At 45.6% G+C, this 57,671-nt stretch carries 58 protein-coding genes, 2 pseudogenes and 1 riboswitch (2 of these 61 cut by a window edge); of the genes and pseudogenes, 14 read left to right on the top strand and 46 right to left on the bottom strand.

The features are described from left to right. On the top strand, positions 1 to 288 hold the 3' portion of the coding sequence (locus RTR76_RS06840) for a LysR family transcriptional regulator (RefSeq protein WP_312518300.1). 603 nt of this gene lie to the left of the window's left edge; the window shows 288 of its 891 coding nt (coding positions 604-891); its start codon lies off the left edge, out of view; its stop codon occupies positions 286 to 288. Between the two features lie 200 nt (positions 289 to 488). Here RTR76_RS06840 and RTR76_RS06835 read toward each other — a convergent pair whose 3' ends face one another. The 3 genes from RTR76_RS06835 to RTR76_RS06825 all read right to left on the bottom strand — a co-directional run bounded on the left by RTR76_RS06835 (position 489) and on the right by RTR76_RS06825 (position 2,489). Continuing rightward, positions 489 to 1,241, bottom strand: coding sequence for an exodeoxyribonuclease III (locus RTR76_RS06835; protein WP_312518297.1), 753 nt, complete (start codon positions 1,239 to 1,241; stop codon positions 489 to 491). Between the two features lie 190 nt (positions 1,242 to 1,431). Continuing rightward, positions 1,432 to 2,121: an LrgB family protein gene (locus tag RTR76_RS06830; RefSeq protein WP_312518294.1), complete on the bottom strand. Its 690-nt coding sequence runs from the start codon at positions 2,119 to 2,121 to the stop codon at positions 1,432 to 1,434. Beyond that, positions 2,115 to 2,489: a CidA/LrgA family protein gene (locus RTR76_RS06825; RefSeq protein ID WP_312518292.1), complete on the bottom strand. Its 375-nt coding sequence runs from the start codon at positions 2,487 to 2,489 to the stop codon at positions 2,115 to 2,117. The genes RTR76_RS06830 and RTR76_RS06825 overlap by 7 nt, the downstream gene beginning before the upstream one ends. A 118-nt stretch (positions 2,490 to 2,607) precedes the next feature. On the opposite strand from RTR76_RS06825, the gene RTR76_RS06820 reads away from it, so the two are divergent. After that, positions 2,608 to 3,501 (top strand): LysR family transcriptional regulator, encoded by an 894-nt coding sequence (locus tag RTR76_RS06820; protein ID WP_312518290.1) that lies wholly within the window; start codon positions 2,608 to 2,610, stop codon positions 3,499 to 3,501. 150 nt (positions 3,502 to 3,651) lie between these two features. Further along, positions 3,652 to 5,613: a molecular chaperone HtpG gene (gene htpG, locus RTR76_RS06815; RefSeq protein WP_312518287.1), complete on the top strand. Its 1,962-nt coding sequence runs from the start codon at positions 3,652 to 3,654 to the stop codon at positions 5,611 to 5,613. Between the two features lie 40 nt (positions 5,614 to 5,653). On the opposite strand, the gene RTR76_RS06810 is transcribed toward htpG, so the two are convergent. Together RTR76_RS06810 and RTR76_RS06805 are read right to left on the bottom strand one after the other, a co-directional pair. Next, positions 5,654 to 7,099 (bottom strand): amino acid permease, encoded by a 1,446-nt coding sequence (locus RTR76_RS06810; protein ID WP_312518285.1) that lies wholly within the window; start codon positions 7,097 to 7,099, stop codon positions 5,654 to 5,656. A 385-nt stretch (positions 7,100 to 7,484) separates the two neighbouring features. After that, complete coding sequence (locus RTR76_RS06805) at positions 7,485 to 8,432, bottom strand: transporter (protein WP_312518283.1); 948 nt, start codon at positions 8,430 to 8,432, stop codon at positions 7,485 to 7,487. A gap of 144 nt (positions 8,433 to 8,576) precedes the next feature. Between RTR76_RS06805 and RTR76_RS06800 the strand changes: the two genes are divergently transcribed. Together RTR76_RS06800 and RTR76_RS06795 are read left to right on the top strand one after the other, a co-directional pair. Next, a complete protein-coding gene (locus tag RTR76_RS06800) occupies positions 8,577 to 9,143 on the top strand; it encodes a nitroreductase (protein ID WP_312518281.1) in 567 nt (188 codons plus the stop codon). Between the two features lie 320 nt (positions 9,144 to 9,463). Then, positions 9,464 to 11,713 carry a UvrD-helicase domain-containing protein gene (locus RTR76_RS06795; RefSeq protein WP_312518278.1) on the top strand — a complete coding sequence of 750 codons (2,250 nt, stop codon included), beginning with the start codon at positions 9,464 to 9,466 and terminating at the stop codon, positions 11,711 to 11,713. Positions 11,714 to 11,776: 63 nt separating this feature from the next. Here RTR76_RS06795 and RTR76_RS06790 read toward each other — a convergent pair whose 3' ends face one another. The 23 genes and pseudogenes from RTR76_RS06790 to RTR76_RS06680 form a co-directional block, all read right to left on the bottom strand. Beyond that, positions 11,777 to 12,409: a hemolysin III family protein gene (locus RTR76_RS06790; RefSeq protein ID WP_312518276.1), complete on the bottom strand. Its 633-nt coding sequence runs from the start codon at positions 12,407 to 12,409 to the stop codon at positions 11,777 to 11,779. Between the two features lie 135 nt (positions 12,410 to 12,544). Further along, positions 12,545 to 13,981 carry an aspartate ammonia-lyase gene (locus tag RTR76_RS06785; protein ID WP_312518273.1) on the bottom strand — a complete coding sequence of 479 codons (1,437 nt, stop codon included), beginning with the start codon at positions 13,979 to 13,981 and terminating at the stop codon, positions 12,545 to 12,547. 277 nt (positions 13,982 to 14,258) lie between these two features. Continuing rightward, complete coding sequence (locus tag RTR76_RS06780; RefSeq protein ID WP_312518270.1) at positions 14,259 to 15,029, bottom strand: hypothetical protein; 771 nt, start codon at positions 15,027 to 15,029, stop codon at positions 14,259 to 14,261. A gap of 31 nt (positions 15,030 to 15,060) precedes the next feature. Continuing rightward, positions 15,061 to 15,612 carry a BMC domain-containing protein gene (locus RTR76_RS06775; RefSeq protein WP_312518268.1) on the bottom strand — a complete coding sequence of 184 codons (552 nt, stop codon included), beginning with the start codon at positions 15,610 to 15,612 and terminating at the stop codon, positions 15,061 to 15,063. A 20-nt stretch (positions 15,613 to 15,632) separates the two neighbouring features. Next, positions 15,633 to 16,964 (bottom strand): 4Fe-4S dicluster domain-containing protein, encoded by a 1,332-nt coding sequence (locus RTR76_RS06770; RefSeq protein WP_312518265.1) that lies wholly within the window; start codon positions 16,962 to 16,964, stop codon positions 15,633 to 15,635. Between the two features lie 28 nt (positions 16,965 to 16,992). Further along, the gene (locus RTR76_RS06765; RefSeq protein WP_396144411.1) at positions 16,993 to 18,429 is read right to left on the bottom strand and encodes an aldehyde dehydrogenase family protein; all 1,437 of its coding nucleotides are present in this window, start codon (positions 18,427 to 18,429) and stop codon (positions 16,993 to 16,995) included. A gap of 27 nt (positions 18,430 to 18,456) precedes the next feature. Next, positions 18,457 to 19,428, bottom strand: a complete 972-nt coding sequence (locus RTR76_RS06760; protein ID WP_312518260.1) for a cob(I)yrinic acid a,c-diamide adenosyltransferase — start codon at positions 19,426 to 19,428, stop codon at positions 18,457 to 18,459. A 6-nt stretch (positions 19,429 to 19,434) separates the two neighbouring features. Beyond that, positions 19,435 to 19,719, bottom strand: coding sequence for a EutN/CcmL family microcompartment protein (locus RTR76_RS06755; protein ID WP_312518258.1), 285 nt, complete (start codon positions 19,717 to 19,719; stop codon positions 19,435 to 19,437). 303 nt (positions 19,720 to 20,022) lie between these two features. Next, positions 20,023 to 20,676 (bottom strand): annotated as a pseudogene (locus tag RTR76_RS06750) (phosphate propanoyltransferase); the annotation flags it as partial. A 33-nt stretch (positions 20,677 to 20,709) separates the two neighbouring features. Further along, the gene (gene eutM, locus RTR76_RS06745) at positions 20,710 to 20,991 is read right to left on the bottom strand and encodes an ethanolamine utilization microcompartment protein EutM (RefSeq protein WP_132075763.1); all 282 of its coding nucleotides are present in this window, start codon (positions 20,989 to 20,991) and stop codon (positions 20,710 to 20,712) included. 268 nt (positions 20,992 to 21,259) lie between these two features. Next, positions 21,260 to 21,526 (bottom strand): annotated as a pseudogene (locus RTR76_RS20885) (BMC domain-containing protein); the annotation flags it as partial. A gap of 4 nt (positions 21,527 to 21,530) precedes the next feature. Next, positions 21,531 to 22,040 carry a glycerol dehydratase reactivase beta/small subunit family protein gene (locus tag RTR76_RS06735; RefSeq protein ID WP_312518254.1) on the bottom strand — a complete coding sequence of 170 codons (510 nt, stop codon included), beginning with the start codon at positions 22,038 to 22,040 and terminating at the stop codon, positions 21,531 to 21,533. Continuing rightward, positions 21,991 to 23,814, bottom strand: a complete 1,824-nt coding sequence (locus RTR76_RS06730; protein ID WP_312518253.1) for a diol dehydratase reactivase subunit alpha — start codon at positions 23,812 to 23,814, stop codon at positions 21,991 to 21,993. The genes RTR76_RS06735 and RTR76_RS06730 overlap by 50 nt, the downstream gene beginning before the upstream one ends. Positions 23,815 to 23,825: 11 nt before the next feature. Further along, positions 23,826 to 24,335 (bottom strand): diol dehydratase small subunit, encoded by a 510-nt coding sequence (locus RTR76_RS06725; protein ID WP_312518252.1) that lies wholly within the window; start codon positions 24,333 to 24,335, stop codon positions 23,826 to 23,828. A 17-nt stretch (positions 24,336 to 24,352) separates the two neighbouring features. After that, the gene (locus RTR76_RS06720; protein ID WP_312518250.1) at positions 24,353 to 25,000 is read right to left on the bottom strand and encodes a propanediol/glycerol family dehydratase medium subunit; all 648 of its coding nucleotides are present in this window, start codon (positions 24,998 to 25,000) and stop codon (positions 24,353 to 24,355) included. 29 nt (positions 25,001 to 25,029) lie between these two features. Continuing rightward, positions 25,030 to 26,700 (bottom strand): propanediol/glycerol family dehydratase large subunit, encoded by a 1,671-nt coding sequence (locus tag RTR76_RS06715; protein WP_312518248.1) that lies wholly within the window; start codon positions 26,698 to 26,700, stop codon positions 25,030 to 25,032. Positions 26,701 to 26,718: 18 nt separating this feature from the next. Continuing rightward, positions 26,719 to 27,510: a propanediol utilization microcompartment protein PduB gene (pduB, locus tag RTR76_RS06710; RefSeq protein WP_312518246.1), complete on the bottom strand. Its 792-nt coding sequence runs from the start codon at positions 27,508 to 27,510 to the stop codon at positions 26,719 to 26,721. A gap of 24 nt (positions 27,511 to 27,534) precedes the next feature. Beyond that, positions 27,535 to 27,810, bottom strand: coding sequence for a propanediol utilization microcompartment protein PduA (gene pduA, locus RTR76_RS06705; RefSeq protein WP_312518245.1), 276 nt, complete (start codon positions 27,808 to 27,810; stop codon positions 27,535 to 27,537). After that, positions 27,807 to 28,244 carry a EutP/PduV family microcompartment system protein gene (locus tag RTR76_RS06700; protein WP_312518243.1) on the bottom strand — a complete coding sequence of 146 codons (438 nt, stop codon included), beginning with the start codon at positions 28,242 to 28,244 and terminating at the stop codon, positions 27,807 to 27,809. The genes pduA and RTR76_RS06700 overlap by 4 nt, the downstream gene beginning before the upstream one ends. Before the next feature lie 7 nt (positions 28,245 to 28,251). Further along, positions 28,252 to 28,593: a BMC domain-containing protein gene (locus RTR76_RS06695; RefSeq protein ID WP_312518240.1), complete on the bottom strand. Its 342-nt coding sequence runs from the start codon at positions 28,591 to 28,593 to the stop codon at positions 28,252 to 28,254. A gap of 341 nt (positions 28,594 to 28,934) precedes the next feature. Beyond that, positions 28,935 to 30,557 (bottom strand): response regulator, encoded by a 1,623-nt coding sequence (locus RTR76_RS06690; RefSeq protein WP_312518237.1) that lies wholly within the window; start codon positions 30,555 to 30,557, stop codon positions 28,935 to 28,937. Positions 30,558 to 30,584: 27 nt separating this feature from the next. Then, positions 30,585 to 31,808, bottom strand: a complete 1,224-nt coding sequence (locus tag RTR76_RS06685; RefSeq protein ID WP_312518235.1) for a PocR ligand-binding domain-containing protein — start codon at positions 31,806 to 31,808, stop codon at positions 30,585 to 30,587. Positions 31,809 to 31,957: 149 nt separating this feature from the next. Next, positions 31,958 to 32,986: a nicotinate-nucleotide--dimethylbenzimidazole phosphoribosyltransferase gene (locus RTR76_RS06680; RefSeq protein ID WP_312518233.1), complete on the bottom strand. Its 1,029-nt coding sequence runs from the start codon at positions 32,984 to 32,986 to the stop codon at positions 31,958 to 31,960. Positions 32,987 to 33,091: 105 nt separating this feature from the next. Then, positions 33,092 to 33,290, bottom strand: a riboswitch (cobalamin riboswitch). A gap of 269 nt (positions 33,291 to 33,559) precedes the next feature. On the opposite strand from RTR76_RS06680, the gene RTR76_RS06675 reads away from it, so the two are divergent. Continuing rightward, positions 33,560 to 34,717 (top strand): iron-containing alcohol dehydrogenase, encoded by a 1,158-nt coding sequence (locus tag RTR76_RS06675; RefSeq protein WP_312518231.1) that lies wholly within the window; start codon positions 33,560 to 33,562, stop codon positions 34,715 to 34,717. 84 nt (positions 34,718 to 34,801) lie between these two features. Here the strand turns inward: RTR76_RS06675 and RTR76_RS06670 are convergent, their stop codons facing one another. The 8 genes from RTR76_RS06670 to RTR76_RS06635 form a co-directional block, all read right to left on the bottom strand. After that, positions 34,802 to 35,128 carry a CC/Se motif family (seleno)protein gene (locus tag RTR76_RS06670; RefSeq protein ID WP_312518229.1) on the bottom strand — a complete coding sequence of 109 codons (327 nt, stop codon included), beginning with the start codon at positions 35,126 to 35,128 and terminating at the stop codon, positions 34,802 to 34,804. A gap of 5 nt (positions 35,129 to 35,133) precedes the next feature. Then, on the bottom strand, positions 35,134 to 35,745 hold the full coding sequence (locus tag RTR76_RS06665; protein WP_312518227.1) for a hypothetical protein: 612 nt from the start codon (positions 35,743 to 35,745) through the stop codon (positions 35,134 to 35,136). Positions 35,746 to 35,752: 7 nt separating this feature from the next. After that, positions 35,753 to 37,048, bottom strand: a complete 1,296-nt coding sequence (locus RTR76_RS06660) for an acetyl-CoA hydrolase/transferase C-terminal domain-containing protein (RefSeq protein ID WP_312518224.1) — start codon at positions 37,046 to 37,048, stop codon at positions 35,753 to 35,755. Beyond that, positions 37,017 to 37,349 carry a hypothetical protein gene (locus RTR76_RS06655; RefSeq protein ID WP_312518221.1) on the bottom strand — a complete coding sequence of 111 codons (333 nt, stop codon included), beginning with the start codon at positions 37,347 to 37,349 and terminating at the stop codon, positions 37,017 to 37,019. The genes RTR76_RS06660 and RTR76_RS06655 overlap by 32 nt, the downstream gene beginning before the upstream one ends. Then, positions 37,339 to 37,632, bottom strand: a complete 294-nt coding sequence (locus RTR76_RS06650) for a NifU family protein (protein WP_312518219.1) — start codon at positions 37,630 to 37,632, stop codon at positions 37,339 to 37,341. The genes RTR76_RS06655 and RTR76_RS06650 overlap by 11 nt, the downstream gene beginning before the upstream one ends. 6 nt (positions 37,633 to 37,638) lie before the next feature. After that, positions 37,639 to 39,093 (bottom strand): 4-hydroxyphenylacetate 3-hydroxylase family protein, encoded by a 1,455-nt coding sequence (locus tag RTR76_RS06645; protein ID WP_312518216.1) that lies wholly within the window; start codon positions 39,091 to 39,093, stop codon positions 37,639 to 37,641. A 15-nt stretch (positions 39,094 to 39,108) separates the two neighbouring features. Beyond that, on the bottom strand, positions 39,109 to 40,521 hold the full coding sequence (locus RTR76_RS06640; protein ID WP_312518214.1) for a hypothetical protein: 1,413 nt from the start codon (positions 40,519 to 40,521) through the stop codon (positions 39,109 to 39,111). Positions 40,522 to 40,785: 264 nt separating this feature from the next. Then, a complete protein-coding gene (locus tag RTR76_RS06635) occupies positions 40,786 to 42,855 on the bottom strand; it encodes a sigma 54-interacting transcriptional regulator (protein ID WP_312518212.1) in 2,070 nt (689 codons plus the stop codon). 148 nt (positions 42,856 to 43,003) lie between these two features. On the opposite strand from RTR76_RS06635, the gene RTR76_RS06630 reads away from it, so the two are divergent. Next, complete coding sequence (locus RTR76_RS06630; RefSeq protein WP_312518210.1) at positions 43,004 to 43,171, top strand: hypothetical protein; 168 nt, start codon at positions 43,004 to 43,006, stop codon at positions 43,169 to 43,171. Between the two features lie 174 nt (positions 43,172 to 43,345). Continuing rightward, positions 43,346 to 44,206 (top strand): methyl-accepting chemotaxis protein, encoded by an 861-nt coding sequence (locus RTR76_RS06625; RefSeq protein WP_312518208.1) that lies wholly within the window; start codon positions 43,346 to 43,348, stop codon positions 44,204 to 44,206. 3 nt (positions 44,207 to 44,209) lie between these two features. On the opposite strand, the gene RTR76_RS06620 is transcribed toward RTR76_RS06625, so the two are convergent. Continuing rightward, the gene (locus RTR76_RS06620) at positions 44,210 to 45,085 is read right to left on the bottom strand and encodes a LysR family transcriptional regulator (RefSeq protein ID WP_312518205.1); all 876 of its coding nucleotides are present in this window, start codon (positions 45,083 to 45,085) and stop codon (positions 44,210 to 44,212) included. A 121-nt stretch (positions 45,086 to 45,206) separates the two neighbouring features. Between RTR76_RS06620 and RTR76_RS06615 the strand changes: the two genes are divergently transcribed. The 4 genes from RTR76_RS06615 to RTR76_RS06600 all read left to right on the top strand — a co-directional run bounded on the left by RTR76_RS06615 (position 45,207) and on the right by RTR76_RS06600 (position 48,541). Further along, a complete protein-coding gene (locus tag RTR76_RS06615; protein ID WP_312518202.1) occupies positions 45,207 to 46,154 on the top strand; it encodes a nitronate monooxygenase in 948 nt (315 codons plus the stop codon). Between the two features lie 28 nt (positions 46,155 to 46,182). After that, positions 46,183 to 47,361 carry an NADP-dependent malic enzyme gene (locus RTR76_RS06610; RefSeq protein WP_312518199.1) on the top strand — a complete coding sequence of 393 codons (1,179 nt, stop codon included), beginning with the start codon at positions 46,183 to 46,185 and terminating at the stop codon, positions 47,359 to 47,361. A gap of 35 nt (positions 47,362 to 47,396) precedes the next feature. Continuing rightward, positions 47,397 to 47,939, top strand: coding sequence for a gamma carbonic anhydrase family protein (locus RTR76_RS06605; RefSeq protein WP_312518196.1), 543 nt, complete (start codon positions 47,397 to 47,399; stop codon positions 47,937 to 47,939). Between the two features lie 149 nt (positions 47,940 to 48,088). Then, positions 48,089 to 48,541 (top strand): DUF1259 domain-containing protein, encoded by a 453-nt coding sequence (locus tag RTR76_RS06600; protein WP_312518194.1) that lies wholly within the window; start codon positions 48,089 to 48,091, stop codon positions 48,539 to 48,541. An 83-nt stretch (positions 48,542 to 48,624) separates the two neighbouring features. On the opposite strand, the gene RTR76_RS06595 is transcribed toward RTR76_RS06600, so the two are convergent. The 4 genes from RTR76_RS06595 to RTR76_RS06580 form a co-directional block, all read right to left on the bottom strand. After that, on the bottom strand, positions 48,625 to 48,915 hold the full coding sequence (locus tag RTR76_RS06595; protein ID WP_312518191.1) for a hypothetical protein: 291 nt from the start codon (positions 48,913 to 48,915) through the stop codon (positions 48,625 to 48,627). A gap of 152 nt (positions 48,916 to 49,067) precedes the next feature. Further along, complete coding sequence (locus tag RTR76_RS06590; protein WP_312518188.1) at positions 49,068 to 49,877, bottom strand: nitroreductase family protein; 810 nt, start codon at positions 49,875 to 49,877, stop codon at positions 49,068 to 49,070. Between the two features lie 67 nt (positions 49,878 to 49,944). After that, entirely contained in the window at positions 49,945 to 50,943 is a 999-nt protein-coding gene (locus RTR76_RS06585) for an NADH:flavin oxidoreductase (protein WP_312518185.1), read from the bottom strand. A 16-nt stretch (positions 50,944 to 50,959) separates the two neighbouring features. After that, positions 50,960 to 51,535 carry a flavodoxin family protein gene (locus RTR76_RS06580; protein WP_312518182.1) on the bottom strand — a complete coding sequence of 192 codons (576 nt, stop codon included), beginning with the start codon at positions 51,533 to 51,535 and terminating at the stop codon, positions 50,960 to 50,962. A 178-nt stretch (positions 51,536 to 51,713) separates the two neighbouring features. Between RTR76_RS06580 and RTR76_RS06575 the strand changes: the two genes are divergently transcribed. Beyond that, positions 51,714 to 52,100: a helix-turn-helix domain-containing protein gene (locus RTR76_RS06575; protein ID WP_312518356.1), complete on the top strand. Its 387-nt coding sequence runs from the start codon at positions 51,714 to 51,716 to the stop codon at positions 52,098 to 52,100. Positions 52,101 to 52,304: 204 nt separating this feature from the next. Here the strand turns inward: RTR76_RS06575 and RTR76_RS06570 are convergent, their stop codons facing one another. The 5 genes from RTR76_RS06570 to RTR76_RS06550 form a co-directional block, all read right to left on the bottom strand. Further along, a complete protein-coding gene (locus RTR76_RS06570; protein WP_312518179.1) occupies positions 52,305 to 52,502 on the bottom strand; it encodes a hypothetical protein in 198 nt (65 codons plus the stop codon). Positions 52,503 to 52,564: 62 nt separating this feature from the next. After that, on the bottom strand, positions 52,565 to 53,269 hold the full coding sequence (locus tag RTR76_RS06565) for an HAD family hydrolase (protein ID WP_312518176.1): 705 nt from the start codon (positions 53,267 to 53,269) through the stop codon (positions 52,565 to 52,567). Between the two features lie 23 nt (positions 53,270 to 53,292). Next, positions 53,293 to 54,456, bottom strand: coding sequence for a phosphatase PAP2 family protein (locus RTR76_RS06560; protein WP_312518173.1), 1,164 nt, complete (start codon positions 54,454 to 54,456; stop codon positions 53,293 to 53,295). Between the two features lie 200 nt (positions 54,457 to 54,656). Beyond that, the gene (locus RTR76_RS06555; RefSeq protein WP_312518170.1) at positions 54,657 to 55,484 is read right to left on the bottom strand and encodes a phosphoenolpyruvate hydrolase family protein; all 828 of its coding nucleotides are present in this window, start codon (positions 55,482 to 55,484) and stop codon (positions 54,657 to 54,659) included. A gap of 18 nt (positions 55,485 to 55,502) precedes the next feature. Further along, positions 55,503 to 56,720, bottom strand: coding sequence for a Tm-1-like ATP-binding domain-containing protein (locus RTR76_RS06550; RefSeq protein WP_312518168.1), 1,218 nt, complete (start codon positions 56,718 to 56,720; stop codon positions 55,503 to 55,505). 250 nt (positions 56,721 to 56,970) lie between these two features. Between RTR76_RS06550 and RTR76_RS06545 the strand changes: the two genes are divergently transcribed. Further along, positions 56,971 to 57,671, top strand: partial view of an amidase family protein gene (locus tag RTR76_RS06545; RefSeq protein WP_312518165.1) — the 5' end (the start) only. 802 nt of this gene lie beyond the right edge of the window; the window shows 701 of its 1,503 coding nt (coding positions 1-701); its start codon is at positions 56,971 to 56,973; its stop codon lies off the right edge, out of view.

Here is a 57,671-nt window from a genome sequence, read left to right as displayed (position 1 = left end):
TATATTGAGAAGCTGTTAGCTCATAATAATATTCACCCCCGTTCCTTCATGAAGGTAAAAAATATTGAGGCAATTAAGCAATTTGTCATCAGTGGCTTAGGAGTTGCTATTCTGCCAAGTATTTATATCGAAAAAGAACTTGCGTCCAGCCAGCTTGCTGAATTACCCTGGTCAGGTCCTGATTTCGGCATGGTTACGCAAATCATTTATCACAAGGATAAATGGCTTTCTCCTGTTGTATTAAGCTTTCTTGAGGTAACACGCACCAAATTTCTCGCAGTCAAGTAAGAAAATGACTCACTAGCAAAAGCTGGTGAGTCTTGAGACTGTTGACAAAAGTAATCCAGCAAAGGAGATCGCCACGCTACGCTCGTGATGACACCCGACTTAGTGTCATTGCGAGGAGTAAAACGACGCGGCAATCTCTTTCCAGGTACGCTGTTTACACGCAAAACGACTCACCAACAAAAGCTAGTGAGTCGTTTTGCTCAATATATCTGCAAACCTACCGGGCAATGATCGCTGCCCATAATATCCGGATAAATAACGGCATCTTTAACATGTTCCCTGAGACGATTGGAAATTAGAAAATAATCGATACGCCAACCAATATTCCTGGCTCTTGCCCCCATCATATAAGACCACCAGGTATATGCCTGCTCTTTGTTCGGATAAAGCAGTCGGAAGCTGTCAGTAAAGCCCCCCTCAAGCAATTCTGTAAACTTCCCTCTCTCCTCGTCCGTAAAGCCTGCATTGCGTTTATTGGTTTTCGGATTTTTCAAATCTATTTCCTGATGGGCAACATTGATATCACCGCAGACAATCACCGGTTTTGTCTTATCAAGTTGCTGCAGATATGCCCGGAAATCATCCTCCCATTTCATTCGATAATCAAGCCGCGCAAGCTCCCGCTGTGAATTTGGTGTATATACATTTACCAGAAAAAATTCATCAAATTCCAGAGTTATTAGTCGGCCTTCCTGGTCATGCTCCGCATTATTCATGCCGTAAGCAACGGATATTGGCTTAATACGGGTAAATACAGCTGTGCCGGAATAGCCTTTTTTCACAGCAAAGTTCCAGTATTTTTCATAGCCGGAAAAGTTAATTTCAACCTGACCTTCCTGCATCTTCGTTTCCTGTACACAAAATATATCAGCATCTATCTCTGTAAAAAATTCAATAAATCCCTTTGAAAGGCATGCTCTAAGACCATTTACATTCCATGATACCAGTTTCATAGTTTACCTTCTTTCTGCTTAACTTCGGGAGGATACTCCAGGGTAACATTCCTGAAGAGATTATTAGATTCGAGTTCGAATCCCAAAATTCCTTGTAAATCGACTAAACAATAAAAAGCAAATGGGCTGTTTCAACTAGATTACAAAACCTAATTGATACAGCCCGCCTGCTTTTTTGTTATTAATTGTACTATCGCCAAAAATAAAAGCAAACAGGTACTAATAATGGAGCGGCCACTGTTGTAATCAACCCCATGAAAATCATAGACAGGCTGGCAATTGCCCCTTCCAGGACTCCCATTTCATACGCTTTCGATGTCCCTGTCCCATGAGCGCTTATGCCAAACATCATACCTCTGGTAACAGGCCGCTTAATGGAGCCCCATTTTAGCGCCGATGATGTCAATAATACGCCAAGCACTCCCGTAGCAATCACAAATACGGCGGTCATCGAAGGGTCCCCGCCTAAGACCTGAGCAACATTAATGGCCATCGGTGTAGTAATTGACCGCGGAGCCAGGCTAGTCGCAATCTGAGAATCAAGTCCCATTAATTCAGCTGCACTTACGGAAGTAAAAATAGCCACAATTGCCCCACCAGTTACGCTGATGATAAGCTCTGCAAGATATTTTCTAATGATTGCCCGGTATCTATACATCGGTACGGCAAAAGCAACTGTCGCCGGCTGCAGCATTAAGCTAAGCAGATGTCCGCCCTGGTCATAAGCCTTAAAGGAAATATGGGAAATAGTCAGCAGGGTAATCAAAATAATCGGACAAACAATAAGCGGTGATAGCAGCAGCATAGATGATCGCTGGTAAATAAGCTTAGCAATTCCATAAACAATAATCGTCAGCACCAGTCCAAATAACATTAACATGCCTTTTCCCTTCTTCCCCGGTAGCGACTGACCAGTTCAGTCGAAAATACTACAAAAAGCAGCACTGCTATGATACTGAAAACCAAAACAAACAGCAGCGCCCCTATTTTACTGGCAAATATATTCTCGTACTGCATGATCCCAATAGCAGAGGGGATGAAAAACAATAATAATTCAGCAATTAAAAAATTTGCTCCTGCCTCAACCCAGTCTAAAGCAATTACCTTGTACTCCAGTAATCCAAAAAGAATTGCCATGCCAACTAAATTTCCAGGAATGTCCATTCCACTCAGCTCGGAAAGGCTATTTCCAATTACACTAATACCACATAACAACAAAACCTGACCTGTAGTTTTCAAAAATTGCATATTTCCTCACTCCTGTCATGTTTAACAGTCTACAGCGGCTGGCAGGAATAATAAAATACTTGTAATATATAACAGCTATGCGTTAAAGCTATAATGCAGTTAGCATCGGAGGATTCATGTGGATATATTGCATTTAAGTTACTTTCTTGAAGTAGCCCGCCAAAAAAGTTTTACAAAAGCGTCACAAACTCTGCGTGTCAGTCAGCCCTCTATCAGTAAAGTAATTAAAACTCTTGAAAACGAATTAAATGTTACTCTCCTGGAGCGAACTGGGCGGGAGATTGAATTAACCGATGCCGGGAAAGCAGTTTTCGAAAAAGCGCAGCATGTTGTTCTGGAGTTTCAGGATCTCACCTCCGAATTAAGCGAAATATTTAACCTGCAGCGTGGCGAGATCACCATTGGTCTCCCCCCCATGGTGGGCGCACGCTTTTTCCCTAAAGTAATTGGCCTCTTCAGACAAACTTACCCGCATATTCAAATCAAATTAATTGAGGTTGGCTCAAAGCAAATCGAAAGAGGTGTTGAAGAGGGGACACTGGACATTGGTGTAATCGCCCTGCCGGCAAGCCTGGATGGGTTAGAAATTTTTTCTTTTGTGAATGAAGCATTATGCATTGTTTTGTACCGCGATCATCCACTTGCCGAAAAGCCTGAACTCACCTTATCGGATCTCAAGGAGGAACCCTTTGTGTTATATAAAGAGGATTTTTCTTTATATGATCACATTCTCGACCAATGCCAGGCCAGAGGCTTCCGGCCTGCTATTGCCTGCCAAAGCTCGCAATGGGATTTTATCGGAGAAATGGTAGGTGCAAAGCTTGGCATCGCCCTATTACCGGAAACAATCTGCAAGGGGTTAGACAGCGAGCGTTTCCGCTGCATCCCCTTAACAGATCCGGTTATTCCCTGGAAACTAGCTATTATCCGTAAAAAAAACCGTTACTTATCTTTTGCCGCCCGGGAATGGTTAAAATTCACTAAAAATTTCTTTTTGAAACAGGGTCAATAGTAAATAAGCTGTAAATTTTGCATATTTTGCTGGAAAAATAATTGATTTTACACAAATATCGCGTTATGATAGAAATAACGTTAGCACTCATTTAACTAGAGTGCTAACAATCGCTTATTCACTTAAAATTACTTAAAAAGGAGAATATGCATGACTGAACAAGCTATTACCAAAGAAACCAGGGAATTTCAGGCAGAAACCAAACAACTGCTGGATTTAATGGTTCATTCTATTTATACTAACCGGGAAATATTTTTACGGGAACTCATCTCTAATGCCTCTGATGCAATTGATAAGATTCGCTTTGAGTCATTAACAAATCAAGACTTACTCGAGAACAACCGTGATTTTGAAATTTTTATTGTTCCCGATGAAAACAGCCACACATTAACGATTTCTGATAATGGTATTGGCATGACCTATGATGAGGTAATTGAAAACATTGGTACAATTGCCAAATCAGGTACCAAAGCTTTTTTTGAAAAGCTCAAAGAGAACGAAGCAACTGCTGATCATGAGTTAATCGGTCAATTCGGCGTTGGTTTTTATTCAGCTTTTATGGTTGCTGATAAAGTAACCCTCCTGACGCGTGCTCCCGGCCAGGAGAAGGGCATTAAATGGGAATCAACCGGTGATGGTACATATACGATTGAGGAAATTGACAAACCGCAGCGCGGAACTACGCTTACCCTAAGCCTAAAACCAGAGTTTCACTCCCCTGAAAAGCCGGAGCAAAACTTCTTAACGACCACCAATATTCAATCCCTAATAAAAAAATACTCCGACTATATCCGCTACCCCATTAAAATGAATTTTGTAATAGAAGAGCGTGAACGCGATGCAGAGGGCAAGGTTATTGAAGATGCACCGGTAAAAGAAGTTATAGAGTTACGTACGTTAAACTCCATGACGCCGTTGTGGACAAAGAGCAAAGCCTCCATAACGAATGAAGAATATCACGATTTCTACAAAAATCTGTTCCACGACTGGGAAGAACCTTTGGAAATTCTTCATAACAAAGCAGAAGGCGCTGTTGAATACACGTCACTCTTGTTTATTCCTTCTCATGCTCCTTATGACTTCTATGATCGCGAGGCTGCTGCCGGTATCCGGCTTTATTCAAAACAAATTTTCATCATGGACAACTGTAAGGACTTATTGCCTGAATACCTGCGCTTTGTCCGAGGCTTAGTTGATTCACCTGACTTTTCCTTAAACATTTCCCGGGAGCTTCTGCAGCACAGCAGTCAGCTAAAACTAATCGGCAAGAATTTGGAAAAGAATGTCCTCAAGGCATTGACTGGCCTATTAAGCAAAGACCGCCCAAAATACGAAAAATTTTGGAAAGAATTTGGCAGGGCAATTAAAATCGGTGTTTATTCCGATTACCAAAGCAGAGAAAAGTTAAAAGATTTGTTATTATTCTCCTCCTCCCGCTCAGCCGAAGAACTGACTACCCTGGATGAGTACTTGCAGCGTATGAAAGAAAACCAAAAATCGATCTATTATGCTACCGGCAAAGATCAGGCCTCGGTAGAGCGCCTGCCTCAGCTGGAGCTGCTGCGTGAAAAAGGAATTGAAGTCCTTTATCTGTTTGACCAGGTAGACGAATTTGCTATTGACGCTTTACGGGAATACAAAGAAAAGAATTTCCAGTCCGTCAGCCGCGGGGATTTGAATCTTGACGAAATCGATACAGAAGAAAGCAAAAAAGATACCGAAGCTCTTGCCAAGGAAAATGAAGGATTGATTAAAGCAGTAAAAGAGCACTTGAATGGTAAAATTGCTGATGTTAAAATTAGCAGCCGTTTAAAATCAAGCGCAGTTTGCCTAGTCAGTGACAATAGCGGCATCAGCCTCTCTATGGAACAGATTCTGGCCGAAATGAACAAGACTATGTTCAAAGCGAAACGTATTCTTGAACTTAATCCTGATCACGAAGTATTTGCTGCACTTAAGAATCTATATCAAACTGCTCCTGATTCGGAAGCCTTCCAGGATTATTGCGATTTGCTTTATGTTCAGGCCATGCTGATTGAAGGTCTGCCGCCAGAAGATCCAATTGGTTTTGCAGATAAAATGTCCCGTCTAATGGCCCGTACAAGAAGCTAAATATAAAAGCGTTGCCCTGCTTTCTGCAAGGCAACGCTTTTTATTCTTGTTCGTGAATATTCTTTTTTTGTTCAATTTTAGACTGATCAGGCGCCAGTTCCTCAGCGGTTTCAAATTGAAGCTGCTCCCCGGCAACTCCGAGTGCACTTGCTGCTCTTTTATGATAGAACTTTTGACCAATATAAATTCCTGAGAACAGAAGAACTAAACCCATTCCAGCCGCAAGACCCGCTCCCTGCCCCGGAATAAGAGGCATACTGGCAATGATTAATATGCAGCTTGCCAAAGCCAGCCACGAAGTATAGGGGTAGCCGGGAAGCTGGCACTTGCCATCAGGTGAGCAGCCATGTTCCTTACGAAACTTATAATGAGAGGCTAGAATAACTACATAGGCAAAAAGCAGGGAAAACCCACCTGAGCTGACAAGAAAAAGATAGACCTGCTGAGGAAGAAAGAAACCCATTCCCAGCGCCGTCAACATGGCAGCCCCTGAAAACAGAATTCCCTTGCGTGGTATATCACCCGAATCCTTCACCCAGTCAGGCGCATGTCCCTCCTCGGCCAGCGAACGGATCATCCGGCCCAGACCAAACATGGCGGCAAGCATAGTGGAAAGAATAGCAGTCACTAAAACAATATTCATAGCCGTACCTGCCCAGCCAAGATTCCACTGGTCCAAAGCCAAGACCAACGGACTTTCAGTGGTACTTAAAGCAGCAGTTGGAATAAGCGGCAATAAAATAAGTACTGCAGTAATATACAGACCTGCCAATCCTGCAATCGTATAGGAAATTGCTTTAGGAACCGTTTCGGCAGGATTAGCAGTCTCCGAAGCTGCCAGGCCAATAATTTCAAATCCCGCATAGGCAAACATAACAATTAACATACTTCCGGCAATACCTGCTATTCCCTGGGGAAACCAGGGTTCTGCTAACAATGCCCCTGCACCCACACGCTGCCCTGTACCATTAAAAACGCCGCTGATTAAAGCGACACCTACCACAACAAAGCCGACAATCGCCAGCAGCTTTACAGCCGCCAGCCCGCTTTCTAGCTTGCTTAACTTATCAGCACCAAGCAAATTTAGAAAAGTCACGCCAATAATTACGGAAGCTCCCAATAAGGGTACCGACAATGCTGGAAACCATTTTTGCAGGATAATGGATACTGCAGCAGCTTCACTGGACATGGCAAGTACCATGCCGCTCCAATATACCCACCCTACTACAAATCCCAGTCCAGGCCCATACGCTTTTTGCGCAAATGTGCGGAATGAACCGGGAGCAGGATCGGCGACTGTCATTTCTGACAGGGCAAAGAGAATAACATAAACCAAAGCGCCTGCCAGCAAATAGGAAATCAGGATTGCAGGACCTGCTGCCTGAATAGCAACTGCTGATCCAAGAAAAAAGGAGCCGCCGATAACTGTTCCTAAAGCCATCATTGTCAATTGCCAGGCTGACAATCCTTTATCGTTTTTCTCCAAGGTGAAACCTCCCGGTAAAAGAATACTCATTAAAAAAGTATCTCCCGCTTGAGGCCAAGTTATGAAAAAGTAAACGGACTGCCTCACTAACGAATGAGGCAGTCCCTATTTTTGTTGTTCTAATTCCTTCGTATCTATTCCTCATTTTTTCGGCCCTTCTGGAAATAGCCGGTCCGAAGGATGGCAACTTGCCGGCTTACGTTAAGAAATTCGTACTGTTTGAGCGATAGCGAGTTTACGAATTTTAGTAAGCCGACAAGTTGCCAAGGCTATTGGAAGACAGGCCTAAAATTTTTGCCTACTTTTGTTTCGATGACAAAAGTAGAAAGCCGGGCTTTTTCACTCATCTCTTTGCTGGTACATACAAAAAAGCGTTTTGCCCCTTTTATTGCAAATGAAGCCACAAAAACAACAAGGGAAACTCCACTAGCAGAAATACCACTGTCGTAAGTACAAAAGCAGCCATGGCAATATTCAAATTAAGATGATGAATCTTTGCAGCTACCACAGCATTAATGGCAGTTGGCATACAGGCCAGTATCAGAATGGTATTGCGTGCTATTTCATCAGTAAAAACAAGCATTGCTAATAAGTAAGATATAATCGGAGTAACGATAAATTTAATCGGAATAAGATCTAAGATTCCTGTATAGCAGGTCCGCATTTGGCAAAAGTCAATAGAATAGCCTATAGGCAGCAAAGCTGTCCATGCACCGAGGTGCACCAGAGGATCAACTAATTGTCCTGCCAGCTCAGGACGGGGAATATCGGCGAAACTAAGCAGCAGACCTATTGCCATCCCAACAACCGGCAGTTGGGTACGATTTAAAAACATTGCCGCAAGAGATTGCCTTTCCTGACATTGTTGAACGCTCTTCTGGTAATAATAGTGTGCTAAAGGAAAGCAAAACATAAAGGTAATCACCGTCTGCAGCAATACGACTAATTGGGTGTATGCAAATCCGGTTTCACCATACAGGATAAAAGCGCATAATCCCCCAAGCGTACCTACGTTAGACAGCATGGCACAAATAATATAGGTTCCTTTGTCCAGTTCGTCGGTATACTTACTCTTGACCCGCAAATAAGCGATTGCCCCGGGAATGAGACTGAGTAAGATACCGAATACAGGAAACCAAATTAGTTCATAGTGCAAAGAAAGCACCCAAAAGGTCAAAACCGATAAGACCGGATAGATGATACAGATGTTACTGTCAATCATTTTTTGAAAAAAGCCTTCATAGCTTCTATTGTGATACTTGCACAGATACCCCAGCACTAACGGCAAAACAAGATCAATAATTATATAAGCCAATTTTACTTTAATGTCCACAACTTTTTCTCCTACTGCAGTTTCCTGCTAACCCTATTGTACAATACCATCCACGGGAAGCTGGTCAATTGAGAATTACTTTTGCAGGATATCCTCACCTGCCTGCGTATATAATAGAAAGAGATGATTAGGAGGCCTGATTGCATGATTGCTAATGATACTATTCATACCATAATAACCCGGCGCAGTACTCGCAGCTTTACTGATGAGCAAATAAAGGAGGACGAACTTCAAAGCGTTTTAGAGGCTGGCTTGTATGCCCCAAGTGCGATAAACCAACAAGCCTGGCACTTTACTGTAATTCAAAATAAAGAATTGCTCAACTGGCTGAATGAACATGCAAAGGAAACTGCTAAGACCTTTGATAATGAGCATATCCGCGCAATGGCCCATAATGAAAAACTACATATTTTTTATGGAGCGCCTACAGTAATTCTTGTATCCGGCAAAGAAGACGCTACCTCAATTGAATCAGACTGCGCCGCAGCTAATCAAAATATGCTGCTTGCTGCAGAATCCATCGGTCTGGGCTCGTGCTGGGTGAACTTAATCCTCTTCCTCTTTCAACATCCTGATGCTAAAAAATATATGCAGGAATTAGGGATTCCCGCTGGTTATAGACCAATTTGCTCCGTAGCTCTTGGCTATAAAAAAGTTAATACCGTTAATACACCCGCCCGAAAACCGAACCGGATTAATTATATTCGATAATCCAGAGCTGAAACAGGCAGGTATAATCCTGCCTGCTTTCTTTTTTGGCAATAGAGAAACCCTGCGGCAAACCGCAGGGTTGTTATTGAATATTCACTAGAAATGATGAAAGAATAAGCAATAAAGAGCATTACTTGCCGGTACTGCTGTTCTGGGCAGAATATAAGCATCTATGATCATTGTATTTTACTAGAAATCCTGCTAGTATATAAGTCTGCATATTTTGATTTCATTCATAATAATCCAAAGTAATTATACAGCGAGAATCAGCCCCTTGTCAACTTCGTTTCCTTCCATTCTGTAAAATCGGAGGCCCTATCATGAACGATCAAGAACGGCAAGCCGAATTACGGCGACTTGATATGACGCTTGAAGAAATAGAAAAACAACTTCTGATAAGTGACAAAGATTGCTACACCCAGGAGGCCGAACTTAGAGCTTCTTTGCAGAGCTACTGGGATTATGGCGGCAGCAATGCTGTCGATGAAGCGCAACTAGTCGAAACTGTTGACCGCCAGCGCGCGCTTACTGCAGTTACCCATGGAACTGCCCAAAAGCTTAGAAAAATGATTAATTCCCCTTATTTCGGGCGAATTGATTTTATTGAAGAAACTCCCGGTTATCAGGAGCAAACTGAACAGATTTACATAGGAATTTCTACTCTTACGCATAAAGAAACAGGAGAATTTCTCGTTTATGACTGGCGGGCGCCTGTTTCAGGCATGTTCTATGATTTTGGTCTGGGAAAAGCCTGGTATAATTGCCCTGCCGGAATTATCAATGGATCTATTACGCTAAAACGGCAATATAAAATTACCAACCGTCACATGGAATATATGTTTAATGCCGACTGGAAAATAGATGATGAAGTTTTGCAGGAAATTTTAGGTAAAAGCGCTGACGATAAAATGCATACCATCGTTAATAGTATTCAGCGTGAGCAAAACCAGATCGTTCGTGACGAAACGCATCGTGCTCTCTTTGTGGAAGGGCCAGCTGGCAGTGGTAAGACGTCTGTTGCTTTGCACCGTATAGCCTTTCTGCTTTATCGGGACAGGGATAAAATCACTTCTAAAAACATTCTAATTCTTTCGCCCAACCATCTGTTCAGCGATTATGTATCAAATGTTTTGCCTGAACTGGGAGAGGAAAATGTTCCTCAAATGACTTTTCAGGATTATGTGTCTCAATCAGCAGCAAACCTCTCCTTACAGTTTGAAACTCGCTCCGCGCATTTAGAGCATATTTTTGCAAGTTCCGATGATGAAGCATCGCAAATCCGCTCTGCCGGTATCCGCTTTAAGTCCTCCGGTATTTTTGATCAGGCTTTACAGGAGTATTTAAACTGGATTCAAACCAGCCTGGTTAATGAGTATCCCGATATTGAAATTCAAGGTGAAATTATTTTTACGCAAAATGACTGGAAACATTATTTCTTGGACAGTTACTCTACTATGCCTGTTACAATCAGGCTTGAGAAAATTCGCGAACTAATTCAGATTCGCATGCGTCCTTTCGTCCATGCACTGCGTGAAGAGAAAGAGGCCGCACTAATTGCAGGCGACGAAGAAGTAAATGAAAAGGTGATTAAAGCGATGGCCAGAATTCAAGCCAGGCAGCAGCTTCAACCACTAATTGATAAAGTTGACCGTCTCACCAGCCTTAATCCTCTCGAGGAATATCGCCGCCTATATTCTAAAAACAGCCGGCTTATTCAATTTTTGGCTAATAAGCTGCCTGCAAAGTGGCATGCTATTCGTAAGCAAAGCCTGGCCTTTATGAATCAAGGTATCCTGCCTTATGAGGATATTCCTCCCTTTCTCTATTTCCAAGGTATTCTACAAGGTTTTGCAGCCAAACCGGATATTAAGCATTTGGTAATTGATGAGGCTCAAGACTATACCTCGCTGCAATATAAAATAATGGTAAATTTATTTCCTAATTCTTCCTGGACAGTTGTTGGCGACCCCGCACAAACACTCCATCCTTTTTTACATACAGCGCCTTTTAATACAGCCAGTACTATTATCAATATAGAAAAGCAGTTCATGGTCCGTCTTACCCGCAGTTACCGGTCCACAAAGCAGATTCAAGACTTTTGCCAATCTTTACTGCCTTATAAGACCGAAGTGGAACCCATCAACCGGCCAGGTCCTTTACCAACTGTATGTTTTGCTGAAACTCCTGAAGAATCGTCAGAAATGCTGCTTAAAACAATCCGGCAACATATAGCAGATGGCTGGAATTCTATCGGAATTATTTGCAAAAGCACCGCTGAGTCAGAAATGCTTTTTGCTGAGCTGAAAGACCACATTAGACATTTGCAGCTGGTAACCAGTGAAGATGATCAATTCCCGCGCGGAATTGTTATTATGCCCTCTTATCTTGCCAAAGGCCTGGAATTTGACGCTGTTTTGGTTATTAATGTTGATGAAAGCAATTATAACCGCACAGAAGAACGGCATATCCTCTATACTATCTGCACAAGAGCGCTCCATCGCTTAAACCTTTTTTATCAGGGAAAAATCTCCCCGTTTATCAGCCAGCTCGATAAGGCTTTGTATAAATAAAAAGAGATGTCTCAGAATAAGGTCTTAAACCTTATTTGAGACATCTCCTTTTTTGTTTGCTGTCTATGAACCTGCAACAGGTACAGGCAGGACATAATAAAACACCGTTATAAAATGGGCAGCGCTTCCGGCAATTACAAACAGGTGCCAAACCATATGGTTATAGGGAAGTTTTCGCCAGAGATAGAATATAGCTCCCACTGTGTAGAAGAGTCCGCCGGCAATCAGCCAGTATAGTCCGGCAGTTGGCAAAGCTGCTGCAAGGGGCTTAATAAACACGACGATAAACCATCCCATGGCAATGTAGCATAATGTTGACAGCAAATTAAAACGCTTTACAAAAAAAACTTTTAATATAACCCCGATACACGCCAGACTCCAAACTACACCAAAAACGGTCCAGCCTAGAGTTCCATGGAGTAACACCAGTGTAAACGGCGTATAGGTGCCGGCAATCAACAGATAAATCGCCGCATGATCAAAGATTTTAAAAATATGTTTGAGCCTTTCGCTTGTAAAGCTGTGATACAGCGTAGAAGCCAAGTATAACAGAACCAGCGAAGTGCCATATATACTGAAACTGACAATGTGCCATACCGTACCATGAAGATAAGATGATACGACCAGTGTAATAAGACCGGCTAAGGCAAAAATTGCACCTACACCGTGTGTAACGGCATTCATTATTTCTTCCATAAAGCCTCCTACCCCCATTGGGACTTGTTCTGCTTCTATTATAGCATAGCTTCTCCAAGAATATGGTTTTCACTCAGAAAAACCTTCCCAAGATAAGATAACAGCAGTATATACAGATTAGATTTTAGCTATTTATTATACTGCCTTTTCCCCACGTTCTTTAAGATCAAGCAAAAGAAATTCTTTTCCTGCAATACCCGGCTTAGTCATTTCTTCCGGCGATAAAATAACTTCTAGCCGTTCGGCTGGAACCAAGTTCTGAGCAATAATAATCTCCTTCACCGGTATACCACTTGCTAAGGACTCACGAGAGATAGCACACGCCTTCTCATACCCAATATGAGGTGAGATCGCGGTAATAACGCCGATACTATTATCGACCATTTCCTGACATCGTTCTAGATTAGCTCTAATGTTAGTAATACAATTATAATTCAGCGCACGGATTGCATTAGTCAAGAATTCAATAGAATTAAAAAGATTATAAGCAATCACTGGCTCCATGACATTTAGTTCAAATTGGCCAGCTTCAACAGCTAAGCTGATAGTTAAATCATTGCCACAAACCTGGAAAGCAACCTGATTAACCACTTCGGGTATTACTGGATTAATTTTACCTGGCATAATAGATGAGCCTGGCTGCATAGCCGGAAGCAAAATCTCATTGAACCCGCATTTAGGGCCTGATGCCATTAACCGTAAATCATTAGCTATTTTTGATAATGCCAGTGCACTGACTTTAAGAGCGCTGGAAAATTCGGCCAAATCGTCCGTATTCTGCGTAGCATCAACCAGATTTGGTGACGACACAAAATTCTCACCTGTCAGTATCCCAATTTGCCGGACTACTTCCTGGACATATTCGGGCTCGGCATTTAATCCGGTCCCTACTGCTGTCGCTCCCATATTGATGCAGTATAACTTAGCCATAGCCGCTTTTACCCGTTTAGCAGCCCTGTTAACAACGCTCGCATACGCATTAAATTCCTGTCCCAGCGTAATGGGAACAGCATCTTGAAGGTGGGTCCGGCCCATTTTTAATACACGGGAGAATTCCTCTGCCTTACAGGATAAAGAATCTCCTAAATTAACGATTTCCTTAATTAGATGATTAGCTTTTCCAATAGTGGCAATACGGATCGCCGTGGGAATAACATCATTAGTTGACTGAGACATATTTACATGGTTATTGGGTGACACAATTTCGTAAGCGCCCTTCTTACCACCAAGCTTTTCTATTGCAAGATTAGCTATTACTTCATTGACATTCATGTTTATAGAAGTCCCTGCACCGCCCTGTATACTATCAGCGACAAACTGTTCATGCCATTTTCCATTAATAATCTCTTCGGATGATTGGACAACTGCTGTGCCGACATCGAGTGGTAATTGTCCTGTCTTGACATTCGCCTTGGCTGCCGCCTTTTTAATAATAGCTAAGGCAATAATAAAATCCCGGTTTATCTTATGACCGGTAATCGAAAAATTATGGACAGCACGTTTTGTTTGAACTCCATAGTATGCGTCATCCGGCAAGTTCATTTCTCCCAAAAAGTCGTGTTCTGTACGCATAAACCACACTCCCAATCAAAATATTGAAATAATCCTGTATAATGTACATTGTATACATTATACAGGATTATTTCAAATAAGATTTTTTACTTCCCCTAAAACCCTCTTTCCCCCAGTCTACTATCATTAGCATTCTGCTGCGAAATACGAACTTCATATCACAGGCAATACGTTTTTTAAAACATCTCGGTACAAAGAAACCGTTCCTTTTAACGAAAAGACGCCTAACTATCTATAAATAGCTAAGCGTTTTGCTGTTTTATAACGGCTATCCGGTTCAACTTAAGAAAACAAGTACAATTGTAGTTAGTGTTGCGATCGTAATGGCCGGAGGATCAACATGTGTGTTGCCGCTGTTAAAGGTCTTACCAACAAAATCACCAAGAAAGGCTCCTAATATACCAAATAACGCACCAAGCCACAGATTGCCGGTTGCTGCTGCAGCAACTGCCGCCGGCAGAGCGAGATGATGTGTAACAGGGCCAACTCCCATAAATTGAACTAAAATCAGGCTTGTTGCCGCTATGCCAAAGCCAAGAATAACATTCTTTGTGACAATCGTCGCGTAAGCTGAAATTAAGCCTACCCCCAGCCCCAGCACGAGAAGTGCTGCCGCTGAATTCTTATCAGGCAGTGTATACGATCCAAACAATTTCCCATTGCCAAAAACGAGTCTGGCAATAATTCCTGATATTCCAACTGTTAAAGCAACCGTATCTGTTGGAACAGCGGCACCGGCAAGTAATTTTTGCATGATAAGTCCACCGGCACCGAATATTCCGCCAATTAGAAGTACAGGTCCGTTATTAAACTTTATTAAGGGAGTCAAAATATCATTCCCCGCCACAATATCCTTCTTACCTGCGTAGGCTGCTGCCGCTACACCGGCAGCAAAAGAAATATGGGGACCAAAATAAGGACCAAAGGCCATCTCCGGATTATTGATTAAGACGAGAATGCCGCACATGATAAAGGCAGGAAGTCCGCCAACTGCTGCGGCAAATACACCGCCGCCGAAGGCTGCCGCTAACTCATTGAAAGCAAACACGATTCATCTCTCCCTTTCATCTGATTACCTTTTAGAACAATGATGCATGCAGTCCCCGATGGGGAGCTGCAATAACCAGTTGATCAACCAAAAACCCGCTGTCCTCTATTGCTCCTCCGCCGGCTCGCACGGCAGCGGTCACAGCACCGACTTCGCCACTTAGCGAGACGACCGCTTTTCCACCCATTCCCCGGGCTAATCGCACTTCCAAAAGATCAACGGCAGCCGCTTTGACTGCTTTGTCCGCTGCCACAATTGCTGACGCAACAGAATAACTCTCTATAATGCCGAGAGACTTAATTTGTTTAACCTCTGTGCAGCCTGAGAGTGCCGGAAAAACACTAGGGTGTATATTAGGCAGCACAAATTCATCAACGATATTTTCTGAACCGCCTGCTGCCAGTCCGCTGCGCACTGCGCTTTGTACCGCGCCTACGTCGCCGCTGACCATTACGACATATTTTCCCGGACACAAGGGCTGGGCCAGAATTAATTCAACATTTGCCGCTTTCAACATGGCATCGGCAACTAAAATGCCTTTTGTTATATTTTTTATCTCCAGTAGTCCAATAGCATGTTTCATTTTCTTTTCCCCCTGCTGCCTTACATAGCCCTGATGACAATTCCGTCACCTACCGACACGATCTTGCCGGATATACTGGCATGAACATTTGCGCTAACTGCGGCTCCGTCGGGAATAGTTCCAATTATATCGCCTTTCTGCACAAGCCCTCCTACCTCTACCACGGTTCCTGCAGGTGCGCCAATATGCTGAGACATCGGAATTTGCACTTCATATACCGGAAATACAGGTGACTCCAATGGTGCTTTGACGTCGTATCTATCAAGCCCCAGCCGGTATAGCAGCCTTTTTGTCGGAATGCGCCGGTATTCACGTACCCCTGAAACGGCAGCAGGTACCGCATGATGGGGGTTACGAATACCTGCTTTGGATAACTGACGCTTTAGTTCGGCATTGACCCGCCGGGGAGATAATCCCATCGTACAGCCAAATGTGTCACAGGCACCGCATTCTGAACATAAGAAAGCTTTGGTCAGCACCTCTGTCTCTTTCAATTGTCCTCTGCCGATTGCCTGCATAATGCGATGAGGCTGCAAGCTGTGACCCAGGAGATGGCGGGGACAGGCATCAGTACAGGCCATACAGTTACAGCATACTGCCTTGGCCCGGTTAGCAATGATATTCCACGGCATACTTTTTTCCGTAACTAAGGAGTGATCTGTAGGCAGTACGATTATACCACCTGTTGTTTTAGTAACAGGTGCATCGGGTGTAGTTAATCTGCCCATCATCGGTCCGCCGTCTATCACGGCATATTCACCAATATAAGCCCCTCCGGCTACAGCAATCACTTCGCCAATCGATAAACCAACAGGCACTTTAACTGTCATCGGCCTGCGGACGGCACCGGTAATGGTAACATATTTTTCAATAACCGGCTTTCCTTCCAGCGCCTGGGTAATATTAACAAGTGTCTCCACGTTGGTTACTACTACTCCCACATTGAGCGGTATCCCGCCTTCCGGCACTATGCGCCCTGTAATTTCATGAACTAGCACCTGCTCATCACCGGCGGGATAGAAATCGGGAAGATAAAACAGCTCAATTTCTTTTTCACCCATTTGCTCAAGAACAGTGGAAATACTCTGCACAGCGGCCTCATACTTACGCTTTAAGCCAATGTAACCGCGTCTGGCACCGGTAACCAGCATAACTGTTTTTAAGCCGATAATCACCTTGGTGCTTTCAGCTGCCATAATATGCTGATGTGCTCGCAGCAGCGGCTCACATTCCGCCCCGTTTGCAATAACGACATCGACAGCGGCATTGATCTTTAAATGGGTGGGGAAACCGGCTCCACCGGCTCCCACCACTCCAGCTGCCTTAACGGCAGCAATAATTTCCTCTCTCATCGTCCCACCTGCTTCCTTCCTGTAGCCACTAAACGATGGAAAATGCATCAACAAGCACGCACCGGCGCTGCCGGGTAAAACTCCGGGGAGAAGTTAATCCTTCTCCGGTCGGCCCGGCAATTGTAAAGGTGGTAAAACCTTCGCCGCCAACTCCGATACCGGCAAAAGACGGGGCGTTTTTTACAAATATGGTCGTTTCCACTGCTTTGGCAAAACGGGTAAGATGATCTACATTCTTAGAATGCATAATGGCTGTATGCCGGTTACCATGTTCTACCTTTACCGCTAATTCAATAGCAGCGTCAATATCTTTCACTTGAACCACAGGCAGTACGGGCATCATCAATTCTTCAATCACAAAGGGATGATCGGCCTCCGTTTCACAGAGAGCGACACGTACGCTGTCAGGCACTGCAACACCAATTTTGCTTAATATGTATTGAGCATCCTTGCCAACGTAATCTTTATTAATACCATACGATTTTTTCGGCTTTTCCGTGCAGCCTGCGGCCATTTGCTCTACTTTCTCTGTCAGAATAACAGGTATCAGCCGCTTAACTTCCTCCGGTGATAAGAGATAGGCGCCATATTTTTGCATATAACTGATCAACTGATCAGCAATACGGCCCACAGCTATGACTTCCTTTTCGGCGATACAAGGAAGATTATTATCAAACGAGCAGCCCGCAATTATATCTCTAGCCGCTTTCTCAATATCTGCCGTTTCGTCAACGACAGCGGGTGGATTGCCTGCACCGGCACCAATTGCTTTTTTTCCGCAGGACATAACAGCCTTTACAACTGCCGGCCCTCCGGTGGCAACAAGCATATTGATTCCGCTGTGATTCATCATGGCATTGGTCGCTTCAATAGAAGGCTGTGCAATCGCAGTCAGCAGATTTTGGGGGCCTCCTGCTTTAACAATTGCCTCATTAAGCAGCCTGATTGTCCTAAGAGAAGTATTTTTAGCTGTCGGATGGGGACTGAAAACTACGGCATTGCCTGCAGCAATCATCCCTATTCCATTACAAATAACCGTTTCCGACGGATTAGTGGTGGGTGTAATCGAACCAATTACACCATAAGGAGCCATTTCTAGAAGCGTTAACCCCCGGTCTCCTGTCCAGGCTTCTGTACGAAGGTCTTCGGTGCCGGGAGTCTTTTGTGCTGCCAGCTTATTTTTCACTGTTTTATCCGCCATGCGTCCCATCCCTGATTCGTGAACAGCCATCTCAGCCAACTCGGCAGCATGTTCGCAAATGGTCTGGCGCATAGCCCCAATTAACTCTTCCCGTTTTTCAAGTGACAACATTTTTAATTGCTTATGAGCAATACGCGCCGCAGAAACTGCCTCGTCGATGGTGGCAAAAATTCCGCTGCCATACGTGTCGTCTGTACCCTGTTCCTGCATTCTCGCAATAATTTTTGATGTAATTTGCGCTATTAATTGTTGATCAAGCATGATCTGTTCCTCCCTCCGGTTTAACCGTTATTACCATGCGGCCAAACCAGCTTTGGCTACAATACTATCTTCTTCCACCGTACCGCCGCTTACACCGATCGCCGCGGCAATTTTGCCATCTGCAAAAATCGGAATACCGCCGCCAAATACGATAAAGCGTCCGTTATTGGCAGTATTCAGGCCATACAGTTCCTGGCCAGGCTTTACTGCCAGAGCAGCCTGCTCGGTAGATGTCTTAAGGGCTACCGCCGTATATGCTTTGTCCAGCGCAAGAGAAATACTTGCCAGCAAGGCATGGTCCATGCGATGTTGGGCAATGAGATTGCCACCATCATCAACCACTGCAATTACCATAGGAACACCAAGCTCCAGCGCTTTTTGTTCGGCTGCAGCAATCACTTTTTTGGCCTTATCAAGTATTTTTTCTGTTCTTTCCTGTTTGTTGCCGCGCAGTTCTTCCACCACACCATTCGTAACTGCCGCAATCAGATCTTGCTGCTCAACACACCGCGCCAGTACAAATAATAAATCCGACAAACGGTTTAAGTATAAGGCCACACTTTTGGGTACGATGGCCGTTCGGCTGATCTCTACAACAAACCGTTCAGCGCGGCGTACAATTGTGCGGGCCAAGTCCAGTGCTGAGCTAGAGGTGGTTGCTCCCGGTGTAATAAAATAAGCCTGTGGAATACGCCTTTCATCGAGTAAGTCAATCGTCTCCTCCAGCTTTTTCACATGCCCGTCCGTAATCCTCGGTAAATTGCCTTCTACAGCCCCTTCGGTAGCCAGGTCGGCATTCAATTGTATTAAATCCCGCTGCAGCCCGTAAATGATATCGCTTGCCCAGGACTTATCCGACATATACGATCTTGCCAGACCCATAGCGGCGTTCGCTTCGTCCACCGTACCATAGGCATGGACCCGGATATGGTCTTTGCCGACCCGTTGCTTACTCAGCAAGCTGGTTTGTCCGTCATCACCTGTTTTGGTATATACTTTCATGATCCGTTACTCCCCCAGTAAGTCTTTATTGATTTCAATGCTGTCAATGATCCCGACTATCGCCGCATCTACAGCAGCCTGGGGCTTACCGACTACATGACGGGCAGAGCTGCCTTCCACAACAAGCACTGTTTCGCCCGTCCCTGCTCCGATGGTATCAACAGCAACCACCGGTGTACGTTTTGTATTGGCGCAGAGCTCAATAGGCCGTACAATGAGCAGTTTACTGCCTGTCAAGCTATCATCTTTCGGTGTGGCAACCAATGTGCCTATTACCATTCCTACCCACATACGAATGCATCCTTTCTTTACCTTGCATCAGCAATCGCCAGATATGAGCTCCATGTTGCAATCTCTGGCAACATCACGTGCCAAGGGAGTGATGATGCCGCCTTTAGGAATAATAAGGGTTTTAGTACCGTTCTTTGCTGCTGACATAACGGCCTGTGCGTCAATAACGGTCTTTGCTGCTGCCGGTACAGCCTTCGTATTTCCTTTCCACTTCACGCAGCTGTGCGTTTCTGGCGCTGACTGACTTGCCGACACAACGGTGATATCGCAGGTCTCAAGCTTTGTCCGCTGCCCACCATCCACCTCCCCACCTTGCCGCAAGGTAACGGTATCACCGTTTTTCAGTCCTACAGCATTGGCTTCATCGGTGTCAATATGAAATTCCAACCGGAAATCTGCTCCGGTCCGTACCAGGACATTATGAAACGTCCCGCCCCGTATACCGCCAAATTCTACCGTCACCCGGTCTTTATCGGCAACACCAAGCTTTTCGGCATCAGCTTCCTCCATATGGATGTGCCGGGCCGCACAAATAACGCCCTGTTTAAGCGTTACCGCACCGGCAGGTCCAACCACAACAATACCTGCTGAGCCTTCTATATCCCCGGAGTCCCGCACAGGCGGCACAATCCCCAGGCTAAATCCATCCGTGCGGGATAATTCGATCTGGGTAAAGCTGCGTACCGGCCCTAATACCCGGACCGCACGAATCACTCCTTTAGGACCTACTAAGGTCACAGTCTCCTTAGCTGCGAATTCTCCGACCTGTTTCAGATCTTTGTCATGAGTCAATGCGTAACCAGTGCCGAATAGTGTTTCCAGGTGACTGGCAGAGAGGTGAATATGGCGGTTGGAGATACCGACAGGAATGGCCGGTATTGTGCTGACGGTCGTCTTAGTACCGATTGCCAGCAATACCTTTTTAACGATTTCATCGATCATTTCCCGCTCCATCATCTCACCTCTGTTGCCTTAGTTTTTTAACTTTTTTTATGCATCGAGCTTGGGAAGAATTTTTTCTATGTCCACATGAGGTCTGGGGATAACGTGCACAGACATCAATTCGCCAACCCGCTGAGCTGCAGCTGCACCGCTGTCGGTAGCAGCCTTAACTGCACCTACGTCTCCGCGAACCATAACGGTTACCAACCCGGAACCGATTTTCTCATAGCCCACCAGGATAACATTGGCTGCTTTTACCATCGCATCAGCAGCTTCAATTGCACCTACTAACCCTTTTGTCTCTACCATTCCTAAAGCCTCTCCACGCATATTATTCATCCTCCTTGTTATTTTTGTCGTAATGCAGGCAGGTCAGTTTGGATTCTCCTTTTCTGCGCTGGCAGGCAGGATCACCACAAAGATTACACGTATAACTCCATTTTTTGCTTTCCTCAGCTTTTTCGCTCTGGCCATTATCGACCGGCTCTTCTGCCGTCTGCACCGGAGACTCAACTAAAACAGGCTCCTCCGGTTTATCTGCTGTATCCACAGCCAATGCAGCACTCTTCTTGGCAGGTCCGACTGTTTCTTTAGTAACGATCAGGGCCTCCACCTCATAATGAGGGCGTGGAATAACATGAGTTGCCACTACCCGGTTAACCCTGGCAGCCGCCGACGCAGCGGCATCAACCGCAGCCTTGACAGCACCCACATCACCGCTCATTTTTACAACAACCATGCCGCCGCCCTTTGTCAGCTCATAGCCGAGTAATGTAATATTTGCGGCTTTCACTGCTGCATCAGCAGCTTCCACAGCCGCTGCCAATCCTACTACTTCCAATAAGCCTACAGCGTTTTTGACCATGTCTTCACCTCCCCATGGTCTGAGCAGTTTCTTTCATTACCTTCAAAATAATTTCACGGATCATCTGAGTTAAGTCCGGCTCTTTGCTTACCACAGCCGGCAGTTCTTCATTTTTGAAGGGAATCCCTTTGATCAGCCGTGCCGCATTGTAACCAAACCGCCGCCACTCCTTGCTGTTCGATGCTCCGGCAGTTACAAACAAGGGCTGATCAGCCGGGAGCTTATGATGATGAATGCACAGCCCAGTGGAAGTGATGCCAATCCCTACCCCCAATTGAGACATTCCAGCTCCCTTATAGGCAAGAATCATGCGATCCTGTTCCTCATCCGGTACCACCGTATAGGGAACACCTTCCTCTTCAATGCCGGCCTGAATTTCCCTAATTTTTTGCTCACAGCCTTCATGTACATGGACACATAAGGCAATACTTGGTTTCGTTACCGCTTGACTTGCCTGCATAGTATCACGCCTCTCCATCCTGGTAGGATAATACCAGCCCGGTCGCAACTGCATTACGGGGCCCTTCCGTACCGCGAATGTTTCCCCTGCCGCAGACGATTCCATATTCAGCCAAGGCATCAGTAACCATATCAGCAACCTCAAAGTCCATGGCTGAACCACCGACCAGCACAACGAATTCAATATGGCGGATATTGCCGGTAGGCGCTACCCGGGCAAGTGAACGCAGTGCATTAGTGACAAACACCCGTTTTTTTGCTTCCCTGCGGACATGCCTTATTTTATCCAACGGATGAGCAAAGGGAATGGGCACCATATAGCCTTCTTTTAAGATAACCACCCTGGCAAAGACATGAGGCTCTAGATGCTGATCATAAAACCTGACTGTTCCGTCTTCCAGTCTGACATGGTAAAGACTCTCCACCTTGGCAAGAGGGTATTTTTTAATGTCCTCGGCCAGATCAAAATCCTCCAGCCCAAGTTCGGAATTGATCAGCATGGTAACCATATCACCGGCTCCGCCCAAATGGATGGACAATACCCGCTCATCGCGCGTAATAATGGCAGCGTCAGTCGAGCCTCCGCCCATATCCAAAATAGCCAGTGGTTTGTCGGTTCCCGGCGTGGTTAGCGCTCCGCGAATTGCCATATTTGCTTCCACACCGGCAATGATTACCTTGACCCCTAGTTCGGCTGTCAATTGAGTGGCAATCTGCTGCATGGGAAGCCGGCTGGTTTTTACCATCGCCGCTAAAGCAACCGCATTTTCCAGTGCAAACTCTCCCGCTAAGCCGCCTTGCACCTTTTGCGGAACAAAAGTATCTACTGCCAAAACATCCTGGATTTTCATTTCCGCTGCCGGCTGGCCAGTAAGCTCTCCCATTACCTGCCTTACTCTTTCGAGCATGCCGCCGGCATTCGTTCCCGCTTCCCCCTGGACATCGCTAACCGGCTGAACGCGTTCCACTGCTTCCATAATCTTAGCTGCTCCGGCTTCCACATCAACATCATGCTTGCCTTTTTGTCCGGTGACCGTAATAAAACCGGCCGGTATGGACCGGGCTTTTACATCACCTTCCGGAGTACGGACAACAACTGCCGAACGGTTACCAATCAGCGCCCGGGCAATCGGTACAACCATTTTGGTTTCTTCCGGCGTTAATTGAAATACAGTAGCAATGCCATAGGGATTGGACAATGTCTGAATGGTTTGCCCCGCCTGGGCTACTTCGACTGCTGCCAGCATGCCGACAGGCACTTTTTCAATATAGGTTACTTCATCAATCAGGGGGATTCTGCGCATCAGACGATTGCCAATCAGTACGGCATCATCCTGCCTGACGATAGCCCCCTGTACTTGAATACCCCGTTCTGCGGCAGCATTAATGGCATAGGCCGCATCTTCAAAATCAATGCCCTGCTCAATTATAACAATTACATCGGTACCACCGGCAATGCTCCCCAATTCGTGCAAGGCAACGGTTACACCGACGCCAAGCCCTACGCCTCCCGGCGTAGACGGGTTGTGGCCAATCATCGTTGACTCGGTAATAATGGTTTCCGTAATTGTTTCCATTGCCAAATCACCGATCACCGGTGTTGCTTCATTTATCCTTATTTCTGACAAATCGCTCATACGCAAAGCCACTTTGCCAAGAGCTTCGGTTAAAGCAGCGATAATGCCCGGAACATTAGCAGTTGTTCCCTTGATGCCGGTGGTCTTTACAATACTGCTGGCCAGGTATTCGGTTGTCTGACCACGGGTGCTCCGGGCCAAACAAACTTCGGTTGTAGAATTACCGATATCCACTCCGGCAATAATTGGCATATGACTCCCACCTATTCCGTTCTAAGTCTGTTGCGGCGTTCATAAACACCTGCAGCCTCTCTCACAAAATCTGCATTGATTTTCGCATTGTACTGCTGCTCCAGCTCATCGGCAATTGCCAGAAGCTCTGGTTTGGTTGAGCGATACGGCCGCAGCGCATTGTATATTTCCAAAACGCGATTGTCTGGAATGGCTGTCAGCTCGGCAGCCCGGCGCAGATTGCCGGCGAACTGATTCCGTCCTACCCCATCGGCAATTTGGGCCTGCAGCCGGAGCGTTTCAGGAGTAATGCGCACATCTTCTGATTTGACATCACCCTTGATTACCTTTTCCAGGGTTATATCGGCTAACCCCTTGCCGGAAGGTGTTTTTAGAAGTTCAGGGCGCTTGGCTGCCAGCGGATAGTCGCGGTCCGGGCACAAGCCGGCTGGTGCAGCGGCTGCAGCCGGTTGAACCGCTTGCTGCCCCATGGATTTCAGTACTTCCCGTACCAGTTCTTCTACTATTTTGTTCTCAATCATGGTTTCGTCACCTCCGTCTAGTTAAAACTGTACTCCAATTCTATCGGCTTAGCGCCTTGCACAACATGTTCGGTTTCTTTAATATGCAGCACCGCCGCTTTTGCCTGAAATTTTGGCCGGGCCATTTGATCATTCCGCGTCGGTACCGGAGTCGGTGATTCCCCTTTGGCATACTTGGCAGCATTACGGCCAATTTGACGATATACCTCTAGATCAAGTAACGGCGATTGCGAAAACAATTCCAGATTGCTGAGAGGCGGTAAATCTTTTTGATGGATTACCGTAGTCCCTCGAGACTGGATACCGATTGCAATGCCGGACCCGCTTAATTTGGTAGCATCATGGGCAGCAAATGCCACATCAGAAGAACGCAGAACGCGAATTACTCTTGCTCTTACCCCTTCTTCTTCAATACCCGCAATCATTTCCCGCAGAACATCACTATGAGGAATATTTACGATGGTTTTATTCTGGTATTTACCAAAAGCAGGAGCAACGGCAATAATGACTTCATCCGCTTTGCTGCCCGGTCTGGCCTCGCCTTTTTCCACCAGCGTCATTGAGCGGCCCAGCAGAGCTACCGGTTTAGACGCCGACTGGGGCTGCTCCATGCCTGCCAACACTTGCGTTACTATTTCACGAATTAACTGTTCGTTAATTTGCATCTCACGTAGCACCTCTCTTTCTCTTTTCCTCACACATCAAAATCAGACGGACTAATCGCCTGGCGTATATTTTTTATTTCATCCCAGCGCTCTTTGCTCATACGATAGCCTGTTCCGGGTCCGCGGTAATCATTGCGGCAGTTAACGGCACTAATAACATTCAGGTCCTTATCGAGAATAGCCGACGTATGGAGATAGTCACCTGAGATCCGCTGTTTCAAGGTACCAAGCACATTTTCGGCAACATCGGTAAAGCCGTTTTTAGCAAGTGCTTTTACAATATCCACACCAGTTATCCCACGTTTCATCATATCTTCAGCTGCCTTCAAGTCTTCTACAATGTTGCGGCCCGGCATATCCTTGGTGCCGTGAGCATACGTGGCAGCTTCCACTTCTGCATCGGTAATGGCCGGGAAACCGAACTCTTTAAACACTGCCTGCAGGGCTTTTGCTGCCTTGTTGCGAACAGCAATAACCTCTTCTTCCGAAGCAGGACGCAGGCCGCCATCTACCATCAAATCGCGCTGAATAATGTTCCAGTCATCATAGTCATCTACGTCCCAGTTAGAACCGGCGAACATATTATCATAGTTGGGAGAACCGCTGTAGCCGGAGCAAATGAAATCCGTTCCCGGCAACATTTGCATTAAAGTACGGGCTGTACGGCGAATATCGGAATGGGTAAAAGTCTGGTCATTGCTTGAAGCAACTTCCATATCAAGCATAGTGGTACAGAGGTTTTCCGCCAAAATGGCACGGATACCGGAAGGAACGGCAGCCGGTACACCCACGCAGCTTACTGAACCATTTTGCAGGCCCTGTACTCCGGCGCCCCGCGTAACCATAATGCAGCGTATTTCCAAATACAGCATTGATTTGCCTTCGGCATATCCCATTTGTACTTCTGATCCGGTTCCGGAAGTGAAGCGCATTTTTAGTCCCCGCGAAGCATAGGCCGACGCTAAGAAGGCCTTTGACCAGGGAGTATCATCACCATCAACAAAAACATTTTCCGTGCCATAGACGGAAATGGTTTCGGCATAAGCAGTTATACCGCGCATCCCCAGCAAAAGCTCAGTTGCCTCCTCCAGAGCACACTGGATCAGCACACCGCCGCGTCCTACCTGGCCGCCAACCTGCAAGGAAAGCGCATTAAACGGGGCGTAACGCACAACTGCTACTGTTGTTTCCATTTCATCGAATCCGCGCATAGCGGCTTCAGCAGCATCAGCTGCAATTAAAACCGGATTATCTTTGGTATTCGTGATGTGGCACTGATTGGACGGAATCTTGCGGGCTCGCATTTTTTGCATAGCCATCATCATTTCCACGACATTCATGGTATTAAAGACAGCAACCAGCTTGGCTGCAGTCAGGCCCCTGCACAAATTAACAACTTCCTGACGGGAAACGTTAATATCGACAAGCATCTTGGCAATGGCTGTATCTTCCATCGCCATGGCCCGTTCTGCAACCGTTACATCAATGGCGTAATCGGCAATAAACTGATCAATAAAGTCAAATTTAGCGCGAGGTACACCGTCCATTTCAATGATTCTGCCATTTTCGATTTTGATACTTGGCTTGGGATCATTGGGACTGCCCATGGCGATGAGACCCACTTCAGGCCATTCAACGACAAAACCGTCCTGATTAACAGGGCGAGCTTCCAATACTTCAAAGCGTTTTGATCTTTTCATCTCTTTCTCCCCCCTGTTTTAGATATACGGTGTTGTTACTGAAGGAGCAGGACCACCCATTGCTTCCAGCAGTTTTTTACCAACCTCTCTCGCGGCAATGACGGATTGACGTACTGCCCCGGAATCGCCTGTCACCTGCAGGATGACTTCGTTGGAATAGCTGGTTCCGCTGGCAGGGCTGGCATAGCCGACAACCTCGACATTAGCCGTCTTTACCGCAACATCGGCCATTAGCACGCCAATCGCTGCAGGTGCTCCGACAATCAGGCCAAAGGCTTTGCCGATTGGTGCTCCAAAAGCTTTATTAATGGCATAGCTGGCACGGGCGGTATATTGCAGCTCCAGATGACCTGCATCATTGGCATACACGTCGCCGAAGGTACGATTCAATTCTTTTAAGGCGACTTCAATAGCCCGGCGGGCATCGGAGACTTCTTCAGCACCGAAGATGATTAAGCTCCCATGACCGGCTCCGCCTTTGGTATCACGTGCCAGCTCAATGGCAACAATTTCCGTATTTGTTGCTTTTACTGCCTCATCGGCAGCCATAATATGCGGACCGGCTCCTGTACGGGCACCTAAAATTCCGATGGAACGGTATTTGGGGTCCAGTTTCATCTTTTCATGCAGCATAGGATCTACATTGGCAATTACCAAGCCAATCGTATCACCGATAGCGGTGCCAACGAACTCGGTAAGGGCAGGATTGGCGGTCACCTTAGCGTCTTCTCTGGTCGGAGCGGCAGGGGCAGCCGTTTCCATCCGTTTTTTAATTTCATCCATTACCTTCTCAATCAGTTGATCTTGCATACAATCCACCTCCAAAAATAATCACTATTTAAATTTAGGAAGAATTTTTTCCACATCCCCATGAGGGCGGGGAATAACATGAACGGAAATGACTTCACCGACATTCCTGGCTGCCGCTGCACCGGCATCAACAGCCGCTTTTACTGCTCCCACATCACCGTTGACCATAACGGTTACCAGGCCGGAGCCGATTTTTTCGTAGCCTGCCAGCACGACATTTGCTGCTTTAACCATAGCATCAGCAGCCTCAATAGCACCAACCAGGCCCTTGGTTTCAATCATCCCTAACGCTTCACTCATTTTTTACACCCCCTCTCACTTATATGGCCCATTAGCTCAGCAAGTCCGGCTCCTGTAAAAGCAGAGACTGGAAATACTTTTTCTCTGACGCCCGCTTCTTGCAGGCGAAGCCTGGCTTTATCCTGATTTGTTTCAGGCAAATCAACCTTAGTAATTACACCTATAACAGGACGGGAAAACATAGAGACAAACCCTGGCGGCAGCAATACGCGATAATCGTTCGCGGCTTGCACCAAAAGGATCAATTCAGCTTGGGCAGCTGTCACCATTAGGGCTGAATAAAAACGGGGAATCTGCGCATATTCACCGGGAGTATCAATGCCGCCATCACAAAAACGGATACTTTGGGTTTTTTCTGCCTTGCCTGACGTTTGCTGCAAGGCATTAAGCAAGGATGTTTTTCCTGCGCCAACAGGACCTATCAACATAATCATACCGGCACTACGTTCTCGTCATTTTGGGAGTAAAGAACCCCAGACCTTCGCCCAATACATTCGTTACCTGGCTCAGCGCAGCTTCTACTGCCGATACTGTGCCGGTAATCACCAGCGAACCGGTAAAGCGATCCATAAACCCCACTTGAACAGCTGCTGTTTTTGTTGCCACATCGGCAGCAATGATTGCCGCTTCACAGGGCGTAATCGTTAATATACCAATTGCTCCCGTATTGCCGATGCCCAGCTTTTCACATAGATCTTTCTTGGGATTGGCAATGATGTGAGCAAGAGTCACTTGTTTACCCGGTACATACTCCTGCACCATTCTCGGCTTTTCTACCGTCATACGCTCTCACCATCAACTTTCCAGATAATCCGAATTGCGATTTCGCTGAATTATCTTGCTAGTATAAAATTATCTTTTTTTGCCCGTCTACCTTGAGGAAATATTGCTTATCGCCTGTACTTAATTGCACTCTTATCACAATAGTGCAATTTTTAAATTAAGCTTTTGGCTTACACAATGGTACTTTTTTAATATTCTGTGATAAATTTGCTTACAAAAGCAAAAAAGGACTGTTTTATAACAGTCCTTTTTTATGCTTGGCCTATTCCTAACGGGCAAGCACGCATCCAGTATTTTATTGCTGTTCTATATCACTCTCTTGTCCCACGGTAACCGAACCTTTACTCTACTTTACTTTTCCGGGAAGCAGCCCGATATTGATTAGGCGTAACATTGACCTCTTGTCTAAATACCCGGCAAAAATAGCTGGCATCCTGATAGCCGCACTCCAGAGCAATGCGGGCTATCGTCTGATCGGGATATTTGAGCATGCGTTTGGCTCTTTCAATTCTTGCTTTTGTTAAGAATTCAACAAAGTTCATACCTTTTTCCGCTTTAAAGAGACGGCTGAAGTAGAAAGGGCTTAAATGCACTGTATGAGCTACTTCTTCCAGAGATAAATTTTTATGGCAGTTCTTTACGATATAATCACTTGCTTTATTAATAACGCGAGCATTCATTGTATCCCGGTTATGGAGCATATTGTCCATAAACCGGTCTAAAGCCTCTAGTACCCATTGATGTATTTCATCCTGCCGCTCACACTCTTCAAGCAGATTAATTGCATTAAAATTAAGCAAAGTAAGCTGTTCGAGATTGGCTCCGCCTTCCACTGCCGCCCGGGATAACACGATCAGCAATTCAAGCACATAAGCCTTGACTGTTTCCATTCCCGCTTGGGACGTGAAAATTTCATCAAGGAGCCGGCGCAAAGCCTCCTTAGCCTGCTTGCGCTCGCCGCACCGCACTTTATCCAGTAAATCCCGCTCATAGTGGAAAGGATAATGAATCGGCAAGGGACTTAAATGACCAATATCTTCGATATGCATGACATGCGTAGCACTCACATAGCAGCGTTGTCTGAGTACACTGACAGCATCCAGATAGGATTTATGGACCTCCAGAGGCTCCCGGTAATAACGTCCAATACCAATAGTAATGCCGATCCCTAGTGACTGAAGCGCGCTGGTGTGCAGGTTTTCGGCTATTTTCTTTATATGCTCTGTCGTTTCCGTCTGATTATATTCTTCACCACAGCCGAGCAATATGATGATATTATCGCCCCCAAAAGGAGTAACCAGTGCCGTATTCCCCAATTGGTTGCAAATGTGACGAAAAACCTGCTGCTTAACAAACTGCTTCCTTGATTCTCCTCCATCCCGGGTAATCTGCTTAAAATTATCGATATCGGCAACTAGCACGACTCCCGGATCAGTCTTCATGCCCAGGAAGTTCGCTCGTTCCTCAAAGTGATTCATATCGCTGATATTGCCGGATATAAGATCATATACAAAAGACATTTGAATGAATGGCATAGCTTCTTCCAGGTTTTTCCTAAGCTTCTCTTCCTGCCGCCGCTGCTGCTTACGCTGTCCCACTTTTGCGCTGACTTCTTCCAATGTTTGCAGTAAATCTGCAGGCCGCAAAGGCTTAAGCAAATACTCGACAGCCCCTGCAGAAAGAGCCTGTTTCGCATAGCTGAATTCATCAAAAGCGGTCAGCATCACGATCATCACTTCTGGCATTAGCCGACGGATCTTGAGGGCTGCTTCCAATCCATTTACTTCAGGCATGCGAATATCCATGAGAATAATATCCGGTCTTTCGCTATCGGCAAGCCGTATCGCACTTGTTCCGTCCCCTGTTTCAGCCACAATGCGTATATGGGGGCATTTCTTTTCAATAATATAGCGCAATGCCTGACGTTCCAGTTGTTCATCATCTGCAATCATTAGCGTAACCATGACAAAGTTCTCCCCTGCTTTAGCGTTTTACGAATGATAACATAAGGGAAGATACATATAAACATTTGTGCCTTCACCAAGCTTGCTATCAATATTTAGTCCATACTGGCTGCCGAAATAATGTTGGATCCGCTTATGCACATTAATTACACCAATACCTGTGGAATGGCCTTGTGTGACCGTTCTTCTTTCCGCTCTGAGCATGTTACGAATCCGTTCCGGCGCCACACCAACACCTGTATCGGACACAACAATTGTTACCCTCTCGCCCTCTGACTTGCCGGAAATATGGATACACCCGCCGTCTTTCTTAGGCTCGATACCGTGAATAATAGCATTTTCCACTAAGGGCTGCAGGCTGAGTGCAGGTATGGCCACCGTCAGCAGCTGTGGGTCAATCTCAATTATTGCTTGAATTCGATCGCCAAAACGAGCTTTTTGAATAGTCAAATAATCATTGATATACTTAATCTCGTCTTCAACTGTTCTAAGCTCCTCAATATCCCTCAGGTTATTGCGCAGCAAGTCAGAAAGAGAGTACACAATTTCCTGGGTTTGGTTTGCCCCTTCCAGTAAGGCCAGGCGGGCAATTGTGTTTAGCGTATTGAATAAAAAATGAGGGTTTACTTGCGATTGGAGTGCTTTCAGTTCACTTGCCCGAAGCAGGCTCTCTAAATCAGCCTTTTCCTTCATTTCTGCCATTAACTGCTTTTGGGCAATATTTGCTACTCCCATTTCCACGATATAATTGGACATGATATAAATCAAATCAGCTGCAGCCTTCAATTTGTTTTCCGGTATGATTTCAACTATATCGAATAACTCAGATAAGGTAGCCTCATCCATTGCATAAGGTGCTAACCGGCGAAACATTTCCTGTTTGGCATCGAAATCTTCTTGCGGCAAAACGACCTGTCCAGCTAAAAATGCTCCAAGATATTCGTTCTGCACAATAATAGGTGCAGCCAGGTCGGTAAGCCCGCCGTGACAGTGATAAACGAAAGGCCGGTGCAACTCTACTGCTTTTCTGCCGCCCCGATCGTCGCAGGCCATACAACGAACAAAGCCTTCCGGATGAGAGCGGACAAAGGTGCAAAACTTGGTAAAGTTACTTGGCTTAGTAATAGGCTTGCCATCGGGATCAACTATGACAGCCGCCAAACCGGTAGCTTCAGAAAACTTATCCTGAATTTCCTGCAGCACTTGCGTATTGACAATTTCACCTAAAGAAAACTTGGTATAAAATTGCACAAAATCCCCCCCACACATAAAAACAATAGGAATAAATAGGACTTTATTGCTCGTGTAAGGGGAATTATTGGCTACCTCCCATCCCAGTTCCTGCGTACAGCAATAAATCAATATTTGACGGCAAATAACTAATATTCAAAATGTTCTTTTCATATTGCCGCCAATTGAGAAGGTTCAGGCTGACTGAGAACAAAATCAGAAAGTCTTGCCGTATGATAAATGGCAAAAATCATCGTTTTTAGCATGGAAATCATCAATATCGCTCCCGTACCTTCACCAAGGGCCATATTGGCCCGAATGGGCACATCGTCTACCAAAATATTGCCTAGTAAAAGAGCATAGGCCATTCCCGGTTCCTTTGACAGATGGGAGGGAACAGCAAAATTTTCCGCAGTATTATGAATTCTGGCAGCACAGGCATAGGCTACTGCCGTAATAAAGCCATCAATAACAAAAGGCACCTGCTGTTTGGCACACTCAACCATCCCCGCACAGATTGCTACAATATCAAAGCCTCCAACTGACCGTAAAACATCTTCAACGGACCGGAATTGGGGCTTATGACGCTCAACGCCTTTTGCTACAACAATGCGTTTTCTTTTCAGTACCTCGCTGGTACCACCTGCTCCAGAGCCGACGACAAATTCGGGCAGTATGCCTGTAAGTCCATGCAGGACTGCTGAGGACGTAGTCGTATTGCCAATTCCCATTTCACCAAACGAAATCAAATTTACGCCTTCTTTGGCAGCACCCGCAACCGCCTCAGAGCCAGCGTTCCAGGCTGCTGAGAATTCCTCTGCCGACATTGCTTCTTCTTTCATAAAATTTTTTGTCCCGAAAGCAGCTTTGCGATTCAGGCCTGCTGCCTTTTGATGATTAATTCCTACATCGATAACGGTGTAGGGAATAGTATTAGCCTGGCAGAAACAACTTATCGTGGCCTTACCGTCAACCATGTTTTGTGCTTGTAAATAGGTAATTTCCGCTGGATAACTGACTACCCCTTCCTCCACTACTCCGTTATCTGCTGCAAAAATAAAATGATGAGGCTTAATTTCCTGATGCATGGTACCCCAGGCCAGCAGGATTTTACGGATATGTTTTTCTAACAACCCTAAGCTTTCCGTTGGTTTTGCCGCACCATTAATCAGTTCTTCTACCCTTGCCTGATAGTCCATTCTTTTCTCCCCCTATTTTTCATTTCCCAGTAAAAAAAGCCTAACCCCAAAAGGGCTAGGCTTTTTACAAATCCTATCCTTCTGGCATTCCTTCTTTCGCGGAAGGTTAATGACAGCCAAACAGGCAGGTCTCCTGGCTTACAGATCATCAGAATCCTGCGCCTTCCCGGATTTAACGGTGGCATTAGCAGGCTTTCCTTCCTGATTACAGTGGCGCGACCGCGTCGTTTACGGACGATACGTCCTTCGAACTTCCCTATTCTCCTCTTTTCGCTAAAGAGGCACCTGTTTAGTGGCATATGTAGTTGTAAGTATCGTACCATTTCTATCTATGAGACCGTTCTCCTATCGCATTTTTGCGCTTAGCAATATGTTAAAGCATTTGGTAAAAAAAATGCTATTCCTGATATTATTCAGTTCGACGACAGGCTTACCCCGGCTAGACAGCCGCTAGATTTGTTAAGCTGTAGGATTAAATTGCCAATCTGCTGCCAAGTGCGGCATTCCAGCTTGTACCGCTCAACATACAATGGTATCCTGTGGACAACACTATTTTTACGAAGGGACTATCGTATGAATAAAATACACGAATATTTTATGACTCCCATCAGCATTTTAGGTACAGGCTGTCTTGGACAGATTACTACCTATATCAAGCCTATGGCCTGCAGGAAAGCCCTTGTGGTTAGTGATAAGGCATTGGTAGACATCGGATTGATTAACGGTCTCCTTGAACTGTTGTCTAACGCGGGGATTTTTTATGTCATTTATGATAATGTCTCCCCTAATCCTACCGTGCAGCAGGTCAATTACGGTTTGAAGCTGTTTCGTGACAATGGCTGTGATTTTTTACTGTCTTTCGGCGGCGGTTCTCCCCATGACTGTGCCAAGGCAATTGCCCTGCTTGCAACAAATGGCGGAGCTATCAGCAATTATGAAGGCTTAAATAAATCAAAAAAGCCTGCAGCCCCCCTTATTGCCATCAACACCACCTCCGGTACAGGCAGTGAGTTAACCCGCTTCTGTGTAATTACCGATGAGGAAAGACATATTAAAATGACAATTAATGACTGGCATGTTACTCCCTGCATTGCTGTAAACGATGCCGAACTGATGACTGCAATGCCGCCCGGCCTTACTGCCGCCACAGGCATGGACGCCCTGACCCACGCCGTTGAGGCTTATGTATCAACAAATGCAACACCGGTCACTGACTGCAAAGCCCTAAAAGCAATCGAGCTAATCAACCGAAATCTATTCACAGCTTATCAAGACGGTAACAATCTTGAAGCCAGGGAAATGATGACCTTTGCCGAATACTTGGCCGGTATTGCCTTTAATAATGCCAGTCTGGGCTATGTACATGCTCTTGCCCACCAACTGGGCGGCTTTTACAACTTGCCCCATGGTTTATGTAATGCAATTTTATTGCCGGCAGTGATGAAATATAATCTGCCATGCGCTATCGATAAATACACTGACATTGCCCGGGCTATGGGTATTGTCACTAACGGGCTGACAGCTGAGGAAAGCGCCATGTTAGCAGTTAATAGGGTTCGTAAACTGAGCCAAAGCCTTGGTTTGCCTCAAAAGCTCAGTGAAGTACGCGGTTTTAAAGCGGAAGATATCCCGCTCCTGGCTGCCAATGCCCTGCTTGACATCTGCTGCCTGACTAATCCCCGCCAGGGAACGCAGGAGGAAGTAGAGGAAATTTACCGGTCGCTGCTATAAACAATAGTAGAAAGGGTAGCTTACACGAAGTAAGCCACCCTTTCTACCTATATGTCACACAAAAAGGGGACAGTCCCCCTTTTTTTATTTATAACTTGCGATTGGCTTAGCCCCTTCGATCTCCAGCCAGCTCCAAAATAACATTTTCTTTACCCGTATTACCATAGAAGGATAGTCTGCTTTAGGCTGGATATTAGGAGCATAGAATACAGTAATATCTTCAATGCTAACCCGGTTATATTGGTCAGGCTCGGTGGGCGGCCCCAATGTTATCACCGGCAGATAACTGCCGGTGATATGCTGGGTAGAGCAGGCACAGCCGCCCATTGCAGGCTCAAGCTTCAAACTGACAACAACAGAGCCCGACCGCTTATTGATATACTGTGCCGCTGCCTGTTCAACGATAAACATGCCCTTCACGCTCCAGGCTTTAATCCCAAGGTCCGATAAATAGCCGCTAAATCCTGTAATAAAGCCGCCCTTATCACAGACTCCTTCCCATGGAGCATTTCACTTGCGGTAAAGGCTGTTACTTCCTGCAGCAAACCGTCTGCTGCTGCAATTACTTTTTCTATCCCGCCCTGCTGATAAGCTGGTAAAAGCACTTCATTAAACAGCCTGCTATCCTCAGGCTGATATTCAAAAACTGACCGCCAAAGCTTCAGCCAATCTGCCTCTTTGCAACCTAATTCGTGCAATACCTGTACTTTACCACTGCCAATCGAGATTAAAAGAGCAGACAGATATACACGAAACGCCGTATTAAGCTGCTTCTTGGTCACTTTCTTTTCCACTGCCGTCCTGGACAAACGAATGCCACTTTGCCCTTTAACGCCAAATATTGTTGCAAATAGTTCATCCATTCCGGCAGCAGCTATAAATAAGACGCGTCTTTGCTGCTCATTGCCGGATTGCTGGCCCCCCCTGCTCAAGTACCGTTGCGTATACCGGCCGACAAGACGGTAATAGGGTCCTTTCATCCCTGCAAACAGATCATGAATGACGGTTACAATAGGGATGACGATCACCTCTTTACTATACTATTCCTTTACTTTTGGCCTCTGCCAGCAAAGTTTCTCTAAAGTCAGGATGGGCGATACCGATTAAGGCTAAGGCACGCTCTCTAAGGCTTTTGCCGCGCAAATTGGCAATGCCATATTCTGTAACAATATAATGAACATCATTGCGCGAAGTGGACACAGCGGCTCCCCTGTCAAGCTCACAGGCAATTCTCGATACCTTGCCGCCTGAAGCGGTAGACGGCAGTGCAATAATTGACTTGCCGTTTTTGGCGCGGCTGACGCCGCGGACAAAATCGACCTGACCGCCAATGCCGCTAAACTGCCTGGAACCAATCATTTCCGCATTTACCTGCCCCATCAGATCAACTTGCAAAGCCGAATTAATGGATACCATATTGTCATGCTGGCCAATCACACAGGGATCATTAATATAATCCACCGGGTGAAGCTCAACCTCCGGATTACCGTCAATAAAATCATATAATTTTCTGGTACCCATGAGAAAAGCGGCCATAAATTTGCCTGGATTGATTGTCTTCTTTTTGTTGGTAATAACGCCCGCTTCTGCCAGCCCAACTACACCGTCGGAAAACATTTCCGAGTGGATACCGATATCCTTTTTGCCGGTAAGAAACAGCAAAACCGCATCAGGAATAGCACCAATTCCGAGCTGCAAGGTTGAACCATCGGCAATCAGGCTGGCTACATTTTCACCTATTTGCTTCTCTATTGCCCCAATTACCGGAGGTTTAAGTTCCAGTAAAGGCTCGTCTTTTTCTACAAGGAAATTGACTGCATCGAGGTGGATTTTAGCGCCTCCAGTACGCGGCAGCTTGGCATTAATTTGTGCAATAACCGTTGTTGCACATTCTGCCGCCGCCACTGTGTAGTCCGCCGAAAGGCCGTAACTGCAAAAACCTTCTTCATCAGGCGGCGTTATCTGAATAAGAGCGACATCAACCGGCAGCAGCTTTTCCCGGAACAATCGGGGTATTTCAGAAAAGAAGCAAGGCGTATAGTCCGCTCTTTTCTCCTCTACCGCTTTGCGTGTAGACGCTCCCACGAACAAGGCATTGTGACGAAAACTTGCTTCCATTCCCGGTTGGGCATATTTAGCAGGTCCCATCGCTACCATATGAACGATTTCTACCGCGCTGAGCTCAGACGCTCTTGTCACCAGCGCCTCGACCAGTGAGGAAGGCTCCCCACAGGCATGCCCCGTCACAACCCGGTTACCGGATTTTACAATTTTGACGGCTTTTTCGGCAGAAACTAATTTATTCTGATACACCGTTCTCCAATCGTTCAATATAATCCCTCACCCTGCTCATAATCTTCCCGGCCAGTTCGGCTTCCGTTACCGCAAACGAATCGATCACAGCACCGGCCACTATGGTATGAGCGGCTTGCGCCTTACTGTAGCGCCAGGCACAATTAGCACTGCAGCCGCTAATATAGATAATAAAATCTGCATCTGGCTTGTTGAACACAACGGTATAACCATACTCATTTATAAGTTCACAAACACGTTTAGCAAGACCGCCGCGGTCGATACGAGGATTGCAGCCGCCACAGAAAGTAATGCTGATATTTTTGAGGCTATTGCACATTTTTTTCTTTACGTAATAACCGCAGTGCCTGTGCAAGCAGCTCATCGCTCGCCTGATAAACGGCAGTCACTCCCGTAATCTCTGGACAGGCTTGACGCAATTCAGTCTCTACGATCCCGGCCAAGGTCTGCTGAGCACCGGGACATGTTGCACATGCCCCGGTTAATCTGACTGTTACAATCCCCTCACTGCTTACTTCCACCAATGCAATATCACCTTGATGAGCCTGTAGGGCCGGACGAATCCGCTCATTGATAATTTCAATAATACGTTGTTCGAGCATACCCGCTTACTTGGCTGGAATACCGGCAATAGCCTTAGCCAGTTCCTTTTTCTGTTCAATATTTCCTTGACGGGCAATCATAATCCGCTGGGCCTGAGGCGATCCGGCGCCATGCATGGATTCAGTACGGTAACCGACGGCAGCTGTTCCGAGGGTTATATTTTCAATCAGCCGGAGAATACGCATCCGGTGCTCGGTTGGTACAGAAGCAACACCTTGGAAATATTTTTCCACTACTTTACCGATTTCGGGATGGCGCAAATCTTTTTCCGATGGCATGGTCACCATTAAACCACCAGCAATATCTTCAGCCAGACGGGCGATTTCATAAGGGAACCGGGTTACATTCTGCTTGCACACATTCGCCAGCAATAAATCAATCAGATAGGTGCCCGAAGCAGTTTTATGCCCTTCTGCCGAACAGGCAATCCCGCAGGCATACAGCGTTTCATTCAAATGCACCATTTCAATCAATTTATCTTTGAGATGAGAGGCTTTGGCAGCACCATTATAGTCAGCAGCCAAAGCTGTAGCGCCAATAAGGACGTCCCCTACGCCGACCTTACAACCGCCATAGCTTTGACGGTGATAACCGGCAAACCGTTCCACCAGCAAGCCGCTGAACTCGTATTCGCCGCACATCAGGACATTTTCCCAGGGGATAAACACATGATCAAAGACCATCAGTGCTTCGTGTCCGCCAAACTGTTTGTTGCCTACATCAATATCGCCGTCTTCCAGCTTGCGGGTATCGCAGGACTGACGACCGTAGATATAAAATATCCCTTCCGCATCAGCGGGAGCTACGAAGGATACGGCATAATCAGCATCTTCCTTGCCCATGGCAATGGTAGGCATGACAAGTATCCAGTGCGAATTGATCGCGCCAGTCTGATGCGCCTTGGCACCACTGACTACAATGCCGTCATCCCGCTTCTCAACGACATGGACAAAGAGATCGGCATCAGCCTGCTTGCTAGGTGACAACCCCCTGTCACCTTTCGGATCAGTCATAGCACCGTCTACCGTCAGGTCTTCCTCCTGCATCATAAGCAGGAACTTTTTAAACCTTTCATGATAGGTAGTACCCAGCTTTTTATCCATCTCAAATGTGACACTGTCAACTGCATTAATCGCATCCATTCCCACACAGCGCTGAAAACAGGCAGCCGTTTTTTGCCCTAGCAGGCGCTGCATTTTTACTTTCTTCACCAGATCTTCGCTGCTCTGGTGCAGGTGGCAGAAACGATTTACTTTTTTGCCTGTAATATGGGAAGTAGCAGTCATCAAATCTTCATATTGCGGGTCTTGAGCCAGTTCGTAGGTCATTTTTACCGAATTCATGGATGGTCTGATAATGGGATGATCTACAGGATTATCGACTATTTCCCCTTGGAGATACACTTTCAGCTTAAGTTCCCGTAAGCTGTCTTCATATTGCTGTGCAGTCTTTAAAGCCATTTGTAATTCCTCCTTTTATTCGGATCCTATTCTACTGTTAAACACAGGGTCCTTAACCTTATCATAAGTGGACCAGTTACGGAAGGTATCCTTACCATAAATCAACAGGCATAAAACGATACCAACTCCAAAAGCGGCACCGGCTTCACGGGTAATGAGTACGGCTGCCACAATCCCGGCAACACCGAGGTCATTAAAGGTTCTGGCTTTTAGTACTCCCACCCGTACGGCAACGTACCCCTGCACCAGCATGGTAAGCGATAAAGCAATCGGTAAAATTGGTTTTACCAAGGTAACAATAGGTGAAAAGAAGTAACCTGTAAAAGTCCCCAGCCGGAAGGATGCAACGCCTCCAAACAAGCTATCCATTGCCTCAGGGCCATGCTTATACCGTTCACATTCTACTACCTGCATAGCAGCCCACATCGGTCCGCACATCGAAGCGTCAGGCCCCAACACGGACATGCCCATATTGCGTAAGCCGACAATGACATTGTTCCGGTTGGCATCAAAATGAATATCTTCATCGCCATTGCGGAATTCCCGTGCTTCATCGATTAATGCCTCTGCCTGAATTAATTCGCCGAACAACACGACATATACGGCTGCAACCAAAGGGGCAGCTTGCAAATACATGCTGAGCGGCGGCCAGCCTACCCGATCGGACAAAGGCGTCCATTCAGTAAACAACGTATAAAACTGAGGAACGGTAAAACCCCACTGAATATCGGGCCAGGGTAATTCTTTGACCAAGGGTGCTACAATAATGGCTAACACTAAAGCAGGCATAAGCCCCAGATCGGAAAGATGTTTTAAAAATTTATTTTTATTACGCAGCGTTTTAAAATGATTGGAAAAGAGAATATAAAAGGCGAAACCGATTGAGATAGTAATTGTCCAGGGATAGAGATCAAAACGTCCTCCTTGCTGAAATACCAGCCGCACTGCCGCAATTCCTGCTCCCAGTAAAATACCGGATTTTAATGCATCCGGCACCAGGTCAACAAAACGCTTAGCAAGTCCTGTCATGCCGAGAAGCAGAGAAAACAGGCCAAGCTCAAATTCAAAGGCAATAAGAGCATGTATCCTGGGAACGCCCTCAGGAAAAGTCTTGAGCCACAACAGTAAAAGCGGAATTGCCGGAGTAATCCAGCCAGGCACAACAGGGTCACCTAAATGAGCATGCCACAAATAAAAGAATCCATTTAATATAACGATAGTAATTGCAATTTCAAAAGGCATACCTAAATATTCCTGCAAGATAGGAATGATACCGAGACAGACGGCACACATGAGCAAACCCTGGATATAATCAGGCAGTTCAAAGCGATAATGAATGAAGGGCAGCCGAAATTGAAAAGGGCCTAACGGAATGTGGGGTTGTTTCTGGCCAAATTCGCGTTTGTAGATAGGTCCGAGGAATTTCATTTATTTCACCCTTTCTTTTTTGATAATTCCGTCTTTTCGTTACGAGCTAAATAGTCGCTTTGATAGCCACCTCCCATCAATACTGCTACCTGATACTAATGCAACTTGCATGCCAACAAAAAACAGCCTTGAGTTTCCTGCTCAAAGCTGTTTTTTCAAGTTTACCTGCATATGCATTTCTACGACTTACCCATCCATAATCGGGCCGCAAGCTTTATATTAGCGAATAGTCGCAATTTTACATCAGTCGCATATTTGAGACTGCTATCCTTTTAGTAATCCATAGTGCTTTGCCTTACGGTATACGGTAGCCCTGTCAATATCCAGCGCTTCGGCAACTTTCTGCCAGGACTGACATTCTTTATAGGTTTCCGACAATAAAAAGGTCTCTACCTGTTCAACCGCAGTCTTTAACTTTGTGCCACGCTTTGGTAAGAAACTTTTGATTTTAAAGATTTCCGGCAAGCAGTCAAAATTTAATTCCTCCACGGTTGCCGTTACCATCATTCTTTCTATGATGTTTTCCAGTTCACGGACATTGCCCGGCCAGGAGTAGTCTGTTAATTTATCAATGACGTCCGGACATATTGTTTTACTATAGCCAAAACGTTTATTGAATTTGTCCAAAAAATGGATAATTAAAAGCGGAATATCTTCTTTGCGATCTCGCAGTGGTGGTAAATGAATAGGAACAACAACCAGCCGGTAGTATAAGTCCGTGCGAAAGCTGCCTTCTTTAGCCATATTTGCCAAATTGCGATGAGTCGCGGCAATAATGCGCACATTGACTTTAATTGACTTTGTACCGCCTACCCGCATGAATTCTTTATCCTGAATTGCCCGCAGCAATTTGGCCTGCAGAATGAGCGGCATATCACCCACTTCATCAAGAAATAAGGTTCCATTATGGGCCAGTTCAAACAATCCGGGCTTTCCTTCCTTTTTAGCTCCCGTAAACGCTCCCGTCTCATAGCCGAAGAGTTCCGATTCCAATAAATGCTCAGGTAAAGCGGCACAATTAATTTTAATAAACGGTTTGGTAATGCCTTTGCCTCTTTTGTGGATTAGCTTGGCAATAAGTTCTTTGCCGGTGCCTGACTCACCGGTAATTAATACAGTTGAGTCTACTTCAGCAATTTTAGTCGCTGTAGCAATTGCCTGGGTCATGGAGTTGCTGCGAAAAATAATCTCCTGTGCTTTTAGCTGCATGGATCTGAGGTGAGATAATTCCGTCTCGTATTTTAATGTTTGCTCTTTTGTCTTTGACAGCTGCTCTTGCAGCTGCGACAATTCCGTAATATCCCGTACGTTGGTAACAACACGGAATAAATTACCTTCCGCATCAAAGACGGGATTACCGGTAACCAATATTTTACGGTCATTTTTAACTGTTTGATTAATTGTGATGCTTTCGCCCTTTTCCATCACAAGCAATGTTACCGATTGGTTATAGTATTGAGCCTCTACTAACTGCCGCATATCCTTACCAAGAATTTCAGCAGCTTTTATACCGGCGATCCGCTCATAAGCCTTATTGACCCTGAGAACATTTCCTTCGGCATCGGTAATAAACATCCCATCATAGGAGGAATTAATAATTGCCTCCAGTTCATACATAAGACCTTTTACATAATTAAGTTCCGAAGAAGTATTCTCCAATAAAGAAATATCCTGAAATACACTTACCGCTCCCACTACCTCATTATCCGATATAATAGGCGAGTAGTTAGCCATTACCACCGTCTTACCCAGCCTGATCTTCTGTCCAAGCAAAGGCTTCTTAGATTCAAGTATAACAGGCATCAGTGTATTGGATATCACCTCAGATACCTGGCGCCCGATTATACTGCTATTTTGTACTTCCAGAATTTCCTCTACAGCTCTGTTGGCAATAATAATTCTTCCCTGACTGTCTACAGCCAATATGCCATTTTGCGCTGAGTTAATTACAGCGGAAAACTGATCTTTAAATTCATGGAGATTTTTTCTAAGCATTCTAATCAGCCTGGCAGCAGTTACAATTCCCACAACCTGCTTATTATCATCGACAACCACAGCTTGATGGACGGCTTCGGACAAAGCGTCAATATCTTCTGTTTTCAAGACAACTGGAGTCTTGCTGTCAATAAGTGTTTGGACCGAGAGGCTACCCGGCGCGTTGCAATCCTGAATTGCCAACAAAACGTCTCTTTTAATCGTTCCTGCATACTCCCGCTGTTCATCTATTACAGGGAAAAAATCAATGTATTTAGGTGCCTTTATTTCTGTCCGCCCGGTGACAATATCGGCTGCCGATATAGGATGTATTCGAATCATAATATCAGAGATTTTCATACTTTCCTCCCATGCCATATGGCTCTCGATAGAGTCTGCCCTGAGTAATTACTTCTGCATATAATGCTTTCTTCCTCTCTTATGCAAGGATACATCCTGCATTGCTGCGCAAATACTAATATAGATATCACGCAAAGGAGGTAGACACGTGCGTTTTGAAGTATTCACAAACACGAATCATACTTATACACTGAAAGATCAATTATTTATGCGGTCTGTTACGTACTTTGATTACAATCAGGCTCAGCAGCTGGCTGATGAGTTAAACCAACAGCACCTGGCAGAAATCGCAGCCCTGGAACGTCATTTTTTATAGCAAAGGAAGCACTTAATTAAGTGCTTCCTTTGCTTATAAGTCCATTGCCGGACCTAGCTTGTGCTTTGAAGGATTTTATATGAAAATGTAGAAAAAAATGACTACAATCCAAATTTTGCTACTAAGGCTTTCAGCATCTCAGAAAAACCGATAAAATGACTGGAGGTAAGATCAATGGTTACTAAAGAAAAGACATACCAGGCAGAAGAAATTCTCGATATGTTCGCTGCGGTGGCCCCTTATCTTAATCATGTCAGTTTTGGTGATGTTGGTATCTCAATTGTCAAAGACGGTAAGTACCTTGCCTATGCTCCTGCCAAGTCCCTTAACCTGGGTAATAAAGCCGGCGATCCTGTAAAAGGAAAAATCAGCAAAAAATGCCTGGAAACAGGACAGGCAGTTGTGGAAATTGTAACCCGCGACAAATCGGCCTATGGTATTCCTTATGCAGCGCTTGCTATTCCTTTTAAGAATGGTAATACTGTTGTCGGTTGTGTAACTACTACACAAACGGTTGATAAGCAGGAAAAAATTATTTCCGTGGCCAGCAGCCTTGCTGCAGCGGCAGAAGAACTGACTGCCGGTATGGAGGAGCTTACGGCAAGATCAGTTACTATTTCTACTGCAAGCAGCGACCTGGATACCTTAAGTAAGGATTTAGCTGCCACCGGCAAAAAAACGGATGAAATTGTTGCCTTTATTAAAACTGTTGCGAGCCAGACCAATTTACTGGGCCTGAATGCTGCTATTGAAGCCGCAAGAGTCGGTGAAATGGGACGAGGCTTTGGCGTGGTGGCGGAAGAAGTCCGTAAGCTGGCTACAGCGAGTTCCGAATCAGTCCAGCAAATTACACAGGCATTAACTAGTATTCAAGAATCGGTCACCCTGTTATCACAAAAGAGCGGCACAATTGACAGCACGATAAACACGCAGACATCAGCTATGCACGAGATGAGCGAAGCTGCACAAGGCCTTACTGCCATGGCTACCACGCTAAATGAAATAGCAGAGTCATTATTTCACACTCGCGAGTAATTATTATTTAGTAATTAGTGTACTCATGAAATCAAGGAAGGTCTGTGAGGCTTTGGACAGATACCGGTCTTTTTTCCAAGCTAGACCAATTTCAATACATAACGGCTCAGCAAGCCGCACACATTGTATTTGCGGATCTTTCCGGGCAACAACATCAAATAAAAATGATACTCCAACGCCTCTTGCCACTAAACCGCGTATAGTATCAATCTGGCTAGAAGCCAGAATAATGTTGGGTTCAAAATTATGTTTTCTGCATTGCTGCATAATTATTTGTCTATGATACGTATCTTCTTTGAGCAAAATGAATGGTTCTTGCTTAAGTTGAGCAAACTCCACAATTTCTGTCCCGGCAAGCGGATGAAAAGGCGACAGACATAACAGAATCTCTCCTTTAGTGATGAGTTCCGATTGCAGCAGCGGCGACATATGGCAGGTAATGACAATGCCTAAATCCAATTGATCTTTTTCCAGCATGCTTCTGACTGCAAGCGATCCTTCTTCGACAACAGACAAATCCAGCGCAGGGTAGACTTGCTTAAAGCCGGCAAAAATGTGAGGAAATAAGTAAGAGCCGATCATTGGAGGTACGCCAAGCTTAATTGTTCCTCTGCGGAGTTCACGGTATTCCTGCATCTCGAGCACCGCATCCTGCGTCCTGCCGAGAATATCTTCCACCCTTGTCAGGAAGACCTGTCCTTCGGTCGTTAGCGTAAACTGCTTCTGACTGCGGCTGAAAAGCTGTACGCCAAGCTCCTCTTCTAGCTTTTGCATCGCTACCGAAATGGCTGGCTGAGCCACGTGGAGCCGCTCAGCCGCCCGCGTCAAATTGTTTAACCGACATACCATTTGAAAATACTCCATTTGTCGAAGATCCATTCAAATAGCTCCCCCATTATATTTTGAAATTATTATAACATAAAAAGCAGGTATTTCCGTTTTTTAAAAATTCGGGGTAAACTATAACCATATATACTATCAAAAATAGGAGATGATTACTGTGCAAACAACTCTTACAGCATTACTTGGTATCAAATATCCCATACTTCAAGGCGGTATGGCCTGGATCTCGGAGGCTACTCTGACAGCAGCAGTATCCAATGCCGGCGGCGCAGGCATTATCTCAACCGGTGGCCGCACCACCGACTGGGTTCGTGATGAAATTCGCAAAACCAAGACGTTGACTTCCAAACCCTTTGGCGTCAATGTTATGCTCATGGCTCCTAATAAGGATGAAGTAGCCGATGTTATTTGTGAAGAAAAAGTTGCTTTTGTAACATTAGGTGCTGGGAATCCTGTACCGATGTTCGAAAAGTTCCATAAGGCCGGCATTAAAGTAATCCCCGTAGTTCCATCAGTAAAGCTTGCCAAACGAGTTGAAGCCGCCGGTGCTGACGCGCTTGTTATTGAAGGTATGGAAGCAGGCGGTCATATTGGCACCTTAACTACTATGGCACTTTTGACTAATGTCATTCCAGAAATTAAAATACCCGTTGTCTCTGCTGGCGGTATCGTTGACGGCCGTGGCATAGCCGCTGCGTTATTAATGGGTGCAGCAGGGGTACAAATGGGCTCCCGCTTCTTGCTGGCTGAAGAATGCACCGTTCATGCTAATGCCAAAAAACAAATTATTGCGGCTGAAGATACTGATTCAGTCGTGACTGGCTACTCCCGCAACCATGGCGTACGCGGCTTAAGAAGCAAATTTACCGAGAAGTTCTTAGAGCTTGAACGCAGCGGCGCTCCTGATGAAGAATTAAATACTCTGGCAACCGGAACCAATAAGCTTGCTGCTGTCGACGGGGATGTTGAAAATGGGCTTGTCCAAGTAGGCCAAAGCCTTAGCAGGCTGAATACCATTAAGTCTGCCAAAGAGATTATTGATGAAGTCACGCTCGAAGCAACCCGCCTTCTCTCTAATGCTCCCAGCCTGGTCAAAACTTGGTAAAATAGGAAGCACTAAGGAGCGGGAGATCATGGATGTTTATCAAAGATCCTTGGCCCTTCATAAACAAATGAGGGGAAAGCTGACAGTAGCAAGTAAAATTTCAGTTACTGATCAACAGGACCTCAGCCTGGTTTACAGTCCAGGAGTAGCAGAACCCTGCCGGCAAATTGCCGCCAATGAAGAAGAAGTGTATAATTATACCTCCAAGGGCAATCTTGTTGCCATTATTTCAGACGGATCAGCTGTTTTAGGCCTTGGCAATATTGGTCCTAAAGCAGCCATCCCCGTTATGGAAGGCAAAGCTTTACTATTTAAAAATCTGGCAAATGTTGATGCTATTCCCTTATGCCTGGATACACAGGACACCGAGGAAATCATTAAAACAGTAAAATATCTTGCACCCTCTTTCGGAGCAGTTAATCTTGAGGACATAAGTGCTCCCCGCTGCTTTGAAATTGAAACACGTTTAAAAAAAGAGCTCGATATCCCTGTTTTTCATGACGATCAGCATGGTACCGCAATTTGTGTACTGGCAGGCTTGATCAACGCACATAAAGTCGTGAACAAGGACCTCACGGAAAGCAGAATTGTTATCAACGGTGCCGGCGCTGCCGGTATTTCCATTGCTAAACTGCTGCTCGCGTATGGTGCCACCTCTATTGTGCTTGTGGACCAAAAAGGAATTCTCAGCCTTAACCACACGGAAACGCTATTAAATGAAGCGCACAAAGAAATTGCTGCCCTGACAAATAGTCAGGGCGAGACAGGCAGTCTCGCTGCAGCACTCGCAGGAGCAGATGTTTTTGTCGGTGTCTCCAGGCCGAAGCTTGTTACAAAAGAAATGATAGCTACAATGAATGCTCAGGCCATTGTTTTTGCAATGGCCAACCCTGAACCGGAAATTACCCCTGCTGAAGCAAAAGCCGGCGGAGCAGCTGTCATTGGTACGGGACGCTCGGACTATCCGAATATGATTAATAACCTGGTGGCCTTTCCCGGTATTCTAAAAGGAGCTCTTTCGGTCAGAGCCAGTGACATTAATCAAACCATGTGTTTAGCTGCCGCTGTCACGATCGCTAACAGCATCAGTGCCGGTGACTTGACTGCCGACAGGATCTTCCCCGAACCGTTAAATCCTAAGATTGCTTGTCTGGTAGCGAAAGCAGTTGCTGCTGCTGCAAAACAGACAGGTGTTAACCGAATATAAAATAGGTATTTATTATGCAGAAGGAGGAGAAAATCATGAAATTTGAAGGAATCGAACCTACCCGTGATCCAAAAACCTTTGTCGCCGATGGTGCAAAGGTAATTGGCAAAGTAACAATGAAAGAGTTTAGCAGCATTTGGTTTAACTCCGTTGCCAGAGGTGATGTTAACCGCATTGAAATCGGTCGTTATTCCAATGTTCAGGATAACAGTGTAGTGCATGTTGCCGACGACTGCCCTACCATTATCGGCGATTTCGTTACCGTTGGTCATAACTGCATTATTCACGGAGCAACCATCGAAGATCACTGCTTAATTGGCATGGGAGCCATCGTCCTGAATAATGCCGTTATTGGTACAGGCAGCATTGTAGCCGCCGGAGCGGTCGTAAAAGAAGGACAAATCGTACCGCCCCATTCCCTTGTTGTAGGGATTCCCGCCAAAGTTGTCAAACAAGTTCCCGGCGAATGGGACAGCATTCATGCCCAAGCTGTTAAATATAAGACACTCTGGTCAGAGCGCTACGGCATGCTGCCGGATGCCGGTGGTGAACGGTACCACGGCGAAAAAATCGTTTAATGTAAAAAAGAACACCTCTAGCAGGTGTTCTTTCAACGTGTAGACAAAAATTACTTTTGTTGACAGTCTCAAAGAACACCTCCAGTGGGTGTTTTTTTTGTAACGAAAAGTCATCGTTTGCGTATCATGTAGCAAGGAGGCGATGGTATATGGCGAAACCGGACACCTTATGCAAAGAATTGGCTAATATCTTGGGGGGAAAAGCCAGCAACAATAATGGAATTTGTGAGGTTCAAGTCCAGCGCACTGATATTGATGTTACCATAATGGGAATATCCTCCCCCGCGGCGGCGGCCCATATGTTTATCTTTCAGCGCTATACCAATAATCAACGGGCATTAAATCTCGGTGATATGGTTTTAGTCCAGGATGAAGTCCCTCAGGTTATTCGCGAGCTTGCCAATCGGGATATTACCATCGGGGCCGTTCACAATCACTGGATTTTTGATGAACCTCATCTCATTTATATACATGTTCAGGCTATCATGAAACCCCGTACCTTTGCCCAAAGAATTGCGGAAGTACTGGCAATCATCAATGAAAGCCGCACCCCTGAAGATGATATCGATGACGATGATATGGGCGATGATGATGACTACTAAGCGATACTGCTAACCACGTATTAATGGAAGGCCAGGTAATATAAAAACCTGGGCCTTCCATTTTTCTTGAGTATTCACTTTTTCTAGCTAATAGCGATAATCTGATCTACATTAATACTCACTTGTTGATCTGCAGCAAATTGCCCAGCATCGGCAGTCAGCCGCAAAGTAAGAAATTCTGGAACCATTGTGGTCGTTTTGGTCTGAGTCTGCATCATCCAGGGGAAAAAATGCAAACTTGGCTGCCCCCGGTCTTGAGCATAGTTTATTTCCAGCTTGCCAATAGATATAATTTCTCCTGTAAAAGCCAGGCCATTCACAGTCGCAATTGTCACTGTAGTTCCAGCCACGAAAATCTGCCTGCTTTCGCTCATTTTGTACTCCTCCTTATGTTACTTTTATTTTAGGCCTCTATTATAACCTATTCAAAAATCAAGAACGGGACATTTTTTTACCAATAAAAAATGAAATGGCTCTGGAAACGGTTAGACCATTTCCAGAGCCACCAACATTATACACGAATAGGCTATAACCAGTTTACCTCCAGCGGATTTCGCTCTACCAGCCGGTGATACTTGTATTGGCTGTACCCGGCCATAAGAGCACCTGCCACCTTCTTACCTGCTGGAATTTCAAGCACCTCAAGCAAAGGAGCATAGCCCGTAAAGGCACAGGCCTGGAAATAGCCGGCCCAACAGGTACCTATGCCAATAGTAGGAGCAAATAATTCTGCGTAGGAGAAGGAAAAGTGAGCATTTTCCTGCCCTCTCAAAAACTTCTCATCACAAAGAGCAACAATTAGATGAGGTGCTCCGCGCAAAATCATATCTTCTCCTGTTGCCCGGTACTGGCGAACTACATTGCGGTAGTAAGCAGCCGAAGAAACACCACTGCTTAATTCCTGTTCCATCCACTGAATTGTCAATTCCGTTATTTGCTGCAGCTTTTCTTTATCACTAATGACCAGATACGATAAGCCCTGCCCATTTCCGCCTGTTGGTGCATAGCGGGCTATATCTAAAATCTGCAATAGCTTTTCCTGCGGGACTGTTTCTTGCTTATACCGGCGAATAGAACGGCGGGAACGCAGAAAATCACGTGCTGCCTGCACATCCCATCTTGCTGGATTAATGGGCTCCTGCTGTGCCAGAGGAGTACGGTCATTATCCAGAGCACTATGTGGACAGACTGCTACACAATGTCCACAGGCTATACAGAAACGAAATTCATTCTCGTGTGGTCCCTCTTCTGTCATTTTAATAAAGCTTGCCGGACAAACCTTGGCACAAATACCACAGCGGGTACACTTTTCCTTGTCTACATGTAAAATTTTCATTACAACCACCTAGCTACAAAGTTTAGTACATCTTGTTCATTATACTGTATATGGCTTAAACTTTTGTTTATTTCTCACTCAAAAGCTTCACAGCCCGCGACGCCCAAGTAGAATCATTGAAAATAGCCCGGGCTACACCAATGAGATCTGCTTTGCCTTCTGCCAGTAATTGTTCGGCAGCCAGTGGTTCTGTAATACCGCCTGTAAGTAAAACAGGTACGGTTACAACCTTTTTAATTGCCTCCGTCAGCGGAGCGAAATAGCCTTGACTGCTATTGCCGGGAATACTGAATCCATTGAAACCGCCCGATATATCTATAAGACTGACACCGGCCCTTTCAAATTGCTGTGCCGCAAATTGACTTTCCTCAATTGTCGTGCCGCCTGCAGTATAATCAGATGCTCCTAACCGCAGCAGAATAGGAAATTCTTCACCGACAGCTTTGCGTACTGCAGCAATCACTTCAAGATGAAGACGAATACGGTTTTGAATAGCTCCACCATATTCATCTCTGCGCTGATTGGTTAAAGGCGATAAAAACTGGTTTAAGAAGTAACCATGAGCAGAGTGGATTTCCACTCCGTCAAAACCGGCTGCTTTAACACGGGCTGCCGCTGCCGCAAATGCTTCGACAATCTCTCCTAATTCATTTTGATCAAGTTCTCGCGGAACTGTCCCTTTGCGGGGGTTAGCAACCGCAGACGCCCCTACAGGAACCGACCCGGTAATTTTCTCATCAGTACCGCTTCCGGCATGATTAATCTGCATCACGCTTTTTGAGCCATTGCGATGAATAAGCGCTGACAGCTCAGTCAGCTTTTCAATAACACTGTCATCGGCAATAGATAATTGATTATGACTGGCCTTTCCTGCCTGCTGAATAAAGCTATGCTCAATAATAATGAGTCCGATATATCCACCGGCAGACTTTTCATTGTAATAATTAAGAATATCGGGACTTACCTTTCCATCTTCTTCGGCTTTTGAAGTAGCCATTGGAGGCATAACCAGTCTATTGTGTAACGTTAGCGCTCCGGTTTGCAGAGGCTCCAGTAAATAAGTCATACGTATGATTCCTCCATTACTTCTTTTGTTTTAGAAGTTGAGCCATATTTTTTCCCAAGGTCTGAAATGTTTGTATTCCTTCTTCATCTTTTTGTACATCCCCTTCATCAAGAGCCAGTGTCATATTCCAGTAGCTCGATCCGGGTATGGTCATCTCCGCAATTCCGAAGAAAAAGTTAATCGCTGAATATGTAAAGGTTGCTCCCGCCCTGCGTACTGCCACCACAGCGGCACCGACTTTGCCGCGCAGCATATCCCCACCGTTTGCTTTTGCAACAAAGCCACAGCGGTCAATAAGCGCCTTTACCTCGGTACTCACATTACTGAAATAAGTTGGTGAACCAATTAGTATGCCATCAGCCTCTTGCATCTTTTGAATAAACGAGTTTATTTCATCATCTTGCCGTATACAGCGATTATTCTTCATTTCCCAACACTTTCCACAGGCAAGACAGCCAAAAACCTTACGCCCCCCAAGTTGGATAATTTCTGTTTCAATGCCTTCTTTCCTCAGTTCAGCCAGCACGATTTCTAAACTCTGAGCCGTATTTCCATTTTTTCTGGGGCTGCCATTAAAAGCAACTACTTTCATTACCAACACATCCCTTTATTTTAATTCATACCCTTGTTTTTTATTTCCTGCAAATCAATTCCCTGCTATAATAGTAGTCAATAGTGCATCTGTTAGCAAGTACGCACTTATTTGTACCATAGTATCCTTTTAGATACCAATGTAGAATTTATTTAAATGTAAAATAGGAGCGAAAATGATGATCACCTACAAAAATATTCAATATCAGTGCTCAATGGAGTTAACTTTAGATCTTATCGGTGGTAAGTGGAAGTCGCTTATTCTTTGGTATTTAGGCGATAACACCTTGCGATTCAGTGAATTAAAAAGAATTATTCCCCAAATCACGCCAAAAATGCTCACTCAGCAGCTTAGAGAACTTGAAGAAAGTGGGCTGGTAAGCCGTTTTATCTATACGCAGATTCCCCCTAAGGTAGAATACTCTCTTACGCCAGCCGGAAAAAGTCTTATTCCCATATTAGCTACTATGTGCCAATGGGGCCTATCGTATGCTAACGCCAGCTCTCCCGACAAAGCTGCTATTGAATGCGCCTCATCTGTTGCAAAGAGTGCTGACATTAAATAAAGCCATTTCATCCAATGAATTGGATGAAATGGCTTATTCAAAAGAGCCCGCAACGATCTACGCTACAGCCTGCACCGATCATTACATACCTATACGCAAACTTTCGCCTACCCACAAGCATTACACAACCGATACACACCTTTGCTTGACCGCCATAGATAGCTACCGAACCGCCTGCAATCTCTCGACTGCAAACGACCCCTACTATTCACAACCCATGACGATCTTAGCTCGACCAACATACATCATTTGGGACCACACGACAACAGTTGGGCTGCCGTACAGCCTTTCACGACCCATGCCAGTCTTCCCGCCGACTAACACCGAACCTTTCGACCCGATGCCACTCTTTGGCCGACTAATACCGAACACCAGTGATATCCGGCACCAATCTAGGCTCAACCGTTACAGACCCCTTACACTAATAGTATCAACCGATTCTATTCTTTCATACCTGGCAATTATTAACTATTTGACTTTGCAGCAATTGCTTTAATTTTGTCCACAAACTCTGCTGCTGCGGGCAAGACATCCACAGCCCACCACGGCTGACAATCTTCCAGTTGAGCGGTTGTATATGCACCTGTTGCAATACCGACGGTATATGCACCGATTGATTTTCCACAATCAATATCATTCGGTGTATCGCCGATGACAAAGAAATTATGCTGCTCCTGCCTGCCCCAGCTGCTTTCAGCAACCGTCAAGGCACTTCGGGCAATATCGGCCCGGCGATAATGCTCTGCAGCAAAGGCGCTGCGGGAAAAATCGAAGTAATGAGCAATTCCAAAATGCTCCAGTTTAATTTCAGCGCCTTTTCTGCTGTTGCCTGTCAGCAGCAGCAGCCGGCAGTCATCACACTCTTTGAGCGCAGCCAAGGTTTCACGTACTGACGGTAAAACAATCCCCACTCTGGAGCGTAAATGCTCAAGCAGCAGTGTCTCGTAGTAGCGGCATAACTCGGCAACCTCCTCATTACTCGGCTCACGGTCCGCAATCGCTTTGATTACTTCCCTGCAAATAAAATTATCAGTCATGCCTGCGGTTGGTATAGAATCAAAATTTACAGCTTGGCCCCAAAGAGCTTCTGCCGCCTCACTAATTGCGTATAAACCTGCTCTGGAGGTCTTAATCAACGTTCCGTCTATATCCCAGTATATTAAATTCATTTTTCTTCTCCTCTCCTGATAAGCTATGTATTATTCTTTTTGTCGTTATTCTCCTTCACACGCCGCTGTTCTTCCCACCACCACAACAGGGAAATGGTAAAAGTCAGCCACACTGCTCCTGCAGCAAAGCCGGCAGCAATATCACTCGGATAATGAACGCCAAGATAAATCCGGCTTACCCCGATTGCAGCAATAAACAGCATCGATAGTATGGCAATCCCATACCTGTGCTGCCATCTTTTTATTCGCCGTGCTATAAGAAAAGCCAGCATACCATAAAAACAAAGGGAAACCATCGCGTGACCACTGGGAAAACTATAGCCTGTTGCCACTACCATCGTAAATTGATCGGGTCGGGAACGTTCAAATAGGTTTTTCAACAGGTAATTTAGCAGCGCACCACCTGCTAAACAAAGTGCCAGCCCGGCGAACTCCAGCCATCTCCGGTAAAACAGCAAAATCAGGAACGAACAGACAACAATGACTCCATACGTGAAGCCATACCCCAGGTTAGTAATTGTTATCATAACAGGATCAAGCTCAGGAGCAGCAAAATAACGAACAAGCCATATGACAGTATTGTCAAACAGTCCCATCGTTTGCCGGAAAATGGTTTTCCAGGTCAGTTCAAAAAATATGGCTAACATACTACCGCTTACCGCCAGCGCAAGCACAATTGCTAAAACAGGCCAGTGATGCTCGAAGTTCAACAGCTTCCTTTTCATTGTTGTATAAATAGGAATAGCTTCAGCGTAGCGCAGTATCAGCAATACCACATAGGGAAGTGCCAGGAGGCTGCAAAGGGCAGTCAATAAAATACCGCCTACCAGCCAGTTTACAATCGGCACCTGTACAGGGCCAGTCACTAGCAAGCTCCCCTCAACTTGTGCGCCAGCTTGCTCAATAATTTGGCCTCCCAATATCAGAATGCCGCCTTTTATCTTTGCGCCTGCTCCAATTACCACACTGCCATCGACAACGACGATTCCGTCGTTCACTATACCATAAACAAAGGCATCACCTTTGGAAACCAACAGTCTGCCAATCTGTTGATCCGCCTCGATGCGGATGCTTTCGTGGACGAAAACATCTGCAAATTTCTCCTTATGCCTGCCATCAGCTGCAACAAGGCTGCTGCCCAGCAGACACAGAAGCAATATACTAATGAAATGCTTTATGTTAATCAATCGTCCTGTTCTCCTGCCATGTTATTTCTAAAGTAGTATACACAGAAGCTAACAACTACATAATTTGACTTTATCATACCATTCACAACTCATTGGTACAATACGCTTTGCCTTATCACAAGCAAAAGGACGGTACCGGCTTATCTTAGCCGGTACCGTCCTTCATATAATGTTGCTTCTCGCAAAGTTATCGCTTACGTTTAATAATGTATTTCTTTAAAAGAGCGAACCTGTGCGGCAATTGCTCTTTCTGTGGGCAGCCTTTCCATACTGGAGGCACCATAGAAGCCGATAATGCCCTTCGTGCGGCTCAGAACATAAGCTGCATCTTCCGGTTCAGCGAGCGGTCCGCCATGACAGATGACAAAAATATCCGGGTTGATCGCTTTGGCAACATCATGGATAGCCTGTATTTTTTTTACGCAGTCATCCAGTGTTAACGCTGTTTTCGCTCCAATCGTTCCTTTGGTAGTCAGTCCCATATGAGCAACCAGAATATCAGCGCCGGCTCTGGTCATTTTTTCTGCTTCTTCTTCATTAAAAACATAGGGCGACGTCACCAAATCAAGTTCATGAGCCTTACGGATCATGTCAACTTCAAGATCATAACCCATGCCGGTTTCTTCCAGGTTCTGCCGGAACATACCATCACAAAGCCCTACTGTAGGAAAGTTTTGCACTCCTGAGAAGCCCATCTCTTTCAGTTGCTTTAAAAAGACGTCCATAATGCGAAAGGGATCTGTCCCGCATACACCCGCCAACACCGGCGTATCTTTAACTACTGGCAATACTTCACTCGCCATTTCCACAACAATTGCATTTGCATCGCCATAGGGCATCAATCCGGCAAGAGAACCGCGTCCAGCCATTCTGTACCTGCCTGAGTTATAGATAACCATTAAGTCAACGCCGCCTGCCTCGGCACTTTTAGCGGAAAGTCCGGTTCCTGCGCCGGCACCGATAACCGGAATGCCTTGCGCAACCTGCTCCCGGATTCTTTGTAAAACGGCTTGTCTGCTGATTGCCATTTCGTTACCTCCAGTTCGTTATTTGCTCTCCATCAGCTTAATTAGCTTCTCAGCCATCGCAATAGCAAAGCTTTCATCATTAATATCTGTATTGATTTCTACCAATTCTATCTTTTCCCTGTTTAACCGGGACCGAATAGCTGTGAATAAGGCTGCGTCTTCTTCAGGTCCATAAAAGGGTTTGCCCTCTGCATCAATGAGCGACACACCCTTTAAAGGCAGGAACACTGCGGCCGCTCCAGTAGTATGATTTACCTTGTCCGCAATAATTTCACCTAACTGCCGGCACTCGTCTACCGTTGTTCTCATTAACGTAATTGTAGCGTTATGGTGATATAAATTCCGGTTTTTAAATTGGGCAGGCACCGTATCCATGGGGCCAAAGTTTACCATATCAAGCGCCCCTACAGAGACAACCTGAGGAATTCCTGCCCTGGAAGCCGCTTCCAGCCGGTGCGGCCCTGCCGTAAGCACACCACCGACTAATTCATCGGCCCACTCGGTAGTAGTTGCATCTAATACTCCTTTAATATAGCCCGAATCAATCAAACTCTCCATTGCTTTGCCGCCCGAACCGGTGGCATGAAAAACAAGTACCTCATATCCCTTTGATTCGAGATATTCTCTGGCAGTCGTTACGCACGGAGTTGTTACGCCAAACATCGTTGCACCAACAAGCGGCTTATCGTCACTAGCTGCTGGTATCTCTCCCTGGGCCATTCCGGCGATAGCAAAAGCGGCATTAGCCATAATACGCCTCGAAAGGCTGTTAAGCCCCGCTACATCAACAACCGAATACATCATGGTGATATCTTTTTCGCCAACATATGGCCTCGTATCCCCAGACGCTACGGTAGAAACCATTAGCTTGGGAATGCCCACCGGAAGTGCCTGCATCGCAGCAGTGCCAATTGTAGTACCCGCCGAGCCACCCAAGCTGATAATCCCGGCAACTTGTCCTTCGCGATACAAGTTTGCCACTACGATGGCGGCCCCCTTCATCATAGCATCAATTGCTGCTCCCCGGTCATCGGTGCTAATTAAACTGGCAAGCTCGCTCCCCGCCGCCCGGGCTACTTCCGAACTGGAAATATCAGGGGAAAAGAAAGCCTTTCCCTTAATACCCACATTAATAACAATTGTTTGTAATCCGCAGCTTTTAATAATATCTTTGATATACTGAAATTCTTGTCCTTTTGTATCAAGAGTCCCGATAATAACCACTTTTTTCGCCATTGTATCACTCCTCTTTAGCCTAGTAATCCATACTGGTGTTAGTGTGCTTACGAGCCTTTAATATGATTCAACAGCTAATTTCGCCTGCATGACTGACAAATCCTGCCATAATAATCAGAACATTCGTTTTATTATTATTTGCTTTTGGCTGGAAAACATTTGTAGTGCTGCAACAATACCAAATAATTGCTAATCTGTTATAATAAAGAAAAACCTGGTATGAAAACTTTTATAAAAAGGAATGATTGCTATGGTAACACAGAAAAATCAGCCCTTTGTCCTGGAAGAAGCGACAATTGCCAGTATTCATAGCGCCTTCCGGTCCGGTGAGTTGACAGCAGTTCAGCTTGTCAGCATGTATTTACAGCGAATTGAGGCTTTCGACCAGCAGGGACCAAAGTTAAATGCAGTTATTACATTAAATCCTCATATACTTGCCGAAGCCGAACAACTTGATAAACAATGGCAGGCTTCAGGTATGACCGGACCATTGCATGGCATACCGGTGCTGCTGAAAGACAATGTTAACACTACGGCGCTGGCAACAACTGCCGGTTCTCTCAGCCTTAAAAATTTTTATCCGCCAGCTGATGCTTTTATTGTCAATAAACTGCGGACGGCAGGCGCACTAATTCTTGCCAAAGTAAATCTCCATGAATTTGCTATCTGGGGTGAATCGGTAAGCTCCATGCTCGGACAGACTGTGAATCCCTATGATTTAAGCCGTACTCCCGGCGGCTCCAGCGGAGGCACTGGCACTGCTCTCGCCGCAAATTACGGAGTATTAGGCGTTGGGACAGATACAGTCAACTCGGTCCGCTCTCCTGCATCGGCCAATAGTGTGGTGGGGCTAAGGCCCACGCTCGGTCTGATAAGCCGCACAGGCATTATTCCCTACTCTTACACCCAGGATACCGCCGGGCCTATGGCTAGAACGGTCGAAGATACAGC

This window comes from Anaerospora sp. (assembly GCF_032013335.1).
Taxonomy (GTDB): domain Bacteria; phylum Bacillota; class Negativicutes; order Sporomusales; family DSM-15969; genus Anaerospora.
This window is presented reverse-complemented; position numbering and strand designations above follow the sequence as displayed.

Coding starts and splice junctions, on each gene's coding strand:
- RTR76_RS06770 (WP_312518265.1), bottom strand. CDS start 16,964: ATGAGAGAGGAAATTATTGCTGCCGTTAAGGCAGCTGGAGTGGTGGGA.
- RTR76_RS06585 (WP_312518185.1), bottom strand. CDS start 50,943: ATGACTTATTTACTGGAGCCTCTGCAAACCGGAGCGCTAACGTTACAC.
- eutM (WP_132075763.1), bottom strand. CDS start 20,991: ATGCGTGGAGAGGCTTTAGGAATGGTAGAGACAAAAGGGTTAGTAGGT.
- RTR76_RS06610 (WP_312518199.1), top strand. CDS start 46,183: ATGGATGTTTATCAAAGATCCTTGGCCCTTCATAAACAAATGAGGGGA.
- RTR76_RS06760 (WP_312518260.1), bottom strand. CDS start 19,428: ATGAAAGTATATACCAAAACAGGTGATGACGGACAAACCAGCTTGCTG.
- RTR76_RS06680 (WP_312518233.1), bottom strand. CDS start 32,986: ATGGACTATCAGGCAAGGGTAGAAGAACTGATTAATGGTGCGGCAAAA.
- RTR76_RS06600 (WP_312518194.1), top strand. CDS start 48,089: ATGGCGAAACCGGACACCTTATGCAAAGAATTGGCTAATATCTTGGGG.
- pduA (WP_312518245.1), bottom strand. CDS start 27,810: ATGAGTGAAGCGTTAGGGATGATTGAAACCAAGGGCCTGGTTGGTGCT.
- RTR76_RS06795 (WP_312518278.1), top strand. CDS start 9,464: ATGAACGATCAAGAACGGCAAGCCGAATTACGGCGACTTGATATGACG.
- RTR76_RS06720 (WP_312518250.1), bottom strand. CDS start 25,000: ATGCAAATTAACGAACAGTTAATTCGTGAAATAGTAACGCAAGTGTTG.
- RTR76_RS06645 (WP_312518216.1), bottom strand. CDS start 39,093: ATGGCTTTAAAGACTGCACAGCAATATGAAGACAGCTTACGGGAACTT.
- RTR76_RS06825 (WP_312518292.1), bottom strand. CDS start 2,489: ATGCAATTTTTGAAAACTACAGGTCAGGTTTTGTTGTTATGTGGTATT.
- RTR76_RS06725 (WP_312518252.1), bottom strand. CDS start 24,335: ATGATTGAGAACAAAATAGTAGAAGAACTGGTACGGGAAGTACTGAAA.
- RTR76_RS06755 (WP_312518258.1), bottom strand. CDS start 19,719: ATGTGGGTAGGAATGGTAATAGGCACATTGGTTGCCACACCGAAAGAT.
- RTR76_RS06595 (WP_312518191.1), bottom strand. CDS start 48,915: ATGAGCGAAAGCAGGCAGATTTTCGTGGCTGGAACTACAGTGACAATT.
- RTR76_RS06655 (WP_312518221.1), bottom strand. CDS start 37,349: ATGTGCAATAGCCTCAAAAATATCAGCATTACTTTCTGTGGCGGCTGC.
- RTR76_RS06580 (WP_312518182.1), bottom strand. CDS start 51,535: ATGAAAGTAGTTGCTTTTAATGGCAGCCCCAGAAAAAATGGAAATACG.
- RTR76_RS06670 (WP_312518229.1), bottom strand. CDS start 35,128: ATGTTTATCGTTGAACAGGCAGCGGCACAGTATATCAATAAGCGGTCG.
- RTR76_RS06565 (WP_312518176.1), bottom strand. CDS start 53,269: ATGAATTTAATATACTGGGATATAGACGGAACGTTGATTAAGACCTCC.
- RTR76_RS06550 (WP_312518168.1), bottom strand. CDS start 56,720: ATGGCGAAAAAAGTGGTTATTATCGGGACTCTTGATACAAAAGGACAA.
- RTR76_RS06575 (WP_312518356.1), top strand. CDS start 51,714: ATGATCACCTACAAAAATATTCAATATCAGTGCTCAATGGAGTTAACT.
- RTR76_RS06640 (WP_312518214.1), bottom strand. CDS start 40,521: ATGAAATTCCTCGGACCTATCTACAAACGCGAATTTGGCCAGAAACAA.
- RTR76_RS06690 (WP_312518237.1), bottom strand. CDS start 30,557: ATGGTTACGCTAATGATTGCAGATGATGAACAACTGGAACGTCAGGCA.
- RTR76_RS06790 (WP_312518276.1), bottom strand. CDS start 12,409: ATGGAAGAAATAATGAATGCCGTTACACACGGTGTAGGTGCAATTTTT.
- RTR76_RS06605 (WP_312518196.1), top strand. CDS start 47,397: ATGAAATTTGAAGGAATCGAACCTACCCGTGATCCAAAAACCTTTGTC.
- RTR76_RS06735 (WP_312518254.1), bottom strand. CDS start 22,040: ATGCAGTTGCGACCGGGCTGGTATTATCCTACCAGGATGGAGAGGCGT.
- RTR76_RS06620 (WP_312518205.1), bottom strand. CDS start 45,085: ATGGATCTTCGACAAATGGAGTATTTTCAAATGGTATGTCGGTTAAAC.
- htpG (WP_312518287.1), top strand. CDS start 3,652: ATGACTGAACAAGCTATTACCAAAGAAACCAGGGAATTTCAGGCAGAA.
- RTR76_RS06650 (WP_312518219.1), bottom strand. CDS start 37,632: ATGCTCGAACAACGTATTATTGAAATTATCAATGAGCGGATTCGTCCG.
- RTR76_RS06830 (WP_312518294.1), bottom strand. CDS start 2,121: ATGTTAATGTTATTTGGACTGGTGCTGACGATTATTGTTTATGGAATT.
- RTR76_RS06635 (WP_312518212.1), bottom strand. CDS start 42,855: ATGAAAATCTCTGATATTATGATTCGAATACATCCTATATCGGCAGCC.
- RTR76_RS06715 (WP_312518248.1), bottom strand. CDS start 26,700: ATGAAAAGATCAAAACGCTTTGAAGTATTGGAAGCTCGCCCTGTTAAT.
- RTR76_RS06730 (WP_312518253.1), bottom strand. CDS start 23,814: ATGCCAATTATTGCCGGAGTGGATATCGGTAATTCTACAACCGAAGTT.
- RTR76_RS06775 (WP_312518268.1), bottom strand. CDS start 15,612: ATGAAACATGCTATTGGACTACTGGAGATAAAAAATATAACAAAAGGC.
- RTR76_RS06785 (WP_312518273.1), bottom strand. CDS start 13,981: ATGCGTACAGAACACGACTTTTTGGGAGAAATGAACTTGCCGGATGAC.
- RTR76_RS06835 (WP_312518297.1), bottom strand. CDS start 1,241: ATGAAACTGGTATCATGGAATGTAAATGGTCTTAGAGCATGCCTTTCA.
- RTR76_RS06675 (WP_312518231.1), top strand. CDS start 33,560: ATGAATAAAATACACGAATATTTTATGACTCCCATCAGCATTTTAGGT.
- RTR76_RS06555 (WP_312518170.1), bottom strand. CDS start 55,484: ATGGCAATCAGCAGACAAGCCGTTTTACAAAGAATCCGGGAGCAGGTT.
- RTR76_RS06590 (WP_312518188.1), bottom strand. CDS start 49,877: ATGAAAATTTTACATGTAGACAAGGAAAAGTGTACCCGCTGTGGTATT.
- RTR76_RS06700 (WP_312518243.1), bottom strand. CDS start 28,244: ATGATTATGTTGATAGGTCCTGTTGGCGCAGGAAAAACATCCTTGCTT.
- RTR76_RS06625 (WP_312518208.1), top strand. CDS start 43,346: ATGGTTACTAAAGAAAAGACATACCAGGCAGAAGAAATTCTCGATATG.
- pduB (WP_312518246.1), bottom strand. CDS start 27,510: ATGCAAGATCAACTGATTGAGAAGGTAATGGATGAAATTAAAAAACGG.
- RTR76_RS06695 (WP_312518240.1), bottom strand. CDS start 28,593: ATGACGGTAGAAAAGCCGAGAATGGTGCAGGAGTATGTACCGGGTAAA.
- RTR76_RS06800 (WP_312518281.1), top strand. CDS start 8,577: ATGATTGCTAATGATACTATTCATACCATAATAACCCGGCGCAGTACT.